Annotated in this window: 38 protein-coding genes; 34 read left to right on the top strand and 4 right to left on the bottom strand. The window is 58.3% G+C overall.

The features are described 5' to 3' along the window. Positions 1 to 291 precede the first annotated feature (291 nt). The 9 genes from nrdH to HMPREF2682_RS02245 all read left to right on the top strand — a co-directional run bounded on the left by nrdH (position 292) and on the right by HMPREF2682_RS02245 (position 14,026). Positions 292 to 516, top strand: a complete 225-nt coding sequence (gene nrdH / locus HMPREF2682_RS02285) for a glutaredoxin-like protein NrdH (RefSeq protein WP_005505794.1) — start codon at positions 292 to 294, stop codon at positions 514 to 516. A 74-nt stretch (positions 517 to 590) separates the two neighbouring features. Continuing rightward, entirely contained in the window at positions 591 to 1,121 is a 531-nt protein-coding gene (gene nrdI / locus HMPREF2682_RS02280) for a class Ib ribonucleoside-diphosphate reductase assembly flavoprotein NrdI (protein WP_049342045.1), read from the top strand. Continuing rightward, positions 1,094 to 3,274 carry a class 1b ribonucleoside-diphosphate reductase subunit alpha gene (gene nrdE, locus HMPREF2682_RS02275; protein WP_070831005.1) on the top strand — a complete coding sequence of 727 codons (2,181 nt, stop codon included), beginning with the start codon at positions 1,094 to 1,096 and terminating at the stop codon, positions 3,272 to 3,274. The genes nrdI and nrdE overlap by 28 nt, the downstream gene beginning before the upstream one ends. Before the next feature lie 147 nt (positions 3,275 to 3,421). Beyond that, on the top strand, positions 3,422 to 4,399 hold the full coding sequence (nrdF, locus tag HMPREF2682_RS02270; RefSeq protein WP_005508801.1) for a class 1b ribonucleoside-diphosphate reductase subunit beta: 978 nt from the start codon (positions 3,422 to 3,424) through the stop codon (positions 4,397 to 4,399). A 341-nt stretch (positions 4,400 to 4,740) separates the two neighbouring features. After that, positions 4,741 to 5,784, top strand: a complete 1,044-nt coding sequence (locus HMPREF2682_RS02265; protein WP_070831002.1) for a zinc-binding dehydrogenase — start codon at positions 4,741 to 4,743, stop codon at positions 5,782 to 5,784. Positions 5,785 to 6,017: 233 nt separating this feature from the next. Then, positions 6,018 to 7,730: a formate--tetrahydrofolate ligase gene (locus HMPREF2682_RS02260; protein WP_005508799.1), complete on the top strand. Its 1,713-nt coding sequence runs from the start codon at positions 6,018 to 6,020 to the stop codon at positions 7,728 to 7,730. Positions 7,731 to 9,034: 1,304 nt separating this feature from the next. Then, a complete protein-coding gene (locus tag HMPREF2682_RS02255) occupies positions 9,035 to 9,808 on the top strand; it encodes an MBL fold metallo-hydrolase (protein ID WP_070830998.1) in 774 nt (257 codons plus the stop codon). A gap of 141 nt (positions 9,809 to 9,949) precedes the next feature. Further along, positions 9,950 to 12,838 carry an excinuclease ABC subunit UvrA gene (uvrA, locus tag HMPREF2682_RS02250; protein WP_070830995.1) on the top strand — a complete coding sequence of 963 codons (2,889 nt, stop codon included), beginning with the start codon at positions 9,950 to 9,952 and terminating at the stop codon, positions 12,836 to 12,838. Positions 12,839 to 12,883: 45 nt separating this feature from the next. Next, positions 12,884 to 14,026 (top strand): GNAT family N-acetyltransferase, encoded by a 1,143-nt coding sequence (locus tag HMPREF2682_RS02245; protein WP_005508796.1) that lies wholly within the window; start codon positions 12,884 to 12,886, stop codon positions 14,024 to 14,026. Between the two features lie 200 nt (positions 14,027 to 14,226). Here the strand turns inward: HMPREF2682_RS02245 and HMPREF2682_RS02240 are convergent, their stop codons facing one another. Further along, complete coding sequence (locus HMPREF2682_RS02240) at positions 14,227 to 15,708, bottom strand: glycoside hydrolase family 1 protein (protein WP_070832579.1); 1,482 nt, start codon at positions 15,706 to 15,708, stop codon at positions 14,227 to 14,229. Between the two features lie 142 nt (positions 15,709 to 15,850). Here HMPREF2682_RS02240 and HMPREF2682_RS02235 point away from each other — a divergent pair, with 142 nt between their 5' ends. From HMPREF2682_RS02235 to HMPREF2682_RS02210, 6 genes are all read left to right on the top strand, one after another. After that, positions 15,851 to 16,549 carry a lipoate--protein ligase family protein gene (locus HMPREF2682_RS02235; RefSeq protein WP_070830992.1) on the top strand — a complete coding sequence of 233 codons (699 nt, stop codon included), beginning with the start codon at positions 15,851 to 15,853 and terminating at the stop codon, positions 16,547 to 16,549. A 108-nt stretch (positions 16,550 to 16,657) separates the two neighbouring features. After that, a complete protein-coding gene (locus tag HMPREF2682_RS02230; protein WP_070830989.1) occupies positions 16,658 to 17,548 on the top strand; it encodes a fumarylacetoacetate hydrolase family protein in 891 nt (296 codons plus the stop codon). 870 nt (positions 17,549 to 18,418) lie between these two features. Next, positions 18,419 to 20,983, top strand: a complete 2,565-nt coding sequence (locus HMPREF2682_RS02225) for a Rib/alpha-like domain-containing protein (protein WP_070830986.1) — start codon at positions 18,419 to 18,421, stop codon at positions 20,981 to 20,983. 129 nt (positions 20,984 to 21,112) lie between these two features. After that, positions 21,113 to 21,538 carry an ArsR/SmtB family transcription factor gene (locus HMPREF2682_RS02220; RefSeq protein ID WP_070830983.1) on the top strand — a complete coding sequence of 142 codons (426 nt, stop codon included), beginning with the start codon at positions 21,113 to 21,115 and terminating at the stop codon, positions 21,536 to 21,538. A 132-nt stretch (positions 21,539 to 21,670) separates the two neighbouring features. Beyond that, positions 21,671 to 23,704, top strand: coding sequence for a threonine--tRNA ligase (gene thrS / locus HMPREF2682_RS02215; RefSeq protein WP_070830980.1), 2,034 nt, complete (start codon positions 21,671 to 21,673; stop codon positions 23,702 to 23,704). 549 nt (positions 23,705 to 24,253) lie between these two features. Then, positions 24,254 to 24,520, top strand: coding sequence for an aminotransferase (locus tag HMPREF2682_RS02210; RefSeq protein WP_070830977.1), 267 nt, complete (start codon positions 24,254 to 24,256; stop codon positions 24,518 to 24,520). A 74-nt stretch (positions 24,521 to 24,594) separates the two neighbouring features. On the opposite strand, the gene HMPREF2682_RS02205 is transcribed toward HMPREF2682_RS02210, so the two are convergent. The 3 genes from HMPREF2682_RS02205 to HMPREF2682_RS02195 all read right to left on the bottom strand — a co-directional run bounded on the left by HMPREF2682_RS02205 (position 24,595) and on the right by HMPREF2682_RS02195 (position 30,466). Next, complete coding sequence (locus tag HMPREF2682_RS02205; protein ID WP_070830974.1) at positions 24,595 to 26,148, bottom strand: hypothetical protein; 1,554 nt, start codon at positions 26,146 to 26,148, stop codon at positions 24,595 to 24,597. A 263-nt stretch (positions 26,149 to 26,411) separates the two neighbouring features. Then, a complete protein-coding gene (locus tag HMPREF2682_RS02200) occupies positions 26,412 to 29,318 on the bottom strand; it encodes an FAD-binding and (Fe-S)-binding domain-containing protein (protein WP_070830971.1) in 2,907 nt (968 codons plus the stop codon). A 239-nt stretch (positions 29,319 to 29,557) separates the two neighbouring features. After that, the gene (locus HMPREF2682_RS02195) at positions 29,558 to 30,466 is read right to left on the bottom strand and encodes a hypothetical protein (protein WP_070830968.1); all 909 of its coding nucleotides are present in this window, start codon (positions 30,464 to 30,466) and stop codon (positions 29,558 to 29,560) included. Between the two features lie 280 nt (positions 30,467 to 30,746). Between HMPREF2682_RS02195 and HMPREF2682_RS02190 the strand changes: the two genes are divergently transcribed. From HMPREF2682_RS02190 to HMPREF2682_RS02100, 19 genes are all read left to right on the top strand, one after another. After that, positions 30,747 to 32,231, top strand: a complete 1,485-nt coding sequence (locus HMPREF2682_RS02190; protein WP_246827238.1) for a potassium channel family protein — start codon at positions 30,747 to 30,749, stop codon at positions 32,229 to 32,231. A gap of 476 nt (positions 32,232 to 32,707) precedes the next feature. Beyond that, positions 32,708 to 33,355 carry a hypothetical protein gene (locus HMPREF2682_RS02185; protein ID WP_070830962.1) on the top strand — a complete coding sequence of 216 codons (648 nt, stop codon included), beginning with the start codon at positions 32,708 to 32,710 and terminating at the stop codon, positions 33,353 to 33,355. A gap of 76 nt (positions 33,356 to 33,431) precedes the next feature. Next, complete coding sequence (locus HMPREF2682_RS02180; RefSeq protein WP_070830959.1) at positions 33,432 to 34,007, top strand: HIT family protein; 576 nt, start codon at positions 33,432 to 33,434, stop codon at positions 34,005 to 34,007. Positions 34,008 to 34,052: 45 nt separating this feature from the next. After that, positions 34,053 to 35,261, top strand: a complete 1,209-nt coding sequence (locus tag HMPREF2682_RS02175) for a hypothetical protein (RefSeq protein ID WP_070830956.1) — start codon at positions 34,053 to 34,055, stop codon at positions 35,259 to 35,261. A gap of 157 nt (positions 35,262 to 35,418) precedes the next feature. Next, positions 35,419 to 36,702, top strand: a complete 1,284-nt coding sequence (locus HMPREF2682_RS02170; protein ID WP_070830953.1) for a Mur ligase family protein — start codon at positions 35,419 to 35,421, stop codon at positions 36,700 to 36,702. Continuing rightward, positions 36,702 to 37,469, top strand: a complete 768-nt coding sequence (locus tag HMPREF2682_RS02165; RefSeq protein ID WP_070830950.1) for a type 1 glutamine amidotransferase — start codon at positions 36,702 to 36,704, stop codon at positions 37,467 to 37,469. The genes HMPREF2682_RS02170 and HMPREF2682_RS02165 overlap by 1 nt, the downstream gene beginning before the upstream one ends. 135 nt (positions 37,470 to 37,604) lie before the next feature. Further along, on the top strand, positions 37,605 to 38,363 hold the full coding sequence (locus HMPREF2682_RS02160; RefSeq protein ID WP_005505854.1) for a YebC/PmpR family DNA-binding transcriptional regulator: 759 nt from the start codon (positions 37,605 to 37,607) through the stop codon (positions 38,361 to 38,363). A 312-nt stretch (positions 38,364 to 38,675) separates the two neighbouring features. Beyond that, positions 38,676 to 39,332 carry a crossover junction endodeoxyribonuclease RuvC gene (ruvC, locus tag HMPREF2682_RS02155; protein WP_049362705.1) on the top strand — a complete coding sequence of 219 codons (657 nt, stop codon included), beginning with the start codon at positions 38,676 to 38,678 and terminating at the stop codon, positions 39,330 to 39,332. Between the two features lie 242 nt (positions 39,333 to 39,574). Then, on the top strand, positions 39,575 to 40,195 hold the full coding sequence (gene ruvA / locus HMPREF2682_RS02150) for a Holliday junction branch migration protein RuvA (RefSeq protein ID WP_005505871.1): 621 nt from the start codon (positions 39,575 to 39,577) through the stop codon (positions 40,193 to 40,195). 171 nt (positions 40,196 to 40,366) lie between these two features. Beyond that, complete coding sequence (ruvB, locus tag HMPREF2682_RS02145) at positions 40,367 to 41,353, top strand: Holliday junction branch migration DNA helicase RuvB (RefSeq protein ID WP_172855776.1); 987 nt, start codon at positions 40,367 to 40,369, stop codon at positions 41,351 to 41,353. 337 nt (positions 41,354 to 41,690) lie between these two features. Then, a complete protein-coding gene (gene yajC, locus HMPREF2682_RS02140) occupies positions 41,691 to 42,062 on the top strand; it encodes a preprotein translocase subunit YajC (protein ID WP_070830946.1) in 372 nt (123 codons plus the stop codon). A 99-nt stretch (positions 42,063 to 42,161) separates the two neighbouring features. Further along, positions 42,162 to 43,853: a protein translocase subunit SecD gene (gene secD, locus HMPREF2682_RS02135; protein ID WP_070830944.1), complete on the top strand. Its 1,692-nt coding sequence runs from the start codon at positions 42,162 to 42,164 to the stop codon at positions 43,851 to 43,853. 2 nt (positions 43,854 to 43,855) lie between these two features. After that, the gene (secF, locus tag HMPREF2682_RS02130; protein ID WP_070830941.1) at positions 43,856 to 45,013 is read left to right on the top strand and encodes a protein translocase subunit SecF; all 1,158 of its coding nucleotides are present in this window, start codon (positions 43,856 to 43,858) and stop codon (positions 45,011 to 45,013) included. Between the two features lie 294 nt (positions 45,014 to 45,307). Then, the gene (locus tag HMPREF2682_RS02125) at positions 45,308 to 47,785 is read left to right on the top strand and encodes a RelA/SpoT family protein (protein ID WP_070830938.1); all 2,478 of its coding nucleotides are present in this window, start codon (positions 45,308 to 45,310) and stop codon (positions 47,783 to 47,785) included. A 548-nt stretch (positions 47,786 to 48,333) separates the two neighbouring features. Next, positions 48,334 to 48,582 carry a hypothetical protein gene (locus HMPREF2682_RS02120; RefSeq protein ID WP_049361959.1) on the top strand — a complete coding sequence of 83 codons (249 nt, stop codon included), beginning with the start codon at positions 48,334 to 48,336 and terminating at the stop codon, positions 48,580 to 48,582. A 132-nt stretch (positions 48,583 to 48,714) separates the two neighbouring features. Further along, positions 48,715 to 51,750, top strand: coding sequence for an SNF2-related protein (locus HMPREF2682_RS02115; protein ID WP_053091081.1), 3,036 nt, complete (start codon positions 48,715 to 48,717; stop codon positions 51,748 to 51,750). Between the two features lie 310 nt (positions 51,751 to 52,060). Further along, positions 52,061 to 52,246, top strand: a complete 186-nt coding sequence (locus tag HMPREF2682_RS02110) for a hypothetical protein (protein WP_070830935.1) — start codon at positions 52,061 to 52,063, stop codon at positions 52,244 to 52,246. After that, positions 52,243 to 54,102, top strand: coding sequence for a site-specific DNA-methyltransferase (locus tag HMPREF2682_RS02105; protein ID WP_049361958.1), 1,860 nt, complete (start codon positions 52,243 to 52,245; stop codon positions 54,100 to 54,102). The genes HMPREF2682_RS02110 and HMPREF2682_RS02105 overlap by 4 nt, the downstream gene beginning before the upstream one ends. 186 nt (positions 54,103 to 54,288) lie before the next feature. After that, positions 54,289 to 57,609 (top strand): restriction endonuclease, encoded by a 3,321-nt coding sequence (locus HMPREF2682_RS02100; RefSeq protein WP_049361957.1) that lies wholly within the window; start codon positions 54,289 to 54,291, stop codon positions 57,607 to 57,609. Positions 57,610 to 57,671 lie beyond the last annotated feature (62 nt).

Genomic DNA, 57,671 nt, shown 5'->3' with positions numbered 1-57,671 from the left:
TCTTAAGTGGGTTCAACTGTGGGTTTATCGAACGAAACACGACCCTCGCACCACATCATCTTGTGGTGCAGAAAAATCTCGACACTAGATGTAGTATTAATACTCGGTTCCACCACTACGGCACTTTTAGGCGCCCTGCCCCAGAGCAGGAAACCGCCACGCCCCACTAGGAGGGGGCAGTGGACGGCACAGCGCCCGCCGTAAATAACACGTGGTGAACCACCGACGAAACACGCCAGATTCATTCACGAGATAAGCCCGCCCGAGCGGGAGAAAGTAAGAGGCACTCCCATGGTAGTGACCGTGTACACCAAGCCCCAGTGCGTCCAGTGCAACATGACCTACCGCGCCCTCGACGCGAAGGGTATCAGCTACACCAAGGTTGATATCACCGAAGACGCTCAGGCCCTCGAAATGGTCAAGTCCCTCGGCTACATGCAGGCACCCGTCGTCATCGCAGGCGACGAGCACTGGTCCGGCTTCCAGCCCGACAAGATCAACGCTCTGGCAGCGTAACAACCCTGCCGAAACCCGTACAAACGGAAAATCGGCACGGAACCACACCGGCCCACGAGAATAAGGAGTACAGATTGAGTACCGCCCTCACGCCCAACCCCGTCGACGAGCACGCAGAAATCCGCAAGATTCTTATGGATGCACGCAATGCTTCCGAGGGTCGAGCGACCGAGGACGAACTGGACGATACAGCGCCACTCATCGTGTACTTCTCCTCCATCTCCGGTAACACCCACAAGTTCGTGGAGAAGATCCGTGCCCGCCGCCTTCGCCTGCCGCTGCGCACCGGCGAAGACACCCTCATTCTTGATGAGCCGTTCGTGCTCATCGTCCCCACCTACGGCAAGCCCGAAGGCGCCGGTAACGTTCCCCCGCAGGTGGTTAAATTCCTGAACGTGGAGCAGAATCGCCACCACATACTCGGTGTGATTGGCTCCGGCAACACCAACTTTGGTCCGCTCTTCGGTATCGCGGCAGACATTGTCGCCAAGAAGTGCGATGTGCCCGTGCTCTTCAAATTTGAGCTCATGGGCACCGATTCAGATGTAGAAAAAGTCAACGAAGGATTGGAAGCATTTTGGACGCAAAACTGCCCTCAGCACTAGAAACTCTCGGTGCGAGCCACAACGGCAAGAGCGTGCCCGAGAAGTTCAAGGGTATGAGCTACCACGAGCTGAACGCACTGCTGAACCTCTACGATGAGAACGGCCAGATTCAGTTCGATGCAGACCGTCAGGCGGCACGTCAGTACTTCCTGCAGCACGTCAACAACAACACCGTCTTCTTCCACGACCTGGAAGAGAAGATCGAGTACCTGATCGAGAACCAGTACTACGAGCCGGAACTCTTCGACAAGTACAACTTCCAGTTCATTAAGAACCTGTTCAAGCGCGCCTACGCCGTGAAGTTCCGCTTCCCGACCTTCCTGGGTGCCTTCAAGTTCTACACCTCCTACGCGCTCAAGACCTTCGACGGTCAGCGCTACCTGGAGCGTTTTGAAGACCGCGTCTGCATGGTCGCACTGCTGCTGGCAGAAGGCAACGAGAAGCTCGCCGAAGACATCGTCGACGAGATCATCTCCGGCCGTTTCCAGCCGGCAACCCCGACCTTCCTCAACGCAGGTAAGAAGCAGCGCGGCGAGCTCGTCTCCTGCTTCCTGCTGCGCATGGAAGACAACATGGAGTCCATCGGTCGCTCCATCAACTCTGCACTGCAGCTCTCTAAGCGCGGCGGCGGCGTGGCATTCGCCCTGACCAACCTGCGCGAGTCCGGTGCGCCCATTAAGAAGATTGAGAACCAGTCCTCGGGCGTTATCCCCGTCATGAAGCTGCTGGAAGACGCCTTCTCCTACGCAAACCAGCTCGGCGCACGTCAGGGTGCCGGTGCCGTGTACCTGCACGCACACCACCCCGACATCTACGCCTTCCTGGACACCAAGCGTGAGAACGCTGACGAGAAGATCCGCATCAAGACCCTCTCCCTGGGCGTTGTCATCCCCGACATCACCTTCGAGCTGGCGAAGAAGAACGAGGACATGTACCTCTTCTCCCCGTACGATGTGGAACGCATCTACGGCGTGCCCTTCTCCGACATCAACGTCTCCGAGAAGTACTACGAGATGGTCGACGATGCACGCATCACCAAGAGCAAGATCAACGCGCGTGAGTTCTTCCAGACCATCGCAGAGATCCAGTTCGAGTCCGGCTACCCGTACGTGATGTTCGAAGACACCGTCAACCGCGCGAACCCCATCGCCGGTAAGATCATCATGTCCAACCTGTGCTCCGAGATCCTGCAGGTTTCTGAGCCGTCCACCTACCACGCTGACCTCGGCTACGAGACCGTCGGTAAGGACATCTCCTGCAACCTCGGTTCGCTGAACATTGCACTGACCATGGACGGCGACGACTTCGGCAAGACCGTGGAAACCGCGATTCGTTCGCTGACCTCCGTCTCCGACCAGTCTGACATCCGCTCCGTACCCTCCATCGAGCGCGGCAACGGCATGAGCCACGCCGTGGGTCTGGGCCAGATGAACCTGCACGGCTACCTGGCACGCGAGCACGTCTACTACGGTTCTGAAGAAGCACTGGACTTCACCAACATGTACTTCTACACCGTTGCCTACCACGCAATCCGCGCCTCCATGCAGATTGCTAAGGAACGCGGCCAGCGTTTCGAGGGCTTCGAGAACTCGAAGTACGCATCCGGTGAGTTCTTCGCAAAGTACATTGAGAAGGAATGGGCACCGCAGACCGAGCGTACCCGCGAACTGTTCGCTAAGCACCACATCCCCACCCGTGAAGAGTGGATTCAGCTGGCTGCTGACGTGGCACAGTACGGCATGTACAACCAGAACCTGCAGGCTGTTCCGCCGACCGGCTCCATCTCCTACATCAACGGCTCGACCTCTTCGATTCACCCGATCGCTTCGAAGATTGAGATTCGCAAGGAAGGCAAGCTCGGCCGCGTCTACTACCCGGCACCGTACATGACCAACGAGAACCTGGAGTACTACCAGGACTCCTACGAAATTGGTTACGAGAAGATCATCGACACCTACGCCGTGGCAACCCAGCACGTGGACCAGGGCCTGTCGCTGACCCTCTTCTTCCGCGATACCGCAACCACCCGCGATATCAACCGCGCCCAGATTTACGCATGGCGTAAGGGCATCAAGACCATCTACTACATCCGTCTGCGTCAGATGGCTCTTGAGGGTACCGAGGTTGAAGGCTGCGTATCCTGCATGCTCTAGCCCGAATGCTGTGACGCATTCAGCCTGAGCTGGCACACTATAACTAAAGACTGGAAGGGGCGGTTACGGTAAACACGCAAACCGCCTGCGCGACTGGCTGGCCGCGCGTGGCACCGTAACCGCCCCTTAAGAATCGGAGAATTACTAATGAGCGAAAAGGTGAAGCTCGTCGACCACGTGGTCGAGGCTATCAACTGGAACCGTATTGAGGACGAGAAGGACCTTGAGGTTTGGGATCGTCTGACCGGTAACTTCTGGCTGCCGGAGAAGGTGCCGCTGAGCAACGACGTGCCCTCCTGGAAGACCCTGACCGAGGAAGAGAAGCAGCTGACCATGCGCGTCTTCACCGGTCTGACCCTGCTGGACACCATCCAGGGTACTGTCGGTGCTGTGTCCCTGTTGCCGGACGCTGTGACCGCGCACGAAGAGGCCGTGTACACCAACATTGCGTTCATGGAATCCGTGCACGCAAAGTCGTACTCCTCGATCTTCTCGACCCTCGCCTCCACCAAGGAGATTGACGAGGCGTTCCGCTGGGCTGCTGAGAATGAGCACCTGCAGAAGAAGGCGAAGATTGTTCTGTCCTACTACACCGGTGACGACCCGCTGAAGAAGAAGGTTGCCTCCACTCTGCTGGAGTCCTTCCTGTTCTACTCGGGCTTCTACCTGCCCATGTACTGGTCTTCGCACGCGAAGCTGACTAACACCGCTGACCTGATTCGTCTGATTATTCGTGACGAGGCAGTGCACGGCTACTACATTGGCTACAAGTTCCAGCGTGGCCTGGCGAAGGAGTCCGCGGAGCGTCAGGCAGAGCTGAAGGAGTACACCTTCAACCTGCTGTACGAACTGTACGAGAACGAGGTGGCGTACACCCACTCCCTGTATGACGGTGTGGGTTGGAGTGAGGACGTTAAGAAGTTCCTGCACTACAACGCTAACAAGGCTCTGATGAACCTGGGCTACGAGCCGATGTTCCCGGCGACCGTGACTAACGTGTCCCCGGCGATCCTGTCGGCGCTGTCCCCGAACGCTGATGAGAACCACGACTTCTTCTCCGGTTCCGGCTCCTCCTACGTCATTGGTAAGGCCGTGAACACCGAGGACGAGGACTGGGACTTCTAAGGCTGAAAGCTCTAAGACTGGGACTTCTAAGCACCCTTTCTTGCCTTTAGTTATGAGGCTGAGATAAACCGAGCGGAACCCCCGCGTGTCCACTGTGGATGCGCGGGGGGTTCCGCCGTTTAACCGGGCTGTTTAATGAGGCTATTTACCCTGCCGGGATGCCCGGGATCTCCCGGTTTAACCTGGGGCGGAAGCAGGAGAGTGGGAGCGGTTTTGGTGGTTCCTTTCTGGTTCCGATTGTCGGAATTTCTACCTTCACCCCGTAGCATAAAAAATTATTGATATATCGGGGTGCGGGGCGTACTGTTGGACTACTATCCCTCAATCCCGGAAGGAACATCATGCGTTCAGTTGTCATGGAAGAACCCGGCAAGGTCGTCGTCAACGAAGTCGACAAGCCGACCCTGCTCGAACCCACCGACGCCATCATCAAGCTCGCAGCATCCTGCATCTGCGGCTCCGACCTGTGGCCCTACCGCGGCGCACAGCCCGTCGACCACCAGGCAATGGGCCACGAGTACATCGGTGAGGTCGTTGAGGTTGGCTCCGAGGTCACCACCGTAGCCCCCGGTGACTTCGTCGTTGGCTCCTTCTGCATCTCCTGCGGCGAATGCGAAACCTGCACTGCGGGCTACCCCTCCCGCTGTCTGAAGGCAATCGCCGCCGGTGACGCGTTCATCGGCATGCGCTCCAACGGCACCCAGGCAGAGTACGCCCGCGTGCCCTTCGCAGACGGCACCCTCGTCAAGACCCCCGCAACCCCCACCGAAGAGCAGATCCCGCACCTGATGGCGGCATCCGACGTGCTCGGCACCGGCTGGTACGCAGCGGACGCAGCTGGCGCAGCCCCCGGCAAGACCATCGTCGTTGTTGGCGACGGCGCCGTCGGCCTGAGCGCAGTTATCGGCGCCAAGCAGCTCGGCGCGGAGAAGATCATCATCATGTCCCGCAACCCCGAACGTCAGGCGCTCGCTAAGGCATTCGGCGCAACCCACATCGTGGAAGAGCGCGGCGAAGAGGGTATCGCCAAGGTTCTGGAGCTCACCGACGGCGTGGGCGCACACGGCGTCGCGGAGGCTGTTGGCACCCAGCAGTCCTTCGACCAGGCTCTCGGCTGCGTACGCCACGGCGGCTACATCGGCTTCGTGGGCGTTCCGCACGACAGCTCCATCGGCACCGATAAGCTCTTCGGCAAGCAGGTTCACCTGGAAGGTGGCCCCGCCCCCGTACGCAAGTACCTGCCGACCCTCATCGACCTGATTTACAAGGGCGAAATTGAGCCCGGCCGCGTCTTCGACATGGTTCTGCCCATTGACGAGGCGGCTAAGGGTTACGAGGCAATGGACCAGCGTACCGCTACCAAGGTTCTGCTGACTATGCCGTAATAGCCGCTCGTATCGCCGGTTCCTATACCGGCTGCTGTACCCGCAACCCGGCGTATATGCGCTACTAATCCCCGCACCGATCCTGCCGCTCCACGTGAGCGCAGGGTGCCGGTCGCGGGGATTAGTGCATTAAAAATTGGGTTTATTTGCCACCTTCCGGCGAGGTGAGGGACAAATGAGTGAGCCAAGGCATAGAATAAAAGAGCATGATTCGTACAACTCGAAGGATGACAATGACGAAGAAGCCTTTCCCTTCCGACCTCGAAATCGCACTTGCCGCCGATCTTTGGCCTATTAACAAGATCGCAGCAGACAACGGCATCAGCGAAGATCGCCTTGAACCCTACGGCAAGTATGTCGCTAAGGTCCTCCTCGACGAAACCACCAACGCAGAGACTGCCCGCAAGCGCGGCTCCAAGTACATCGTGGTTACCGCAGTCACCCCCACCCCGCTCGGTGAAGGTAAGACCGCAACCTCTGTCTCCCTCGCACAGGGCTTCGCCCAGACCGGCCGCAAGGCAATCCTGGCTCTGCGTCAGCCCGCAATGGGCCCGACCTTCGGCATCAAGGGCGGCGCAGCAGGCGGCGGCTACTCCCAGATCGTTCCCATGGAGAAGCTGAACCTGCACCTGACCGGCGACTTCCACGCCGTCACCGCAGCACACAACCTGCTTGCCGCCATGATTGACAACCACCTGCACCACGGCAACGAGCTGCGCATCGACCCGCGTGCAATCGAGTGGCGCCGCGTTATCGACATGAACGACCGCTCCCTGCGCAACATCGTCGTGGGCCTGGGCGAACGCATGGACGGCGTGGTCCGCGAGACCGGTTTCGACATCACCAGCGCCTCCGAAATCATGGTGATTCTCTCGCTGGCAACCTCCTTCAAGGACCTGCGCGAGCGCCTGGCAAAGATCGTGATCGGCCTGAACTACGACGGCGAGCCCGTCACCGCAGCCGACCTGAAGGCTGACGGCGCAATGTCCGTCATCCTGGCAGACGCAATCAACCCGAACCTGCTGCAGACCCTGGAGCACACCCCCGCACTGATTCACGCGGGCCCCTTCGGCAACATCGCAACCGGTAACTCCTCCGTGGTCGCCGACTACGTTGGTCTGGAGTACTCCGACTACGTGATTACCGAGGCTGGCTTCGGTGCCGATATGGGTGCGGAGCGTTTCTTCAACGTCAAGTGCCGCGTCTCCGGCCTGAAGCCGGACGCAGCAGTGCTCGTCGTAACCGTGCGCTCCCTGAAGTCCCACTCCGGCCTGTACAAGATCGTTCCGGGCAAGCCCCTGCCCGAAGGCATGCTGCAGGAAAGCCCCTCCGACGTGGAGAAGGGCGCAGAGAACCTGAAGAAGCACATCGAGATTGTGCGCAACTTCGGTGTTCAGCCGGTCGTGGCAATCAACGCCTTCCCGACCGACTTCGAGTCCGAGCACGAGACCATCCGCCGTATCGCTGAGGAAGCTGGCGCTCGCGTCGCTATCCACCGCGGTGTGGCTGAGGGTGGTAAGGGCACCACCGACCTGGCAGACGTGGTTGCTGAGGCATGTGACGACGTTTCGGATCTGAAGTACACCTACGATCTTGAGGACTCCATCGAGACCAAGATTGAGAAGGTTGCGACCAAGGTCTACGGCGCGGACGGCATTTCGATTGCTCCCGCTGCCGCTAAGCAGCTGAAGCGTTTCGCTGAGCTGGGCTACTCGCACCTGCCCGTGGTTATCGCGAAGACCCATCTGTCCATCTCTTCGGATGCAACTCTGAAGGGCGCACCGACCGGCTGGACCCTGCCCGTGCGCGAGGTTCGCCTGGCTGCAGGTGCCGGTTACGTCTACGCTATCTGCGGCACCATGCGCACCATGCCGGGCCTGAGCAAGAGCCCCGCAGCTGAGCGCATCGGCTTCGACGAGAACGGCGTGATGGTCGGCCTGTCCTAAGGCTTGTCCTAAAGCGGCTGTTCCAGCTGATTTATAGCTAGTGGAGGCGGCGCTCCTTCCCCACAGCGGGGGAGAGGCGCCGCCTTTGCTGTGCCCTATGGTGCTTTTGTAGAGTGCTCTGCCCCAGATACATGGAAGCATGAGGGGCGAATACGAGGTGCGCAACGCTTGAGGGCGGGGGAGCGGAGCTCTTGAAAACAGAATGAAACTAGGCTGCAACCCGGCTGCAACCAGGCAGCAACCAGGGGGAGTGAAGGATCCTGAAACCCCTGGTGGAGGGGTCTTTCAACCTTTTATTGAGGCTTCTAGGGCGCCTGTTTTGAGGGTGAAATTGGTACGTGCTGGTTAATAATTGGGCTCTATTTGTGCTTGAAGGTCAGGTTTTATTAAACAATCTATAGAGGTTGATTTTTTAGTGACACACTGTCTTGCATTTTGTGAAAATACGGCATTGACTAGGTATTTTGCTTTTTGAAAGGGGTTTTAATGGGTGCACTCAGTGAACCTGAAAGTGGGGCTGATGTTATTGTTTTGTAATAAAACCTCTACTTTAGGGGGTGCCTACAGGGGTAAAACAGACCAATTGATTTTGCCCTCGCGCGAATAATTGTGCAGATTTTGAACGGTGAGCAGTACATTTTTTCCTGCTCATGAAGTTGCAAGTACTTGAAGATACTTTCACCTTAACCCTCTACTTCCGCAGAATACCGGGCTAAAACTGTGTATTGAACCTTTGGGATTGCCGAGTGTGGAGCTTAAGTTAAAGGTGCACCGAAGTGCCAAAAGAGGGAAATTCTAAAATTATTTTGGGTGAAATAAGTCACGCTAAAACTCGAAAAAAATGAAATTGGTACGTATGGATACCCTAAAAAACACCTGTTTTTATTACAGAATGATTACAATGAGGCGCGGGTCACTAAATCCGGCTCTCCGTACCAAATTGGGTGGTAAAACAGCCCCCAAAAAGTTCGCTACTATTGAGTCATCAAGTAATCGTGAGATTTCCAAAGTCCTCGGGTTGCTTGTGTTTGAGTGAGTGATAGATACCCCTGGGTGTCATGAGAAGCGACTGTGTATCGATGCGCAGTCGCTTCTCTGTTTAACTTTTGAATTTCAGTGGAACCTCAGCCGGGCGGAATCCAGCCGGAACCTAATCCGTACCGAGCATGCTCCAGAATCTGTTCCCTGTGCATCCCGCACAAGCAACCCGTACATGTATCCCGCGCGTTCAACGCCGAATGCGCTGATAGGGGAGCGAACCGCATAGGCGCATGCTGTGCGGTCACAACCCCTACACTGGAACTATGACTACTTACCCCGAACCCACCCTCATCTTTGAGAACCCCGAACTGACCGTCCGTGCGTTCAGTGTCTCCGAGATGGACAATAGCGTCTACCTCATCACCATGCGCGCCACTGGCGAGCAGGTGCTTATCGACCCCGCAACCGAGGCAGAAGAGCTCTACGCTTTCACCCTCGACGCGCTCCTGAAGGACTGCCCGCAGCTCGAACTGACCGACTCTGAGGACCGCCGCGTGCGCGTCATGGAGAAGGAAGAGGACTTCAACTCCCTCAAGCCTCGCGCTATCGGCCTGACCGGCATCCTGGTTACTCACGGCCACTGGGACCACATTCGCGCTATTAAGGAGCTCGACCACCTCACCGGTGCCGTCACCTCCGCGGGTGCAGCTGACGTTGCCGAGATCAAGGAACTGGAAGACTACACCATCGAAGAGGAGCTGACCGGCGGCGAAAGCTTCGACTTCTACCGCTCCGACACCGTCATTCGTGCCCTGCACGTGCCCGGCCACACCCCCGGATCCATCGTCTACACCCTCGAAACCACCTGGGAAGACGGCACTCCCGCAACCCTGCTGTTCACCGGCGACACCCTGTTCCCCGGCGGCGTGGGAAAGACCGACTCCCCGCAGCAGTTCGGTGAGCTCTTCTCCAACGTGCTCGAAAAGCTCTTTGGCGGCTTCGAAGATGACGCTATCGTGCTGCCCGGCCACGGCCGCTCCACCACCCTCGGCGACGAGCGCCCCCACCTGGAAGATTGGGGTACCCGCGGCTGGTAAACCGCACTTGACGAATTGCGCCTCCTAGTCTGCCTCATATAAGTACTGCACCCTCACGCCTTCACCGCCCGCATAATCGCGCCGGTGAAAGGCGTGAGGGTGTAGAATTTAAGTTCGAAGATTAAGACGAAAGGATTTTCGATGACACCCCGCCCGGCACACGGAAGCACCGCACTCAAAGCGAACGATCTGACCAGCATCCGGGTTCAGGGTGCCCGCGAAAACAACCTCAAGAACGTAGACCTGACCATTCCGCGTGATGCGATGGTCGTCTTCACCGGTCTCTCCGGCTCCGGTAAGTCCTCCCTCGCCTTCGACACCATCTTTGCGGAGGGGCAGCGCCGCTACGTCGAGTCGCTCTCCTCCTACGCCCGCATGTTCCTGGGCCAGGTCGATAAGCCTGACGTCGACTTCATCGAGGGTCTCTCCCCGGCGGTGTCCATCGACCAGAAGTCCACCTCCAAGAACCCGCGCTCAACCGTCGGTACCATCACCGAAATCTACGACTACATGCGTCTGCTCTGGGCGCGAATCGGCCACCCGCACTGCCCCGAATGTGGCGAGGAAATCACCCAGCAGACCCCGCAGCAGATCGTGGACATCCTGCAGGAGTACCCCGAACGCACCCGCCTGCAGATCCTCGCGCCTGTTGTCAGCGCACGCAAGGGCGAGTTCGTGGACCTCTTCAAGGACCTGCTCACCCAGGGCTACTCGCGCGCCCGCGTGGACGGCGAAACCGTGCAGCTCTCCGACCCGCCCAAGCTCGCCAAGCAGTACAAGCACACCATCGAGGTGGTCGTCGACCGCATCGTCATTAAGGACGGTATTCACCAGCGCCTGACCGACTCCATCGAAACCGCGCTCAAGCTCGCCGACGGCCGCGTACTCATCGACTTCGTGGACCGCGAGCAGGACGACCCCGAACGCACCCGCTCCTTCAGCGAAAACCTCGCCTGCCCCAATAACCACCCGCTGCAGATCGACACGATCGAGCCGCGTGCCTTCTCCTTCAACTCGCCGTTCGGTGCGTGCAGCGCCTGTGACGGCATCGGCTCGCGCCTGGAAGTAGACACCGAACTGCTCGTACCCAACCCCGACCTGACCCTCGGCGAGGGCGCCATCGCCCCTTGGTCGCAGGGCAAGGCAACCACCGAATACTGGCTGCGCCTGCTCGCCGGTCTGGGGGAGGAGCTCGGCTTCGACCTGAACACCCCCTTCAAGGACCTGCCCGCCAAGACCCGCGCCGCCATCCTGGACGGCAAGGACTGCAAGGTTGAGGTCTCCTACCGCAACCGCTTCGGCCGCGAACGCCGCTACACCTCCGGATTCGAGGGCGTGAAGGCGTACATCAAGCGCAAGCACGAAGAAACCGAATCGGACTTCGCCCGCGACCGCTACGAACAGTACATGCGCCAGGTCGCCTGCCCCAGCTGTGGTGGCGCGCGCCTGAACCCGACCATCCTCGGCGTGAAGGTCGGCGGCAAGTCCATCGCAGACATTACCGACCTGTCCCTCGCCAACGCGCTCGCTTTCGTGCGTGGGCTGCAGCTCAGCGCCCGCGAAGCCAAGATTGGCGAGCAGGTCCTCAAGGAAATTGACGCGCGCCTGCAGTTCCTGCTGGACGTGGGCCTGGACTACCTGACCCTCTCGCGCTCCGCCGGTACGCTCTCCGGCGGTGAGGCGCAGCGCATCCGCCTGGCCACCCAGATTGGTTCGGGCCTGGTTGGTGTGCTCTACGTGCTCGACGAGCCCTCCATCGGCCTGCACCAGCGCGATAACCGCCGCCTCATCGAGACCCTGACCAAGCTGCGCGACATGGGCAACACGCTTATTGTGGTTGAGCACGACGAAGACACCATGCGCGAAGCCGACTGGATCGTGGACGTAGGACCCGGCGCCGGCGAGCACGGTGGCGAAATCGTGCACTCCGGCAGCTTCGAGGAGCTGCTGAAGAACACCAAGTCCATCACCGGCGACTACATGGCTGGTCGCCGCAGCATTGAGGTGCCCGCCTCCCGCCGCCCCGTGGACAAGAAGCGACAGCTGACCGTGCGCGGCGCCCGCGAAAACAACCTCAAGAACGTGACCGTGTCCTTCCCCCTGGGCGTGTTCACCGCGGTGACCGGCGTGTCCGGCTCGGGTAAATCCACCCTCGTCAACGACATTCTGTACACCTCCCTGGCGAACAAGCTCAACGGCGCCAAGCAGGTGCCCGGCCGCCACAAGAGCATCGACGGCCTGGAGCACCTGGATAAGGTCATTCACGTGGACCAGTCGCCCATCGGCCGCACCCCGCGTTCGAACCCCGCCACCTACACCGGCGTGTTCGACCACATCCGCAAGCTGTTCGCAGAGACCAGCGAAGCGAAAATGCGCGGCTACACCCCCGGCCGATTCTCGTTCAACGTCAAGGGCGGTCGCTGCGAGGACTGCTCCGGCGACGGCACCCTGAAGATTGAAATGAACTTCCTGCCGGACGTGTACGTGCCCTGCGAAACCTGCCACGGCAAGCGCTACAACCGCGAAACCCTCGAGGTGCACTACAAGGGCAAGACCATTGCCGACGTGCTCGAAATGCCCGTGGAGGAGGCCGCAGAGTTCTTCGCCGCGTTCACTCCGATTGCGCGCCACCTGAACACCCTCGTGGACGTGGGCCTGGGCTACATTCGCCTGGGCCAGCCCGCAACCACCCTCTCCGGCGGTGAAGCGCAGCGCGTGAAGCTCGCAACCGAACTGCAGAAGCGCTCCAACGGCCGCTCCATCTACGTGCTGGACGAGCCGACCACCGGCCTGCACTTTGAAGACATCCGCAAGCTGCTCGCCGTGCTGCAATCGCTGGTGGACAAGGGCAATAGCGTCATCACCATCGAGCACAACCTGGACGTGGTCAAGTGCGCCGACTGGATTATCGACATGGGCCCCGAAGGCGGTAGCGGCGGCGGCACCGTCATCGCCGAAGGAACCCCGGAACAGGTGGCTCAGGTGAAGGGCTCGCACACCGGCGCGTTCCTTGCTGAAATCCTGAGCTAGCCGAGATTCTGAACTAGTCAAAAATTTGCCCTAGAGGAAACCTACGTGACTGATACTCAAGGAACCGAACCCACGCGGGGAGCTCAGGCAACCCGTGGCGCTGCGAACCGTGGTGCTGCGAACCGCGGCGCTGTGACCACCGCGGACCGTGCGCGGCACATCCTGCACACCCAGCTGGAGGCGGACTTCTGCCAGGCGCCTGGCTCGATTAGCCGCGCCCTCGAAGAGCTACGCGACTACCCGGACGCCGAGAGCCTGCCGCTGCTCGCCACTGTGCAGCCTCCCTCCGAGAAGATGGGCGCCGCACGCCGCCGCAACGACGACATCTGGGAGTTGCGCGTCGCCAACTACGCGAGCGTCGGCATTCTCTGCGCCAAACATCCGCGCGTGCTGGACAAGGCCATCGACTACATGCTCGGCGACCAGTCGAACTGGCTCGGCGACTACGCGCAACTGCGCCAGCTCAACGAACTGCTCACCCCCTACACCCAGCAGGTCAGCGGCACTAGCATCTACTACACGCCCGGCCGCGCCCTGCTGAACTCGGTCGTACCCGAGGGCGTGCAGGCGCAGGAGGTCAAGTGCGCCGTGCCCGGTGTGGGCATGATGCGTCGCGTTGACCCCGCCGAGCTGAAGGCTGCGTTGCTTGCCGAAATCACGGGCGAGCGCACCATCCGCAGGGAGGCAAACGCTTCCGCGGGTGCGCTTGAGGTTGACCCGCAGGACACGCAGGCGCGCGTAACCCGCCTGCGCGTGGAGCTGCTGGACGCTGAAAAGTTTGAGCGTTTCCGCGGGGATAAGCGCTACTCGAACGCGCTGGGCTTTAGCGTGACCCGCCCGGATGTGCTGGTGCTTGCCGCATACCCGGTGGATGGGGATACACCTGATGCACCCGCGGCGGGGGAGAGCCCCGCGCTCGCAGACCCTATCGCTATGGTTGGCCTGAGTGACGATTCGCCGATTATGCGCCAGATTGGCATTGACGTGCTGCCCGCCTTCCGCGGCGCGGGTATTGCGAGCGCCCTGGTGCGAGATGCCGCACGCCTGACCCTGGCGGAAGGGTACCTACCGTTCTACGGTACGAGCCCGTCGCACATGCTGTCGCAGAGGGTTGCGATGAATGCCGGGTTGGTGCCGACCTGGTGGGAGTACGTGTCCACCAGCCTGAATGACCTACCTATGGACTAGATTTGCCTACAGACTAGAGCCGCCCGCGCTAGGCATAACGACATGTAGAAAGCCCCCGAGATTCGGAGTCTCGGGGGCTTTTGCTGTACTAATTTCGCGGGCTGAGAGTTTCACGCGCTGCGGATTTCGTGTGCAGGGATTTTCGCGGGGTTCAGCGTCTAGGGTTGCCGCATAAGGAACAGCCTCTAGAGCCTTACCAGTTAAAGCTCCGCGCCGTTGCTGGCAATCACCTCGCGGTACCAGTGGAAGGACTTCTTACGGTAGCGCGCCAGGGTGCCGGTGCCGTCGTCGTTGCGGTCTACGTAGATGAACCCGTAGCGCTTGGACATCTGCGCGGTGGAGGCGCTAATCATGTCGATGCAGCCCCAGGTGGTGTAGCCGAGCACGTTCACGCCGTCCTCAATCGCCTCGCGTACCGCGTGCAGGTGCTGGCGCAGGTAGTCGATGCGGTAGTCATCCTCCACGGTGAGCTCACCGTTCACCTCGACCAGTTCGTCGCGTGCGCCCAGGCCGTTCTCCACAATGAACAGCGGCTTCTGCCAGCGGTCCCAATACTGGTTGAGGACCACGCGCAGGCCGGTCGGGTCAATCTGCCAGCCCCATTCGCTGGCGGGCAGGGTCGGGTTCGCCACGCCGCCGAGGATATTGCCTTCGCCGCGCTCGCCGCGTGCCGGGTCGCCGGTTGCGCAGGTGGACATGTAGTAGCTGAACGACACGAAGTCCACGGTGTTCTTCAGGTCTTCGTGGTCCTGCTCGGTGATGTTCAGTTCCACGCCCTTCTCACGCAGGGCACGCAGGAAGTAGCCGGGGTAGGCGCCGCGCACGTGCACGTCACCGAACGCGAAGTTCGCCTGCTCCGCCTGCATGGCGGCGAGTACGTCGGCGGGGTCGGGGGTGAGCGGGTAGGTGGGCATGGCAAGAATCATGCAGCCGACCTGGGCGCCCGGTGCCAGTTCGCGTGCCGCAGTGGTGGCGCGGGCGGAGGCGACCAGCTCGTGGTGCATCGCCTGGTAGAGGTCGGCGTCGCTGAGCTGATCCGCCGGGGTGTTGATGCCGCCGGACATGAACGGCAGGTGCAGCATCGAGTTGATTTCGTTGAACGTCAGCCAGTACTTCACGCGCTTGCCGTAGCGGGCGAACACGGTGCGGGCGTAGCGTTCGTAGAAGCCGATGAGCTCGCGGCTGGTCCAGCCGTTGTACTGCTCGACCAGGTGCAGCGGGGTTTCGTAGTGGCTGAGGGTGATGAGCGGCTCCATGCCGTGCTTTTCGAGCTCGTCGAGCACGCGGTCGTAGAAGGCGAGGCCCGCCTCGTTGGGCTCGGATTCGTCGCCGCGGGGGAAGATACGAGACCAGGCGATAGAGAAGCGGAAGACCTTGAAACCCATCTCCGCGAGCAGGGCGATGTCTTCGCGGTAGCGGTGGTAGAAGTCGATGCCCTCCAGCTTGAGGTTGTCCTCGGTGGGCTCCGCGGTGCGCGGGTACAGGCCGCCGGCGGGCAGCACATCCTGCAGGCTGGGGCCCTTGCCGTCTTCGTTCCAGGCGCCTTCGAACTGGTTGGCGGCGGTGGCGCCTCCGAAGAGGAAGCCGGCGGGGAATGCGCCGAGCGGCTGCGGCTCGGTCAGCGCCGGGTTGGAGTTGGGCAGGGTGGCGGTTTGGGCGGTGATGTGCTGGTCCTGATGCACGGCATCCTCCAAGGTGCTTTAGGTCTTTCTTCTACCCTAGCGGAGGGGGAGGGGGATTACTAGGTTTTAGCTACCCGGGTGGGCGTTTTCGCATTGTGGGGAGACGTAGGAGCTGTGGCGGGCGTAACCGTAAAATAGGAACGTGCAGATTATTCGAGAGACCGGCCCCGAATCCGGCGATATCCTCATTCACCACGACCAGACGGTGCAGATGCTCCGCGAGGTGGCAACCGGCAAGCGTGAAGCCACCCTACGCATGTATCAGCCGAATCCGACGGTCGCGTTCGGCCGCCGTGACGAGCTGAACCCCGGCTTCGCGGAAGCCGCCGCCGCGTGCGCTGAGCACGGCTTCGAGGTGCTGGTGCGCAAGGTCGGTGGGCATGCCGCCGCCTACCATCAGGGGTGCCTGGTCGTGGACCATTTTCAGCCCGCCTCCGACGCCCGTAGCGGCAACACCCTGCGCTACGAGCTGTTCGGTTCCATGTACGCGCAGGCGCTACGCGAGGTCGGCGTGGATGCACGCATGGGCGAAATCCCGGGGGAGTACTGCCCCGGCGAGTATTCGGTGCACGCGCAGCTTCCCGCCTCCGCAGGTGGTGGCCGCATCAAGCTGGTCGGCACCGCCCAGCGCGTGGTGACCGGCGGCTGGTGGTTCAGCACCGGCATCGTGGTCTCTGATTCTGCGCCCCTGCGGGCGGTCACCGCGGATGTGTACCGCGCCCTCGGTATGGAGCTCGACCCCGCCACGGTGGGCGCCGCACAGGACGCGAACCCGAGCCTTCTCATGGAAGACCTGGAAGACGCCATCGTTGAGGTGTACGCCCAAAATGGCTTTCACTGAGTGACTCGCCGGGCTCGTTTTCACCAGCCCGTTTTATCTCTGAGTTTTACCCCTAATCCCACCCCGACTAACCCACTGATTTATCCCACCTGAAGCGAAGGAGCATCCATGCGTTGGGCACAGATTAAAGACTCGAAGGGCAGCCGCGCGGTCTGCTTCTTCGAGGAGACCGTGTACGAGCTTCCGGCGAAGCTCAGCCCGCTACTGAATTTCTACAGCCGATTCCGCCTGAACTTTGGCGACCCGAAGAACGCCGTGGCGATTCTCAAAGAGAACGGCGCGACCGTCATGGGTCACGGCGAGGAACTCTGGAACTCCCTGCCGTTTATTCGCCCGCTGGATAAGCCCGGCAAGATTGTGTGCGCCGGCTTGAACTACCGCGATCACGCCGCAGAAATGAACCTTGAGGTGCCCGAGTATCCGGCGTTGTTCGCGAAGTTCCCGAACGCGCTGATTGGCCCCGGCGAGCAGATTCGCATGCCCGCCGATGACGGCACCGGCAGCACGAAGGTCGACTGGGAGGTTGAGCTCTGCCTGGTCGTGGGCGCTCGTCTGCGTAACGCCACGGAAGATCAGGCGCTAGATGCTCTGATGGGTTACACGGTCCTGAATGATGTGTCGGTGCGTGACTGGCAGGGCCGCTCCTCGGAGTGGTTCCAGGGCAAGAACTGGGACGCGATGACTCCGTTCGGTCCGGTGATTGTGAGCCCCGATGAGGTTGACCCGGTTGCCGGTCTGGAGCTGGTCTGTGAGGTGGACGGCGTGGTGCGTCAGCGCGGTACGACGGCGGATATGGTGTTTACCCCGGCGCAGCTGCTGTCCTATATTTCGCGGTTTATGACCCTGGAGCCGGGTGACCTGGTGGCGACGGGTACCCCGGCGGGGGTTGGTTTGTCGCTGCATCCGCGTCAGTGGTTGAAGCCGGGTCAGACGGTGCGCACCCACATTGAGGGCATTGGTGAGCTGGTGAATGTCTGCTCGGAGGCGGGCGCGCTGTAGTTATCCGGTAGCTCTGTACGCAACCGCGAATGAACCCACGTGAACCCACGGAGGCGGGTGCGGCACCTGCTATTGGGTGCACCGCAAGGCACCCATATATGAATATTTATGCACCCCGCATGTGTTTTTGAGGCGCATGCGGGGTGTTTCTATGCTTTCTAAAGCTCCCGGTGGGCGGCTTGGAATTCTTGGAATGTACAGTGAAGGGCGTCCTGCGCGGGGGAGTGTGGTGCATGCATGGTTACACACTGTTAAACACACGCAAACTTTAAACTTTGACCTAAATTTTAGGGTTTTGGGTGGGTTTTGTGGGTCTATAGGGGTGAAACAAGGGGGTGCTCCCCGGTGGTGATTGTGACTTGAAAGTGGTCGATTGGGCTGATGGAAACCCCTGTTTCAGTGACTGAGACCATATCTACCCCCGGTACAGAATCCCAAATTATGGGCATGTGTGAGAAATTCAACAGAAGGTTTTGGTGCGTCATTCTGGAAACTTTGTGGTTGAGGGTTTAGTTTCCCGTGCTCAATTTTCGTTTCTTTAAAGTTGCCCTCGCTTGACTAGGAGTAAAGCCTGGACACTGCGGTGCAAATTCTGAAAGCCTGAACATCTATCAATGCACACAGGTGTAAAGAAATATGAGTCTAAGCTTGAACCTTTAGCAAAAAATCGGTGCCCAAAATCACAAACTCGTTTTGCGTTCACCCAAAAGACTATGTAGGGTATGGGGATTATCTGAGAGTTTCCTGAGAATTCCTGCCAGAAGATCAGGACCCACCCGGGCACACCCTCAGATGCATATTTCACTCACGTCCGTGTTTGTTCATACAAACGCACTCACTCAAACAAGCCGACACGAACGGAAGAAAAACATGACCACAACTGCATCCAAAAACCCGGCACAGCGCCCGGCAAACCGCCGCCGTGCCACCATCGCTGCCTCCGCAGCACTGGCAACCGTCATCACCGGCGCGAACCTCCCCGCGACCTTCGGTGCAACCGCCCCCACCCGCAACGTAGCCGGTACCACCTGCGTCGACGCAGGCTACCGCACCGTGCCGACCCTGGCGAACCTCACCAACGTGACGCCCGGTCCGACCTGCTACTGGAACCCCGACCAGAAGGCACAGAGCATCGCGACCCTCGCACCGGTTAACTCCTCCCTCACCAAGGCGCAGCTGACCACCACCGAGAACACCTCGCCCCTGAGCGGCAAGCTCGCCCGCGATTCATTCGCCGCCAAGAAGCTCACCGGTACCGAAGCCGTCGCAGCCAACAGTAGCGAAATCAGCCGCACCTTCCTCGAATACACCGGCGATGCGGGTAACCACCCCGTCACCACCGCCATCAACGCCGGCACTGTGAAGAAGGACCGCGCCCAGACCGTTGGCGGCCACGAGAATATCCCGACCCTCGCCGTGAACTCCGCGAATCCGCACCAGGAGTACGTCGAGGTCGTCTCCCGCGACAACCGTGTCAACGCCAACGCGGAGAACAAGCGCATCCTCACCGGCGGCATCCCGATTCCGAAGTGGCTTGCCGAGGACCACGGCCTCTCCGGCGACCAGTCCGTCGCCCTCTATGACGAGGCGACCGGCATCTGGCGCTCCTACTTCAAGTTCGTCAAGGATGCAGACGCACAGACCTACACCAGCACCGCCCGTGTGCAGGTTGGCGGTGGCAACGTATCCACCCCCAAGAGCGCAAAGATTCAGTACGACAACGTCGGCCGCGGCAACGCAGGTCAGACCGTCACCATCAACGCACCCGTGAGCATCGACGCGAAGTCCGGCAATGCCCGCACCTCCTACCCGATTGCTCGCGGCGCGAAGTTCCGCCTGGCAAAGAACGTACCCGGCGCGTCCATCGACGCGAACACCGGCGTTATCACCTACAAGATTCCCGCAGGCACCCGCGGTACCGTGGACATCCCCGTTGCGGTTGACTACCCGGCAACCTACCACGTGTCCTCTGGCGGCTACATGCTCGCTAAGCCGAACTTCGGCGGCGTGGGCGAAGACAACTACTGGCTGACCCTCAAGAACGGCACCTCCTCCGTGGTGGGCCTGGCAAATGAGCTCACCCAGATTGGCGTGGATGAGCTCAAGGCAGGCAAGATCAACCACATGGTGTCCATCACCGCGGCTGACTACGCGGCGCTGACTTCCTCCTTCCCCGCGAAGGGCACCGACGGCAAGCTGGACATGAGCAAGTACCCGAACGCGCCCCGCGCCGGCCAGCGTGGCTTCCTGCCCGCGAACTTTGACGTGGAAGAGCACCTGCGTAACACCGGCCACGCCGACGACCAGCTCACCCGCATGATTCTGACCGCGATGAAGGAGTACGGCTTCATCATCGCGGACCGTAACCTCTTCACCAACGCATTCAACCTGGAGGCGGCAAGCTCCTACGCGCCCTACGCCCGCCAGGGTAAGAACGTGTACAAGGAAGACCCGAAGCTCGCGGCAATGTTCGCGAACTTTGTGCCCAGTGGCTTCACCGGCAACCAGTTCCCCTGGCAGCAGGTGCAGTGGATGCCCGTGAACTACACCGAGTCCGCTGAAAACAGTGCAGGCCGCAACACCGCCAGCGCAGATACCAGCGTGAAGTTCAAGTACCCCTCGGACTCCTACGGTAAGACCGGCACCGGCTCCGGCGTGATCTACCAGCCCACCGAGCACCACGCCACCGTCTACTCCGGCGAGACCGCGGTTGCGCAGAGCGTTCACCAGTCGCACAAGGTTTCCCCGAACTACCGTTACGCCCGCGACTACAACTTCCAGGAAATCGAGCAGACTCCGAACTTCCGCCCCAGCCGCTGGGTCAACAAGGAGAAGGTCAACACTGCTGGCGGCCAGTTCTCCAGCGCGGAGACCGGCATCCGTTTTGCCTCCAACGGCAAGACCGGCACCTACTCGATTGATCTGAACACCCACGAGGTTACCGGCACCACCTGGGACCTGCGCCGCGATAACGGTACGAACATCACCGTGAACCGCACCGGCAAGGCGCCCGCACGCATGTCCGATGTGAAGGCGAAGAAGGGCTCCGCCGCGCAGCTGTACTCGATCCCGCTGAAGGTGCACGTGGTCGACAAGAACAGCCCCATCGCACGTGAGGACTCCGTCTCCCTGTACTCGGGCACCACCCAGAACGTGGCAGTCCTGAACAATGACGAGGCGTCCTTCGGCGCGTACAGCCGCGGTGAGACCGTGAAGAAGCTGGAGCTGCTCAACGAGCGCGGCCAGGTCGTCAGCTCCTACAGCGACGAATACGGTACCTACCGCGTGGTGACCCTGCCGAATGGCACCCAGGGTATTGCGGTTTCTGCTAAGAATAAGCAGGGCTTCGCACCGCTGGTCCGCTACCGCGCAGTGACCGACAAGGGCGTAAAGTCCGCTGAAGGTTACCTGCAGGTGGCAGTCGCCAACCGCTAAAGGCCTGCTAAGGTTGCATACCAGCGAGCATCAGCGCACATAGGGGAGAGGGGCACGCTCAAGAAAGCACGCCGCACAGGCGTAACTTCCTTGACGTGCCCCCTTTCCTGTACATAAGGTGAAAATACTATGACTCAGAGCCAGCACACAGACCAGACCGAAACTAACACCACCCACACTGACCATGCCCACGAGCATGCATCGGATCATACCCACGAGGTGCCCACCAACGCGCCCCTCCTCGAAGGCAGCGGCCCCGAAGACTGGGAGGAACAGTTTGGCCCGTCCGTGGCGATTTTCTCTGCGCTCGCGAACCCGCTACGCCTGGCGATTGCGCACCATCTGATGCACCGCCCGCATAGCGTGAGCGAACTGCACACCTGCCTGGGCATTTCGCAGCCGCTCGCCTCGCACCACCTGCGCATCCTGCGTGAGGCGCACGTGATTGACCGTGAACAGCAGGGCCGCACCACCATTTACCGTCTGAAGGACGACCATATTAGCCACATTGTGGTTGACGTGTATGAGCATACGCGTGAGCATCATGCGGACTAGTTTGCCCTCAAGCTGAGTGTTGGCTGGGAGCCGTTGTAAGATGGTGTGTGTCCGTGCACCAGTACAGTGCGGAATAGTATGCGCACCGGCGGCGCCCCGAGTGGCACGCTTGCGCCTGAGTTAAGGAGACTTATGTCTGCCGCTGATTCTTCAGCAATTGTTATTAGCGTTTCTGGTGAGGAGCGCGAGGTCACCGCGAAGACTGCCGCTGAGCTGTTCGCTGACGACCCGAAGATCGTTGTGGCACGCGTGAACGGCGTGCTTGTTGATCTCTCCCACGAGCTGTCTGCTGGCGACTCCGTTGAGCCGGTTTTCATTCACGAACCGGACGGCCTGAACGTTCTGCGCCACTCCGCTGCGCACGTGATGGCGCAGGCGGTGCAGGAGTACCGCAAGGATGCCAAGCTGGGCATTGGCCCGTACATTACTGACGGCTTCTACTTTGACTTTGATGTGGCTGAGCCCTTCACTCCGGAAGATCTGAAGAAGATCGAGAAGTCGATGATTAAGATCATCAAGTCCGGTCAGCTGTTCCGCCGCCGCGTGGTCACCCATGACGAGGCTGTCGCTGAGATGGCGAACGAGCCGTACAAGCTGGAGTTGCTCTCCCTGACCCAGGGCCCCGGTTCTGGTGCGGATGCTGCCGAGGGCGCATCCGTGGAGGTCGGCGAGGGTGAAATCACCATTTACGACAACGTGCACCCGAAGACCGGCGAGACCGTCTGGAAGGACCTCTGCCGCGGCCCGCACCTGCCGAACACCAAGCTGATCGCTAACGGTTACGCCCTGATGCGTGCCGGTGGTGCGTACTGGCGCGGTTCTGAGAAGAACCCCATGCTGCAGCGTATTTACGGTACCGCTTGGCCGACTAAGGACGAGCTGGTGGCGTACAAGGAGCGCATCGCTGAGGCGGAGCGCCGTGACCACCGCCGCCTGGGCCGTGAGCTGGACCTGTTCTCCTTCCCGAAGAACATTGGCCCCGGCCTGCCGGTGATTCACCCTAAGGGTGGCGTGATTAAGCGCGAGATGGAAGACTACGTGCGTACCCGCCACATTCAGGAGGGTTTCCAGTACGTCAGCACTCCGCACATTTCGAAGGAAGACCTGTTCTACACTTCCGGTCACCTTCCGTACTATGCGGACGGCATGTTCCCGGCTATGGAGCTGGATAACGGTCATTACCGTCTGAAGGCTATGAACTGCCCGATGCACAACGAGATTTACCGTTCTCGTGGCCGTTCGTACCGTGAGCTGCCGCTGCGTTTCTTCGAGTTCGGCACCGTGTACCGTGACGAGAAGTCCGGTGTGTTGCAGGGCCTGACTCGTGTGCGCATGATTACTCAGGATGACTCCCACTCGTATGTGACGAAGGAGCAGGCACCGGACGAGGTGCGTCACCTGCTGAAGTTCATGCTGAGCCTGCTTGAGGACTTCGGCATGACTGACTTCTACCTTGAGCTGTCCACCCGTGACACTGAGGGTGATAAGAAGGATAAGTTCATCGGTACTGATGAGCAGTGGGAGGCGGCTACCGCGGTTCTGGAGCAGGTTGCGAAGGAGACCGGCCTGGAGCTCGTTCCCGATCCCGGTGGTGCTGCGTTCTACGGTCCGAAGATTTCGGTTCAGGCGAAGGACGCTATCGGCCGTACCTGGCAGATGTCGACCGTTCAGTACGACTTCAACCAGCCGAGCCGTTTCGGTCTGGAGTACCAGGCTGCGGACGGTACCGTGCAGGAGCCGGTCATGATTCACTCGGCGAAGTTCGGCTCGATTGAGCGCTTCCTGGGTGTGCTGACTGAGCACTATGCGGGTGCGTTCCCGGCATGGCTCTCGCCGGTCCAGGTCATTGGTGTGCCGGTGGCTGAGGCGTTCAACGACTACATGACCGAGATCGCGGATAAGCTGCGTGCGCACGGCGTGCGTGTTGAGGTGGACTACGGTTCGGATCGCTTCACTAAGAAGATTCGTACCGCGTCTACTGAGAAGGTTCCGTTCATTCTGATTGCTGGCGGTGAGGATGCGGAGCACGGCGCTGTTTCGTTCCGTTTCCGCGGCAACAAGCAGGAGAACGGTGTGCCCGTGGATGAGGCTGTGGCACGTATTGTGGAGCATATCCGCAACCGCGTGAACGAAGACCCCAAGCCCAGCACTGAGGCTGCTGAGTAGTACTAGGCTTTCTGGTCTAGCTCGCATATAGAAACCACCCCCTTTGCGGCGACAAGCTGCGGAGGGGGTGGTTTTTTGTGTCTTGAGGAGGCGCGGGTGGGGGAGTGCGGTGGGGTGTAGAAAGTTGTGTTGTGGGGGAGTTTTTTAGCTCCAGAGTGCTAGCGTGGTAGTAGGGCGAACGTCCATGGTCATTCAGAAAATGGGTAGCTGGATGGCTTTGAAAATGATGTATCGCTGTTGATTGTTGAGGGAGCACGAGCGTATGAAGTCGAATAAGTATGTTCCTGTTGGGATGATGTTCTTGATCCTGGCAATTATCTTGAACGTAGTGTCAAGTGTCAGCGACCTAGTGCTTGGAATTCTCTACGGCATCTCGATAGCAGTATTGATTATTGGACTATCTAATAGTCGAAAATAAGTGCTATAGCAGATAAAAATGGACCCGGCAGGCTATCCATCAGATAGCCCGCCGGGTTTTTCGGGGAGCAAAGTTCGTTCACGAAGAAGTAGCAGGCTTTGCTGTTGAAGCGCATTTGAAAGGGTTGAGGTATGGCAAGCGTTGAGGTGATGAAGGAGCGGGCTCGTATTGCGGGGCGTTTCAACCTGTCTGCCCGCCGCAATCCAGAACATAGGGCACTTGTTGCGCTCGCCGCGCAGAAGGCGGGAGGGGAGTGCCACGTCATCCCTGCGGCTCCCGGCGAAGAAGAGGCTGAAGTGCTCCGCCGCGCGCGCAAGGTTGCGGGCGGTAAACCGGTCATTATCGTGACGGAGACTGACGGGGAGCTTCACGCCCGCCTTTTCAACGTAGATATATAAATACCCTAGGGGCTTGATAAAAACAAAATGTATTTTATCAAGCCCCTAGGGCGTAAATATATTTCTATTTCTTATTAGGAATCTAATTTATATGCACCTTGGTGACCACCCACACTAACAGCATGATTGGTTGTGGTATTACTATTGAATGTAATGCGGAAACAAGATAGGCAATGTTCCTCGCTATGGGTACTCCATACAACATGAGGCTTAATTACGTAGAAATTTGTTGTAGTTAGGTGAAACTTATCTATTTGAATCGCGTCAATACTAACTGGAGCGTAGAAGTTAACTTGATGCAGGTGTAGTGTTTCAATTTTTCCAATATTATAGAATTTGATTTTTGTAGAATTGACAAAATCGACACTTTCGGCATCATTGGAGTTATGTAGAGCTTTTCCTTCAATGAGGAAGTCGACATGCTCAAAACATATGCTGCTGATCTCTTCTGCGGTAATGTAGAGCCCGTTATGGATGGTTGCCCCGACAATTTTAATGTTTTTAATTTTTTCATATCTAGCATTTTTATAAGATGTTCCAAGCGTAACGAATCCCTTTATTTCGCAAGATTCCAAGTGTATGCTTTCTGCGGTGTCCGTTCTGTATGTACTAACTTTATCCTCCGGAATAAATTGTAAGCTCCCATTAACGGTGTGATTGTATATCTTGAAATCTGCATTTTCGCAATTTTTAATAACAATTCCGCCAGGTATTTCTGTTTTCTTGAGATTATCTTTATTGTTACTACCAATTTGTATAGTGGGTGATATAACGGAAGTGAAAAGTATGTCGTGAGGCATGGAGTCACCTTCAATTGTAATAGGTAGGCGCCCATTTTCGACTGCGCTTAGTCCGCCAACATCCAGTTTTCCTCCATTTGTAAATGTATTATCTTTAAGATTTATTTCTTCTACTATAGAGTACGATCCTCCGTGAATATTTAAATCTCCACCGAAGGTGCAATTGGACAGAGATATGGGATCATGCGTCAAATAATCATTTTCACCAATCTTTGAATGAGCTAATTTGAGATTAAGGCCTTTTTGGAACGTGCATCCATTCAGGTTTATATTGCCTGCAGATTTAATTTTTTCTAGGGAGATATTCTCTGAGAAAAAGGCTCCACGCAGGTCAATATCGAGAGACTCCCAATCGTGATTAGTTTTGTTGGCGTCGATGAGTCGTTTGTTGATTTGTTTTGCAATGGTGTTGCAAGTGTCATTTTCATGCTTTTTAGAATTCTTAGATGCCCCTGCATTTCGAGCATAAAGACAGACTTTATTCAGAAGGTCCTGTGCTTCCGTTTGATTTTTTATGTCTCCAGTATTTTTATATTCTTCTAAGTAGGAATCTATTGTTTTAAATATCTCCTCTACTGCATTCTCTGCTACCGCCGAATTCTTTGAGTACATATTATTAATGTTTGTCCTTAAATTCGACAGGTTATTCTGTTTGTTATAGCTATTATTCCTGTCCTCTTGAGCTTTGACTCCTTCTTTTGCGATATTGTTTCCTTCTTCTCTGATATCATTTTCTTCTTTTTTGAGTTTGTTATGCTTTCTTTTTTCGAACCAGCTTCCGAACTGGGCCAGTGACTTCAGGGGGTCACCAGGGATTGTATTAGGCATTTTGTTACCTTTCCGTGAGTGGATTGGATGAAAATTATTATATTGAAATAATTGTGTATTTTATTTATTGTGACACATGTCTAGTATAGCCGATGTGAGGTGCGCGATGCTTTAAATGAGAACTTTTTCTGCTCTGTATTTTGTATAGCGAGGCATGCATGGGTGAATTAGTGCGGTACATGATATGTAAGAAGGGACCCGGCTGGCTATCACATAAGATAGCCCGCCGGGTCCCTTCTTTATGCCGCTATGTGCTCAGCCCGTTAGCGGGTGGTGCGTTCCAGCAGCTGCAGCACGTTCTGGTAGCTGTGGCCGGTCGCCTCCGTCATACCCTGCTCACAGGTGCGGTTTGCCGAAATGTATGCGGCGAACTGCTTCTGCTCGCTCAGCTCCGCAGCCTCAGCCTCCGTAGCGCTCGCCGTCAGCTCCGGGTGCAGCATACCGCGGTCACCCGCATAACCACAGCAACCCCAGTGCTTCGGCACGTACACGTCGGCACTCATCGCGTTCGCAATCTTCTCAAACGCAGGCTGAGTACCCAGGTGAGTCATGGAGCAGGTCGGGTGCAGAGCAACCGACGGCAGGGGAGCAGACACGCTCAGCTTATCCAGCATGTTGTCGGCGGCAAACTGCACCGCATCGTACATGCGCAGACGCGAGTAGTCCGGCTCGCCCGGCTTCAGGCCGTTCACGATCTTGTGCTCAAGCGCCTTAATAACCTTCTCGCGCATCACCTCAAGGCCCTCAGTACAGGACGAAGCGTCACACACGACCGGCAGGCGGCCACCGTCAGTAGCCTCCCACAGGGACTTCAGCACGCGGTCGCTCATAATCGAGTAGCCGTCGGTGAAGCCCTTCGACTTCCACGGGGTAGCACAGCACATCTCACCAATATTGTCCGGGATGCGGTACTTCACACCCGCACGCTCACACAGGCGGATGAACGCCTGAGTTGCGTTGACCGGGTCGTGCTTGCCGTCGCCGTCCACGCCGCCGAACATGGAGTTCACGCAGGCGGGGAAGAACACAATCTCAGCGGTTGCGTCCTTGTGCGGCTTACGTGCCGGGCCACCAACCGGCAGGTCCTTCTTGTAGGAAGGAACCATATCGTCGCCCATGACCTTGCGGGCAATGTTGGTGGTGCCGTGCACCACGGGGAACGGCAGCTTCTTCGCCACGGTCAGAGCCTTGCCGGCGACCTTATCCATGACGCCCCACTGCTGTGCGGCAACCTTCCAGCCGGCGGCAGCCATCTTGTCCTGGTTCTCAGAACGCAGGCGGCGAATCAGGTCACCGGTGTTTATGTTCACGGGGCAGCGGGTCTGGCACATGCCGTCCACAGCACAGGTCTCAATGCCGTAGTACTCGTACTCCTTGCGCAGGCGCTCAGCGAGCTCGTGGTCGCCGTTCGCCTCAGCGGCAGCAATCTCACGGCGCAGCACAATACGCTTACGCGGGGTGAGGGTCAGGTTGCGGGAGGGGCAGACCGGCTCGCAGTAGCCGCACTCCACGCAGCGGTCGACTTCTTCCTCTACGGTTTCGGCAACCTTCAGGTCGGTCACGTAGTCGGTGTCCGGCTCGGCGAGCAGAACACCGGGGTTCATGAAGCCCTTCGGGTCAATGAGGCGCTTAATCTGGCGCATCACGTCGAAGAGTTCCTCACCGAACTGGCGGCTTACGAACGGAGCCATGATACGGCCGGTACCGTGCTCAGCCTTCAGCGAGCCGTCAGCGGCAAGAATCAGCTGAACCATTTCTTCAGTGAAGTCGCGGTAGCGGTCCAGCTGCTTCGGGTCGCGGAACTGCTCGTTCAGCATGAAGTGGATGTTACCGTCCTTCGCGTGACCGAAAATCACGGAGTCCTGGTAGCCGTGTGCGTCGAACAGCTTGGTCAGGTCGCTACAGGTGTTGCCCAGAACCTCGACAGGAACGACCACGTCTTCCAGCAGTGCGTTAGTGCCGGAGCGGCGGTTACCCGCAACGGTGGTGTACAGGCCGCGGCGTGCCGCCCACAGAGCGTTACGCTCAGACAGCTTGCTGGTCATCGACACCGGCGAAGCCACCGGCAGGCTCTTAAACATGGGTGCCGCAGCGGCAGCCAGGTCGCTCAGCTCCTGCTCGGAGTTGCCCTGGAACTCAACCAGCAGAGCGGCGTGGTCCTTCACGTCGATGGCGGCGAGCGCCTCCGCAGCCTGGCCGGTACGCTGAGCCACACGAATACTGGTGGCGTCCATCAGCTCGACGGTTGCCAGCTTGTTAGCAACCAGTTCGGGCACGGAGCGTGCAGCATCAATCAGGTTGTCGAACACGAGCAGGCCGGTGGAAATGTTCTTCAGAATCGGCAGGGTGCGGTAGGTTGCCGAAGCAACGAAGCCGAGGGTACCCTCCGAACCAATCAGCAGGTGCTGCAGAATGTCGACGGGGGTCTCGAAGTCGACCAGGGAGTTCAGGCCGTAACCCATGGTGTTCTTCATGGAGTACTGCTGGCGAATCTTCGCCATGGACTCGGGGTTCTCGAGCACGCGCTTGCGCAGGCGCAGCAGGCCCTCGTGGATTTCGGGTTCGAGGGAACGCAGCTTCTGGTCAGCGTCAGGCTCAGCGGTGTTGATGATGGTGCCGCTGGGGAGCACGAACACCATGGAGTCGAGGGTGTTGTACGTGTTGTACTTGGTGCCCGAAGACATGCCGGAGGAGTTGTTCGCAACCACACCACCGATGGTGCAGGCGGACCAGGATGCGGGGTCCGGGCCGAGCTTGTAGCCGTAGGGTGCCAGGTAGTTGTTGACCATCATGATGGTCGCGCCGGGCTGCACGCGAACCTTCTTGCCCTCTTCAAGAACTTCAATCTTCTTGAAGTGGCGGCGGGTGTCGACCATGAGGCCGTCACCGCTTGCCTGGCCGGAGAGGGAGGTGCCGCCGGAGCGGAAGGTGAGGGGCAGGCCGAGGTCACCGGCTGCGCGGAAGATGTTTGCGACGTCTTCGGCGGAGTCGGGGCGGATCAGGCCGGCGGGCACGAGCAGGTAGTGGGATGCATCGTGCGAGATTGCCAGGCGTTCGAGTTCGGAGACGCTGGATTCGACTGCCTCGGCGCGCGCGTCAGAGAGTAGGCGCTTGAGGGTGTCTTCGTAGGGGGACTTGAGTGCTTCGGACGTGTTTGACACGACGGTCATGATCTTGCTTCCTTACTGGTGACAGGTGTGTGAATGCTGTCTTTATTCCAGTATCTTCCTTTGAACGCCGTCTTTTCTGGTTAGTTATGGCTAAGCTTGGCGACTACTTGTCACCATATTGGGTGGTCATCATATGCCGGGTATTAATCTGGTTTTCCCTTGTATTTCTTGGTATCCCGTGGGTTTTGCATGAGCCTGAAGGAGGCAACTACCCTGCCCGCAGGCCGATTTGGAAATTTTTAGGCACGCCCGCCGAGCGCCGTAACATTCCAGCTGGCAGTGCTATCCGAAGTCACCACACCGCAAAACAGGGGAGAGCCCACCGAAGCACGCACACCCAAATCCTCCACGAACACGCGACCACCGGCAGGCACACTACGCTCCTTACGGTCCACGCCCGCACAATACACCGTCATCTTCGCATCCGAACGATTCTCCACCGCAACCGAACCGCCGCTCGCACCCGTATCGTGCACAAAACCGCGGCTGCCCTGCATCTGAATCTCGCCAACCTCAGCGCCCTGACTCGTCAACGGAACACCATCAGGCGCAGTGAATTCGCCCGAAGAGTCCACACCCGCCGAACGGACCGACACCATCCACTGAGCATCATCAGTCAGCTGCGACGTCGACGCCGTCACACGCGCCGAACTATACGGCACACTCACCGCACCGGCAGACTTCGCGGAACCAGAAGGGCCGGCACTAGAAGGGCTAGGTGCCGTCGTGCTGACTGTATTGCGAACCCACACGCCCGCGCCCTCACCCGAACCGCCAGCAACCACCTCAACCGCGGTACCCGAACCGTCCGAAACAGAAACCTTCATCGTGCCCTCAGGCTCACCGCGACGCTCAAACTCCACATACGAGTAAGTAGCGGGCGCCGCAGGGCCCTCAAAGACTGCCTCCTCAACAGCGCCGCGACCGGTAAACAGGCGGAAACCCTCAGAATCCTGAATCACCGGCGCCGTCGCGTGGCTCACCGCAGTAGGCTCGCTCGAAGCCTCCGCAGAAGCAGAAGGGGAGGAGTTCAGGGAGGCGCACCCACCCAGAGCGGCGGCGAGCGCACCCGACAGGCAGAGGCTCGCGCCCAGCTGACGGAAGAAGACAGGGCGAGAAGCAGAGGAGGTGGTGTGCTGGTGAGTCATGGGCACTCCGATGTGCGGGGCAGCAGCGCTACATCAGCAGCACGGCCACAGTGGTTGGTACACCACATATTGTGTCAGGTTAAATGCTCGCCGTGCAAAAACTGCGGCACAGTGTAAAGACTTCCGCACAAAGAGCACAGTGCAAAGAAATAACCGGGCGAGGATTGCAAGGCAGAGTATCATTCACACTATGGATAAGGCGGAACAGAACCAAGCAGATAACACGGCAGCGAACAGTACAACGCCCAATAAGTCGAGCAGCCCGACGGATGATACCTCCGTGCACGCTGAAAGTGCTGCATCTGAAACCGCCGCAGAGAATACTGCACAGGCTGGTTACACCCAGGCGGCGCCGGCAGAAACCAGTACTGGAGTAGCTAACCCCTCAGAGGCGAGTCCTGCAGCAGCAAACACTGTCCAGGTAGACGCCATGCGCCTCGACAGCAGCCGTGCCGTCTACTCCACCGACCTGGACCCCGACGACGACTACGAAGAGGTCGTCGAAGAGTACGCCACCACCGATGCGCCGGACGGCACGCACCGCGAGGAACGCCGCATCACCCGCACCACGCATCACCCGCGCGGCAAGCAGGGCGACCAGAAGGGCACCCAGGGTACCCCTGATGGCGCCCCCGAAATCATCGACGCGGGCGAACCTGAAACGCACACCACGACTATCCGCACGGTCACCCGCACCGTCACGGACCCGCCGCGTCGCGCCCCGCGCACCCGCCTCTTCCGCACGCTCAGCAAGTACCGCGGCGAGAAGAACCTGGCGGCGTGGGAGGACCGCACCTCCACGCCCATGTTCGTGGCGTCCGTGCTGTACCTGCTCGCGTTTGCCGCACCCATCATGAGCACGCGCATTCAGGAGCCGTACGACGGGTACCTCAACATCATTCAGATGATCCTGTGGGGCCTATTCGCCGCCGACTACTGTGTGCGCCTGTACCTGGCGCCGCGGCGACTCTACTTCATCACGCACAACCTGATGAACCTGGCGATTGTGCTGCTGCCCGCGTGGCGTATTGTCAGCTTCCTCGCCATGATTCACCTGACCGCCAACCGCCAATACAAGCGGCTCTCCGAGCTGGCGATGAAGCTCTTCGGCTACACCGCAATCTTCATCATCATGTTCGCCCTGGCGATCTATTCGGTGGAGTCTTCCGAGCCGGGGTCGATGATTCGTGACCTGCCCACCGCCTACTGGTGGACGTTCACGACCCTCGCCACGGTCGGTTACGGTGACGTCTACCCGATTACCGGTATCGGCAGGGTTATCGCCGTGGTCGTCATGCTGTACGGCGTGGGTATGGTCGCAGTCGCGACCGGTGCGCTCGCCAGCTGGATTATCGAGAAAATCGGGGGAATGGAGGAGCAGGAGCACCCCGCCACCAAGGCTGATGTGGACGATCTTCGCCAGGAGATTTCTGAGCTGCGTGCCCTGCTGGCTCGTGAGTATGCGCGCCGCGAAGCCCACGACTGCAGGCTGCGTGAGGTCGTGGATGAGGAGGGCGTGCACCCGGTTCCTTCGGAGGCGGAGGCGGCACGTAGCACCGGTTTTGTGGCTGCCGAATCTGGTTCTGCTCCTTCGACCGGCGCCTCACGCGCTGCGCGGGCTGATGATTCCGGCGAGGCTTCTGCTCCTTCGGCTTCGCATGAGGTTGCGGTGCGTGAGCAGGAGCCGGTCGCCCTGTTGGAGGAGACCCGCCAGACCTTCACGATTATTCGTGAGAAGTTCTCGTTGCGTTCCCGCAAGCAGTAGACCGCTCACAAATACCCCGCGAACAGTAACCGGGTGCACTGAAGATATCGGCGCAGGCATCAGCGCAGATATGGCAGTTCGGTTGAGGCTCGGCACTCAAACCCACACCGCCTACACGTTGTGGCGGTGGGTTTGGGTGCCGAGCCCACGTGAAGGTGGAATCAATCCCCGCATATGCCGCCGAGCAGGATATTTTACCTTGTCGAGACAAAAATAGCCCATGCAGAGCGCAAATTGAAGGCTGCACATGCGGAAAACTCCTCAACTAAAGGTTGAATGTGACCAAACTATCTTTTAAAAATGACTGTCACTAGTGAAACTCCTAGCCAGAGCCTATAAACTATCTACCGTGCCGGTTATCGAACGCCCTGTAGCCCAACGCGCTACGGGGTTTCGTTATATCCCCACCTCACTCACGGGGAGGCACCACTCAACTCACAAACTCACTCAAACACATACACTGTTAGGACACGTTCGTGGCACCTAAGTCCACCCTGGGCGCGCTCGTTCTACTCGTCGGCGCGCTCTCCCTCACCGCGTGCGCATCCGCGCCGAATAACGCCTCCGCAAGTGCGGTTGTTGACCCCGCAGCTTTTGAAACGGTTGAGCCCAGCGCTGTTCCCGCCCCCGGCGACGCTAGCACCGGAATCAAGGCGGCGGCTAGCGTCTCGCAGGACCCGTCGATTCACCCGACCGCAACCCAGCCCACCGCGACCCCCGCACCAGACAACACCAGCGACCAGGAGCCCGCCGCATCTGAGGCGACGGCTGTTCCCTCTTCCGTGCTCGCAACCCGCTCGACGGCGAGCGCTGACGGCACCTGGGTTCAGCAGGACTCCACCAACCTCGAGAACTACATGGACGCCGTTATCCACGACGGCGTCATCGAGGTGACCTACCACCTGAACCACGAAGAGCTGGCGACCCCCTTCTGGGTTGGTACTTTCGAGGCAAAAAACGGCAACTTCAGCTACATTTCCCGTGTGGACCGCGCGAAGCTGAGCCACGCGCCGTACGCCTCCGACAAGGAAACCAAGGAATTCACCATGGAGAACGGCGTGCTGAGCTTCCCCATGACCTATGAGGGCGCCACCCGCATCGTTCACCTGGAGAAGCAGGGATAGCCTGGGGGTATCTCGCGTGTAGCCCGCATGTCGGAGGGGCATTCCCGTCAGCGCGTGCGGGCTATAGAATGGGACTATGAGCGAGAACACGACCCCCGAGCACGGCACCGCAGCCTCGGTGCAGGATTCCTTCGAGCTGCCCGGCGCACCGGACCAGTTCCAGCGCCTGTGGACCCCTCACCGCACCGCCTACGTGAGCGGCGGCCAGAAGGATTACACCGAGAAGACCTGCCCCTTCTGCACTGCGCCCAGCCGCAGTGACGAGGAGTCGCTGATTGTGCACCGCGGTGAGCATGCCTTCGTGATTCTCAACCTCTACCCGTACAACCCCGGTCACCTACTGGTCTGCCCGTACCGTCACATCCCGTTCTACGATGATGCGACCGAGGCTGAAACCATTGAGATTGCGCAGCTGACCCAGCTTGCGATGAAGGTTCTGCGCGAGGTGTCGCATAATGACGGCTTCAACATTGGCATTAATCAGGGCAAGGTGGGCGGTGCGGGCATTGCTGATCACCTGCATCAGCACATTCTGCCGCGCTGGAGTGGGGACACGAACTTCCTGCCGATTATCGCTCAGACGAAGACCATGTCCCGCACCCTGGACGACATGCGTGTGGCTATTGCGGAGGGGTTTGCTCGCCTCAGCTAGGGGGACAGCGCCGCTAGAAACTTCGGTCCGCTAGAGTGGAATGCTATGGACTACCCCAACCTGCTTGAGAAGGCTTTCGACGAGGCTGTACCCGGTGCATCTGCTGCGCCTGCCGCTGGTCATGATGCCACTACCGGTAATGAGGCCGCCGCCGGTGATTCTGCAGGTGCGCCGCAGCTGCTCATCTGGAGGCAAATCCGCTGGTCCAACCGCCGCCCGCTCATCGAGGTGGAGCCCGTCGTGTCCGGCGGGGTTGCGGAAGGAGCTCATAACCGGGCATCTCAAGCGGCCGGGGAGAGCGCCCCTATCCAGGAAAGCAGCCCCCCGCAGGTTTACCGCCCGAGCGGGGTTCGCGTGCAGATTCCGTTGACCCCGGGCGCCTACCTGGGGTTGCGCATTCCGCGCGATAGCGAGGGTGAACTCTACCGCTACTGCGCTGGATACACCACCGGCACGAGCAATGATGCCGCCCCCGAGACTGGGGGAGCCTCCGCAGGAATCCGCCGCGTACCTTGCCCCGAGGGCACCCGCATCCACCGCGGCCAGCAGTGCCCGCGTTGCACCGCCCGCGACGAATTTACCGCCCTGCACAGCGCGCACCTGTACCCCGGAACGCTCACCGAATCCATGCGCGCCTACGCCATGCTGGAGCACCGCCTCTACATCGCGACCTTCCCCGACGGCACGCACAAGGTCGGCACCAGCTCCCTGCACTCGACCCCGCGCCGCCTGGATGAGCAGGCGGTCGCCACCGCCACCTACATTGCGCTCGCACCTGACGGCCTTGCCATTCGCCGCGCCGAGGACGCCGTGACCGCCCTCGCGAAGATTCCGCAGGTCAAGCAGGTGGCGAGCAAGTACCGCGCTTGGACGAACCCGCTACCCGGCGCGCAGCTTCGTGTTGCCCATCAGGAGGCGGTCGCCCGCGCCCGCGAAGCGCTCGCTGAGCTGGCGCGCACCGAGCCGGAGGTGCCGCTCACCGCCCTGGATGAGCCGTGGATTCCGTCGCTCGCGATGAACCGCCCCTATGCGGCGTTGCGTGCGCAGTCCCCGGAGCCGCTGGCACCGTGTGAACCTGGTCTGGAGAGCGGTTCGGCTGGTTTCTTCTGCACGGGTGCGGCGGGTCAGTTTTTGAGCGCCCACACCGGCGATGCTGACGCGGCGTTCCTGGTGAATACTGCCGCGTGGCGGAATGTGCTGGTGGAGCCGGCGCAGGTGTTCACGCGGGTGAGGGTGCAGGGCTCGCTCTTCTAAGAGGGCTCACGGCTCCAAGCCCCTGCGCGCCGTTCCAAAGCCCGTAGCTCGAAAACCCCGGCGCCTCATTTCACTACCACGTACCAAATCCCCGCCCCTTCCGGCATGAGCGAACGAGCCCGGCAGACCATTCAGCCGCTGGTGTGCGTGTACTAAAATGGTAAGCATGTCCAAACCCCTCATTCGTCTCCTCGGCCAGGGCGTACGCGCCGCGACTAAGCTTCGCGGCGGCGGCTCCGCTTTCCCCGGCCTTGTCATGGAAAAATTGCACCCCGACTTCGTCGCTGAAGAGCTCGCAAAGCTGCCCTACGGCGTGGTTGTTGTCTCCGGCACGAACGGTAAGACCACCACCACGAAGATGGCTGTGCAGCTGCTTGAAGCTCAGGGTCTGAAGGTTTTCACGAACCGCACCGGCTCGAACTTTGTGCGCGGTGTTGCCGCGGCGCTGCTGGGCGAGATGACTCTCGGCGGCAAGCTTGACGCTGATATTGCTGTGCTTGAGCTGGACGAGGCGCACGCCGTGCACTTCGTCAAGGCTGTCAAGCCTGACTACGCTCTGCTACTGAACGTTCTGCGTGACCAGCTGGACCGTTTCGGTGAGATTGACACGACCCGCCGCATGCTGGCGACCGTGGCCGCCGCAACCACCAACACCGTGGTGCTCAACCGCGAGGACCCGCGCATCCGCTCCCTGGCTGAGAATGTGCAGCCGGGCGTGACCGTTAAGTACTACGGTCTGGATGAGTCCCTGCGCTCGTACTTCCCTTCGGATGATGAGATGCGCGGCGGCACCGTCGCGAAGGCGACCCTGCCCGATGCAGACGTCACCCTGACCGCGTTCTCCGGCACTTCCGCTACGTTCGACCTGGCGGGTGCGGAGCGAGTCGGCGAAATCAACCTGTACGGCATTTACAACATCTTCAACGCGGCTGGCGCTATGGCGCTGACCCGCGCCGTTATGGGCGAGAAGCTCGATGAAGATAAGCTCATTGCGGAGTTGGCGAAGATTACTCCCGCCTTCGGCCGCGGTGAGACCCTGAACGTGAACGGCCGCCCGCTGCAGCTGCTGCTGGTGAAGAACCCGAGCGGTTTCCGCCTGTCCCTGGCGAGCGCGAACGCTGACGACTACGCCACCATGATTACGATTAACGACCAGTACGCTGACGGTCGCGACGTGTCCTGGCTGTGGGATGTTGACTTCGACAGCCTGCGCGGCACCGGCGTGCAGATGGTCTCGGGCGTGCGCGCCTGGGATATGGCGCTGCGTCTGGAGCATGACGGCGTGAAGGTCGGCGAGGTCAACGAGAACCTCGCCGAGGCGCTCAAGCAGTTCATTGCCTCCAGCGGTAACGCGCCCATGCGTATTTTCTGCACCTACACCGCAATGCTGGCTCTGCGTGAAGAGCTCGCGAAGATTACTGACGTTGAGAGGGTCTCCTAATGACGGCAACTCACACTTTTGAGGGCACCCCCGCGGCAGGCCCGAATAACGGTAAGACTCTGCGCATCCTGCAGCTGTACCCGCTCGACATGAACATTTACGGCGACTGGGGCAACACCCTGGCGTTGGCTCGTCGCGCGCAGGCGCACGGTTTTGACGTGCAGATTCTGGACCACAACCCCGGTCATCCCTTCCCGCAGGATGTTGACATTATTCTGGGCGGCGGCGGCCAGGACTCCGGTCAGTCCGTCATTCAGGACGACCTGCACGCGAACGGTGACACCCTGCGCTCGCTGGCTGAGGCTGGCGTGCCGATGCTCGTCATCTGTGGCCTGTACCAGCTGTTCGGCAAGGAATTCCGCACCCGTGAGGGTGAGGTGCTGAAGGGTATCGGCATTTTTGATGCGCACACGGTCGGCGGCGATGACCGCCTGATCGGCAACATTGTTGAGGAGTCTGAGGAGTTCGGCACCGTGATTGGTTTTGAGAACCACTCGGGTCTGACCTACCTGGGCGAGGGCTGCACCCCGCTGGCGACCGTCACCAAGGGCGAGGGCAACAACGTGACCGACGCGTACGAGGGTGCGCGCGTGCACAACGTGATTGGCACCTACCTGCACGGTTCACTGCTGCCGAAGAACCCGAAGATTTCGGACTACCTGATTGAGCAGGCGGCAAAGCGTAAGTTTGGCGAGTTCACGCCGAACACGATTGACGACTCGCTGGTGGAGAAGGCACGCGCTTCGGCTGCGTCTCGCCCCCGCTAGCACCCTATTCCGGGCGGTGGCGTGCACTTTTTGAGGTGGTGTGCGCCTCCGCTACGGTATAGTTATGTGAGTACAGTACGGTGCGTGGGACGTTTCGCCGTGCCCGCACGGAGGTTTTGACTAAGGGAGATACGAATGTCCGGTCACTCTAAATGGGCGACTACTAAGCACAAGAAGGCTGCTATCGACGCTAAGCGCGCGAAGGCTTTCGCGAAGTTCATTAAGGCAATTGAAGTTGCAGCACGCATGGGCGGCGCTGATATTGCTGGTAACCCCGCTCTTGACCTGGCTGTGTCGAAGGCGAAGAAGAACTCCGTTCCTAACGACAACATTGACCGCGCAATCAAGCGTGGCGCTGGCCTAACCGGTGAGACCATTGACTACACCGAAATCATGTACGAAGCACGCGGCCCGCAGGGTACCGCTCTGTACATTGAGTGTCTGACCGATAACCGTAACCGTGCAGCGTCTGAGGTTCGCCTGGCTGTGACCCGTAACGGCGGCACCATGGCTGACCAGGGTTCGGTTGCGTTCCTGTTCGAGCGTAAGGGCGTTGCTGAGGTCACCAAGACTGACGGCCTGACCGAGGACGACGTTCTGATGGCTGTTCTGGATGCAGGTGCTGAAGAGGTTCTGGACGAGGGCGATATCTTCACCGTTGTTTCCGCAGCGACCGACCTGCCCGAGATCCGTAAGGCACTGGACGAGGCTGGCCTGGAGTACAACAACGACGACCCGGTCTTCCGCCCGACCATGCAGGTTGACCTGGACGCTGAGGGTGCTAAGAAGTTCATGAAGCTGGCAGACGCTATTGAAGAGCTCGACGACGTTCAGAACGTCTACTCGAACGCTAACGTTTCTGCTGAGGTCATGGCAGAGCTGGAAGCTGAGTAATCACAGCTGAGTAATCACTCAGGTTCTGATATCTGATGCTTGAAGAAGCCGCTCCTTTAACCGAGCCGCCGTAGGGTGGCTGGTTGGGGGAGTGGCTTCTTAGCGTCTGGGGCTTTTTTGGGGATGTGCTGGGTACTTTTCGCGGGGCGCACGGTGACTGTTCTCGTGGTGATTGTTTACGCGGTGACCGTGTTCGTGGCACGCCCCGGTACCGGGTGCTAGGATTCTGAAGGGCTAGAATCTAGAGATTCTATAGGGAGTTTGTCGAAAGGGGAGATGATGGCTGCCGCTCAACCTGCCGCACGCGATAGCATGCGTGAAAACCGTACTGCCGCTGCCGTGGAGCGTGTGCCGGGTGCAACCCGCATCATGGGTGTTGACCCCGGTCTGACCCGCTGCGGCTTCTCCATGCTCGATATGACCGCCGACCGTAAGGCGCACTTCGTGAACGTGGGTGTTGCCGGCACGATCCCGGCGGAGTCCCTAGACCAGCGTATTCTCTGGATTTTCAACGCCGCCTCCCACTGGCTCGACACCTATAAGCCGGATGCCCTGGCGATTGAGCGTATCTTCGCTCAGGAGCAGGTGAACACGGTGATTGGTACGGCGCATGCTTCGGGCGCGGTGATTTCTGCGGCGGCGATGCGCGGCGTGCCAGTGTTCTTCCATACCCCCTCGGAGGTGAAGGCGGCGGTGACCGGTAGCGGCCGCGCCGATAAGGCGTCCGTGGGTCGTATGGTGACCCGTATTTTGGGTCTGGATTCCATGCCGAAGCCCGCCGATGCTGCCGATGCCCTGGCGATTGCGATCTGTCACGGCTGGCGTGGCGGCGGTATCGGTTCGGGTATCAACATGGCGGCCCAGACGCAGACTCACCAGGGTTCACGCCCGGCGCAGGCGCGCCGTGGCGGGTCGTTGACTCCGGCGCAGCGTGCCTGGATGGAGGCGGAGGCGCGCGCCCGCCGCTAGAGGTGCCGCCGCTAGAGGGGGCCTTCGTGGGCTTGTGTGCCGTCTCCTGTTGGCTCGCATGTATTCGCTAAGAAGTTCGAATATATGCTTGATTTCAGAAGAAATATTCTAATATACTTGTAATGTCTCCCCGTTGAACTGGGGGAGTGCGTTCTGAGTGCGTTCTGTGGGTGTCGGAGTTCCCGGTGCCCTCACACTGCCGCGAGCCTGATTCGGGGCGCGGTGTTGAAAGGTGGAGAGAAATGATTGCATCCCTGACCGGTCGTGTGGCTCAGGTGGGCCTTGATCATGCGGTGATTAACGTGAACGGTTTCGGCATGCTCGTGTACGCTACCGCGCGTACTCTCTCCAAGCTGCGCACCGGTGAGGAAGCTACCGTGCTGACCACCATGATTGTGCGTGAAGAATCGATGACTCTGTACGGTTTTTCGGAGCCTGCCGAGCGTGAAGTGTTCGATATGATGCTTTCGGTTTCCGGTATTGGTCCGCGTATTGCTCTGGCGGTGTTGAGTGTTCACACTGCCGCTGAGGTGGAGCGCGCCGTGGCGACCGGTGACGATAAGGCGTTCACGAAGGTTCCCGGTATTGGCCCGAAGGGTGCCCGCCGTATTGTGCTGGAGCTTGCCGGCAAGCTGATTCTCAGCGATGGCCAGACCGATGAGCTGCCGCTGAGCCAGGGCATTGTCTGGAAGCCGCAGGTGCTTGACGCTCTCACCTCTTTGGGCTGGAGCGAGAAGGACGCTTCCGCCGCTATTGACGCTTACGTGCAGCACAACCCTGCCGCAGAGACTGAGCCGGTGGGTGTGGCTCTGCGCGGTGTGCTCGCATCCTTGGGTACTCAGAACACGGTGGGCCGCCACTAAGCGGCGCGCCCTGTTCGACGTATCCCACTCAAACTTTTGTGAAAGAAGAATTCTATGAGCCAGAATCCCTATGAGCCGCAGCCCGCGGCGTCCCTGGTTTCCGGCGGGTATTTTCCCGGTCAGGTGCCCGGCACTCAGGCGTCTTCAGCTCCCGCCCAGCGCCTGGTGGCGATGGAAGAAGAGCCTGAAGAGAAGATGATTGAGGCGGCACTGCGCCCTAAGTCCCTGGATGACTTTGTGGGTCAGCGCCGTGTGCGTCAGCAGCTGTCCCTGGTGCTGGAGGCTTCGAAGATGCGTGGCCGTAGCGCCGACCATGTGCTGCTGTCGGGCCCTCCCGGTCTGGGTAAGACCACTCTCGCGATGATTATTGCGGCGGAGATGGAGGCGCCGCTGCGCATCACCTCGGGCCCGGCGATTCAGCATTCGGGTGATTTGGCGGCGATTCTGTCCTCGCTGACTCCCGGTGAGGTGCTGTTCCTGGATGAGATTCACCGCATGAGCCGCCCGGCTGAGGAAATGCTCTACATGGCGATGGAAGATTTCCGTGTGGACATTGTGGTCGGTAAGGGTGCGGGTGCGACCTCCATTCCGCTGGAGCTGCCGCAGTTCACTCTGGTGGGCGCGACGACCCGTGCGGGTCTGTTGCCCGGTCCTCTGCGTGACCGTTTTGGTTTTACCGGTCACCTGGAGTTCTACTCGGTGGAGGAACTGGAGCTGGTGCTTCGCCGTAGTGCGGGCCTGATGGATATGCAGATTACCTCCGAGGGTTTCACCGAGATTGCCGGTCGTTCCCGCGGTACGCCGCGTATTGCGAACCGTCTGCTGCGTCGTGTGCGTGACTGGGCGCTGGTGAACGGCGTGGACCGCATTAACGCGACCGATGCCGCAACCGCGCTGGACATGTACGAGGTGGATTCGCGCGGCCTGGACCGTCTGGACCGCGCCGTGTTGGAGGCGCTGATTCACAAGTTCGGCGGCGGCCCTGTGGGTCTGTCCACCCTCGCCATTGCGGTGGGTGAGGAGACTGAGACCGTGGAGACGGTTGCCGAGCCGTATCTGGTGCGTGAGGGCCTGATCGGTCGTACCCCGCGCGGTCGTGTGGCTCTGCCCGCGGCGTGGGAACACCTCGGCTTGGAGGCCCCAGAGATTCAGCTCTAGATCCGCATCAGCTTTAGCCCCGCACCAGCTGATAACACTGTAGTAGCCCGTGGGAGGTAGTAACCTCCCGCGGGCTACTCTGTGCCCCCCGGTAACTCTTCTGCAGACGCTGTCGGGTTCCATTGGGCTCTGCCGGGCTCTGCTGGTCTTTACCAGTGACATAAAATTACGCCGAGAGAGTCCAAAACTCAGGTTAACCTCACAAAAACGCTGGTTCGGGGCGCTAAAGCTCATCCTCTCGCGTAGGATGGATACGTACTGTATCTACGATTCCACACCTTCTGGTACGCTCAACCCTCGCGGTGAGCGGCACGGGTGCGGATGTGAAAGTGAGACCATGGATCTTAACTTCCTCATCAACGTCGTCATGACGATTGTCTTCTTTGGCGCAATTTTTTGGATTTTTACTTCCGCTAAGAAGAACCAGCAGAAGCAGTTGGAGGCGCTGCAGGCAATGCGACGTGCGCTCGTCCCCGGTGATCAGGTGATGACTGCTTCCGGCGTCTACGGCACCGTTGTCAGCACTGACTTTGAGAACAACAAGCTGCAGCTTCAGATTGCTGAGGGCGTTGTGATTACTGCGTCCATGAACGCGATCCTGAACCTTGTTGAGGAGGAAGCCCCCGCAGCGCCCCTGACCGAGGACGCGTACGAGGCTACCGCATCCGAAGCTCCCGCTTCCGATACCTCTTCTGATACTGCTAAGTAATTCAGCGCGTATGAGCCCGGCGCCCAGTGAGCGGCGTCGGGTTTTCGCGTTACGGAATCTGTAGAACACTCAATACTATTCACACGAAGAAGGAACATTATGGCTAAGCGTTCACCGCTTGCAGCCGCGCGAGGGGCGCTCCTCTCGATGGTCCTGCTCATGGTTGTTATGGCTGCCGGTATTTTCGGCACCACCTACGCGGGAGGTTCTTGGGCACCGAAGCTCGCCCTGGACCTTTCGGGTGGTACTCAGATGATTCTTTCTCCGAAGGTCAATGGCTCTTCGGATGAGAACGTCTCCCAGGAGCAGTTGAACCAGGCGGTTGAGATTATTCGTCAGCGCGTTGATGGTGCCGGCGTTTCGGAGGCGGAGGTTACCACCTCCTTCGGCTCGGGTAATAACGTGGTTGTTTCGGTTCCCGGAACGATTAGCGCTGAGACTCGTCAGCTGATTCAGGCGTCTGCAAATATGACGTTCCGCCCGGTGCTGCTTTCTGGTGCCGGTACTGCGGTGGCTGAGGATGCCCGCACTGCGGACGATAAGCTGCCCAAGCCGTCTGCGGAGCCGACTAATGGTTCGGACCGTAACTGGATTACTGCGGATCTGTACAAGCAGTACGAGGCGAAGGACTGCACCGCGGCACGCAATGAGGACGCCGATAGTGCGGACCCGACTAAGCCGATGGTGGCGTGCTCCACTGACGGTCAGGAGAAGTACATTCTGGGTCCTGTGGAGCTGAGCGGTAGCGATATTTCTACCGCAAGCCACTCGCAGGAGACGACCGGTCAGGGCGTGACTACGGGCCGTTGGGCTGTGAACATTCAGTTCAACGATGCTGCTCGTGAGAAGTTCCAGAACATTACTTCTCGCCTGAACGCGATTCGTGCGCAGAACGCAAATGATCCGCGTGCCCGCTTCGCGATTCTGCTGGACGGCAAGGTGCTGTCCTCCCCGGTGTCGCAGGCAGTGATTTCTGACGGTAAGCCGCAGATTACCGGTAACTTCACTGAGCAGGAGGCGAAGGCTCTCGCCGATCAGCTCAAGTACGGTGCCCTGCCGATTAGCTTCACGATCCAGTCGGAGCAGCAGATTTCTGCGACCCTGGGTTCGGAGCAGCTGCGTGTGGGTCTGCTGACTGGCCTGATTGGTCTGCTGCTGGTGTTTGTCTACTCGCTGTTCCAGTACCGTCTGCTGGGCTTTGTCACGATGATGTCGCTGGTTGTGGCTGGCATCATTTCGTATGAGGCGATTGCGCTGCTGGGTTGGGCGTTGAACTACCGCCTGTCCCTGGCTGGTGTGGCGGGTCTGATTGTGGCGATTGGTGCTACGGCTGACTCGTTCATCGTCTACTTCGAGCGTATCCGTGATGAGATCCGTGCGGGCCGCACAATCCCGTCGGCGGTGAACCACGGTTGGCAGCGTGCATCCCGCACTATCCTGGCGTCGAAGGCTGTGAACCTGCTGGCTGCTGTGGTGCTGTACGTGGTGTCGGTTGGTTCGGTGAAGGGCTTCGCGTTCACCCTTGGTTTGACTGCGATTGCTGACCTTGTGGTCGTGTACCTGTTCACCCACCCGATGCTGACTCTGCTGGCGAATACTCGTTACTTCGGTGAGGGTCACCGCCACTCGGGCTTGTCGCCTGAGTCGCTGGGCGCTACGCCGCTGTACCGTGGTGCCGGTCGCCTCCGCAGCCCGGAGGAGAAGCAGCTGAGCATTGCTGAGCGTCGCCGTGCAGAGCGTGCTGCCGCTGAGGCTGACGAGTCTGCTTCTGATGAGAAGAAGGAGAGCTAAGCATGGCTACCGATGTGAAACCTAATGCTTTTGCCCGCTTCGGTAATGACCTGCATTCGGGCGCCCGCTCGTACCCCTTCGTAGGTAAGCGCCGCCTGTGGCTGCTGCTTGCGGCTGTGCTGATGGCGGTTTCGGTTCTGATTCCGGCTGTTGGTGGCGGCTTCAACCTGGGTATTGATTTCCGTGGCGGTTCGGAGTTCGTGGTCTCGAAGACCGCGCACGTTGATACTGCTACGGGTGAGCGCATTATTCACGAGAAGGCGAAGGACGCTTCGGATGTTCGCGTGACCAATATTGCGCCGGGTACGATTCGTGCCCAGATGAGCAAGCTCAGCGATGATGAAACTCTGCAGGTGAAGGCGGCTCTGCAGGAGGGTTACGGCGTCTCTGAGAATGACGTGACCTCTTCGTTTGTGGGCCCGACCTGGGGTGCGGATGTGACCCGTCAGGCGTTCTGGGGTCTGGTCGCGTTTGTGGTGCTTGCGCTGATTGGTATGGCGTTCTATTTCCGCACCTGGAAGATGTCGCTGGCGTCTATTGCGGGCCTGTTTTTCACCGTGGTGGTGACGGTTGGCCTGTACGCCGCGTTCGGCTTCGAGATCACTCCGAGTGCAATTATTGGTTTCTTGACGATTCTGAGCTACTCGCTGTACGACTCGGTGGTGGTGTTCGATAAGATCCGCGAGAACACCGAGGATGTGTTGGAACGCCGCGACACGACCTTTGCCGAGCAGATTAACCTGGCCGTGAACCAGACCCTGGTCCGTTCGATTAACACCGCTATTGTGGGTGTTCTGCCGGTGGGCGCGATCTTGTTCATTGGTGCGTTCATCCTGGGTGCGGGTACTCTGCAGGACCTGTCCCTGTCGCTGTTCGTGGGTATTCTGGTGGGCATGTTCGGTACGCTGTTCGTATCTGCGCCGCTGTATGCTTCGCTGCGTTTGGGTGAGGCTCAGATTCGTGAGCACACCGCGAAGGTGGAGAACGGCAGCTTCAAGGATGCTGACGAGGCTGAGGGTGACTCTTCGGAGGAGCCCGCCGAGGCTGCGAAGTCTGAGGAGTCCGAGGATTCCGCAGAGGACGAGAAGGCAACCGAGAAGCCCGCTAAGAAGCCGGCACGTGCAACCATTGAGATTCACCGCGTGAACCTGAACGGTTAGCCAACGTTCCGCCAGCGCTACTGGCGCTGCTAACGATAGGGGAGTCGATACCGAAAGGTGTCGGCTCCCCTTTAGCGTGCCCGTGCATCCACCCGGATATTCGCTCAGAAAACGCGCTCGGGCGTGTTAAAACGTCGCATAGTTTGGCGCGTTCCAGACCGCTGGGTAGGATAAGAAGTGAAGATACTGTGCGCTCGCGTTTGAGCCTGCTGATGGCTGGTTTGGCCGGTATAGCCCTCAACGATGAGGAACCTGAGTGTGCGGCTGATTATCTTGAGTCCGAAGGAGCCTGGAATGAGTGCAGAACCTGCCGTGAACACCAACGCTGAGAACCCTGCAGGGACCGCCGAGAAGCCCGCGGTTCGGCCCGCTGGCCCGATTCCTCTGCCTGAAACTGATTCGTCTGACGCAAAGAAGAAACGCGGCTCGCACCGCGTCATGGCTGCTGGCGGACGTGTGCCGAACCGCCTGGTCTTCGGTAGCCGCAGCAGCAAGATGGAAGCCTCCGATTCGCACGGCGGTACCATCCGTTTCTCCCCGATGATTGCGCCGGTCGTGCGTGCCGTGCGCCGCTACCACCCGGACGAAGACATCCAGGTGCTGCAGCGCGCCTACGAGGTGGCGAACCGCTGCCACGAGGGTCAGAAGCGTAAGAGCGGTGACCCGTACATCACGCACCCTGTCGCTGTGACCGCGATTCTTGCGGAGATGGGCGCGACCGGCCCCGTGCTCGCCGCAGGCCTGCTGCACGACACCGTGGAAGACACCGACTACACGATGGAGCAGCTCACCGAAGAGTTCGGTGAGGAGGTCGCCTACCTGGTCGACGGCGTGACCAAGCTGGACAAGATGACGTACGGCGAGAACGCCTCCATCGAGACGATTCGTAAGCTCGTGCTGTCCATGAGCAAGGACATCCGCGTGCTGCTCATCAAGCTTGCCGACCGCCTGCACAACGCCCGTACTTGGCGTTTTGTGCCGCAGGCTTCTGCCGCGAAGAAGGCAGAGGAGACCCTGAAAATTTACGCGCCGCTCGCGCACCGCCTGGGCCTGAACACGATCAAGTGGGAGCTGGAGGACCTGTCCTTCGCCGCCATGAGCCCGGAAATTTACGCCGAAATGGTGCGCATGGTCGGCGAACGCACCCCCGCCCTCGAAAAGTTCCTGAACGAGGCGCGCACCAAGATTACGGACCGCCTGAAAGAGGTGGGCATCGACGCGACCGTGACGGGCCGCCCGAAGCACTACTATTCGATTCATCAGAAGATGAAGACGAAGGGCCGCAGCTTCGACGAGATTAACGACATCCTTGCCGTGCGCATCATGGTCGAGGAAGAGGCGGAATGCTACACCGTCCTCGGCCACGTGCTGTCTCTGTGGCCGTCGATGACTGGCCGTTTCAAGGACTACATTAAGAACCCGAAGAACAACAACTACCAGTCGTTGCACCTGACCGTGTACGGTCCGGGCAACCTGCCGCTTGAGATTCAGATCCGCACCTACAAGATGCACGAAGAAGCTGAATACGGTGTGGCGGCGCACTGGCGCTACAAGGCAGCATCGCGCGGCGAGAAGGTCGCGGCTCGTGGCGGCGCGCCCGCGAAGGACCCGAAGGAGCCGGGCACCCAGACCTCGGCGATGATGAACGTCGGCATCCTGCAGTCTATTGCCGAGATTTCGAACTCCAACCCGGAGTCGGAGAAGTTCTACGAGTCGCTCGCTGACACCCTCGACACCGACGAAATCGTCGTACTCACCCCCAACGGTGAGGCAATCGCCCTGCCCAACGGCTCCACCCCCGTGGACTTCGCCTACGCCATCCACAGTGAGGTCGGCGACCGTACCGTCGGCGCGAAGGTCAACGGCCGCCTCGTGCCGCTGCACACGGTCCTGCCCACCGGCGCGACCGTGGAGATTATGACCACGAAGAACGAAGACGCCGGACCCAGCGAGGACTGGCTGAAGTTCGTTCGCTCCTCACGCGCTCGCACGAAGATCCGCCAGTACTTCGCGAAGGAACGCCGCCTGGAGGCGCTACTCGCAGGCCGCGAAATGCTCACCAAGAGCATGCGTAATAGTGAGCTGCCGCTGCAGAAGATGATGAGCCCGGAGATTATGACTCAGGTGGCTCAGCTGCTGCACAAGAACGATGTGGCGTCGCTGTACCGCGCGATTGGTGAGCACGAGATCTCGCCGAAGCTGGTTATTGACACCCTGGTTGAGGTGCACCGCGGTGACGAGCCGGCACCCGAGGTTGAGGTCAGCGACTTTGACGAGACGCTGCTGAAGTCGACCCGCAAGGCGATTGGCGATAACGGCGTGGTCGTGCCGGGTGCTGAGGGTGTGCTGACGAAGATTGCGCGCTGCTGCACCCCGGTCCCGCCGGATGACATTATCGGCATTGTGACCCGTTACAACGGCATTTCGGTGCACCGCCGCGACTGCCCGAACATGCGTAATGCTGACGAGGAGCCGCGCGTGACCACGGTTGAGTGGGCGTCTTCGCCGTCCGCTACGTACCGTGTGCAGATTCAGGTGGAGGCGCTGGACCGTAAGGGTCTGCTGAGCGACCTGATTCGTGCGATTTCTGAGTCGGGCGTGAACATCCTGGATGCGCGCGTGCATACCTCGGAGGATTGTACCGTGGTGGACCGCTTCGCCCTGGAGCTGGGTGACCGCTTCATGCTGGAGCACGTGCTGAACGTGGTTCGTAACGTGACGGGCGTGTACAAGGCGTACCGCCTGACGGGTGCGAAGCCCTCGGAGGCGTAAATACTTTTCTACGCTGACTTACGTTGAGAAGCCACATGTGTTTCGAAAAGCCACTTCTTTGGTGGCTTCTCGAAACACATGTGGCTTTTCGCGGTTTATAGGGGAGGGCGGGGGAACTTTCGATAGGTTAGTGTCTTCAACTACGGGTTAAAGACCCACGGCGAAGACACTAACCTATCGAAACAGCCAGTGGCTCGGCGATGACGAACGGGCACGTGCGTCTTTCTCCTCTTAGGCATAATGGGTGTAGCGGCAAGGGCTGCCGCCACATACACGAAAAGGTTTATGTATGGTCAATTCTTATACTTCCGGTTTCCTGAATTTCTTGAGTTACAGAAGTAGCTATTCAGGGAATTAGTCAGCCTGGTAAGTAACTAGCGTGCAGGGGGTATAGACAGTAACAGGTGTTCCCGTAATAGCTGCAAATTTATCGCAATAGCGGTGTTCTCACGCTTATCTTGTCAGGGGTTCCATATATTTTGAGTGTATGGAGCAAGGGCATAGCTCCATGGGGTCTGTTATCTGAGTGAACCGAAGGAGAGATACTCATGGACCTGAGCGGTTACTACACCGGTGATGATTTTCGCGAGTTCTACGCAGGGCAGGACGCCTCAAATATTGATGATTTCTTCACTGAGAACGGTGAGTTTCTGATGGACCGACTTCCTGAGCTGACGGAGCGTGAGGCTTTGGCTCAGATTCGTTTTTGTGATTCATGTGCGGCGTTGTGCCAGAGTGGCTACGCTTTAGACGAGGCTGAGGATGCCCTCCGAGATATCTACACTCTGGCCGTTTGAACCTGCCTGTTTGAACCTGTTCCTTCTAGATTCAGAGCTGAGTCTAGCGTTTATTTTTCTTTCTTTATGGGGCTGTAGGCTTCGTATATTTTCTGTTTTCTATCCGCTTCTGGCGACCCGAAAGGTACTATTGTGACGACTATTAACGATTATCAGGCTAAGTTTTATGCGCATGAGTTGCGCCGTAGCTATGCCGATAATGAGCTGGGTAAGCTGACGAGCCTGCTGTTTGATGCGCAGGTTGAGCCTAAGCCGCATCAGATTGATGCTGCTCTTTTTGCTTTGCAGTCTCCCCATATGAAGGGCGCTATCCTCGCTGATGAGGTGGGTCTGGGTAAGACCATTGAGGCTGGCATTGTGATTACTCAGTTCTGGTCTGAGCGTCGCCGCAATATTTTGATTGTGGCGCCGGCGTCGTTGCGTCAGCAGTGGAAGCAGGAGTTGTGGGATAAGTTCATGATTCCTGCGACTCTGGTGGATTCTAAGAATGCGAAGACTGTGATTGATGAGGCTCGTCAGGGTGAGCCGTCTGTCTTGGTCTGCTCGTACCAGTTCATGAAGAGTTTTGAGAATCGTCTGGCTTCGTTGCCGTGGAATCTGATGGTGCTGGATGAAGCTCACTACCTGAGGAATTTCTATTTGCCGGGTAAGAAGCAGCCGAAGACTGCTTTGGCGGCTTCGAAGGTTGCTAAGTCAGCGCAGAAGGTTCTTCTGCTGACGGCTACTCCTTTGCACAATAAGCTGGAGGAGCTGTATGGCTTGGTGTCTGTGATTGACCCTGAGTTTTTCGATAGTTTGAAGGCGTTCCGTGCTCGCTACGCTAACGTATCTGATGAGTTGTCTTATGAAGAGGCGATGGAAGATCTGCGTGAGCGTTTGAACATGCTGTTGAAGCGTCATCTGCGTAAGGACGTGAACCTGTATGTTCGCTATACGAACCGTGGTACTGAGACGTTTAAGTTTGAGCCTACGGAGCAGGAGAAGCAGCTGTACGAGATGGTGCAGTCGTTTATTCATAACTCTACGTTTATGCGTATGTCGCCGGCGCGTAGTCTGATGACTATCCAGCTGTTTAAGCGCTTGGGTTCTTCTACGTTTGCGGCAGCGACGACTCTTGATTCTATGGCTAAGCGTTTGCAGAGTATTGCTTCGGCTGATGTTTTGACGGAGAAGGAGATTGCGGCGGCTTCTCGTTCGTTTGCGGCTGTTGGGGCTGATGCTGATGGTGCAGAGGTTCTTGGTACCGACTCTGCTGGCGCCGATTCCACTGCTACCGGTCCTACTAGCACCAGTTTTGTGTGTACTACGCCTGATGTGGATAGGGGCCCTTCGGATGACGAATGGCTGTTGAAGCTGTCGGATGATTCGGATAGCTTCTCGGACCGCGTTCTGACGGAGCATGAGATGGAGGAGCTTCGTAAGGAGTCCGCAGAATTGTCGCGTGTGGCGAAGTTTGCGGCGTCTATTCGGGAGAATGCGAAGGCCTACAAGTTGCTGGAGGCCTTGGAGCGCGGCTTCGAGAGTATGCGTGCTATTGGTGCTCCGGAGAAGGCCATTATTTTTACGGAGTCGACCCGCACTCAGGATTACTTGAAGCAGGTTCTGACTACGGCTGGTTATGGTGATGAGCTGGTGCTGTTCAACGGTTCGAATGCCTCGAAGGAGCAGCGCAAGATTTACCGTGAGTGGCTGAAGGAGCATGAGGGTAGTGACCTTGTCACCGGTGTTCAGGCTGCTGATATGCGTAAGGCTCTGGTTGATAAGTTCCGTAATTCGGCTCGCATTATGATTGCGACGGAGGCTGCGGGCGAGGGTATTAACCTGCAGTTCTGTTCCCTGTTGGTGAATTATGATTTGCCGTGGAACCCGCAGCGTGTGGAGCAGCGTATTGGTCGTGTTCACCGTTATGGTCAGAAGCATGATGTTTTGGTGATTAACTTCTTGAACACTAAGAATGTGGCGGAATCGCGCGTGCTGTCTCTGTTGACTGATAAGTTCCAGATTTTCACGGGTGTCTTTGGCGCAAGTAATGAGATTCTTGGTGCTATCGCTTATGGTGCTGATTTTGATAGGAAGATTGGTGCTATTTTTGCGAACGCTAAGACTGCTGAGGAGATTGAGGAGGCGTTCCGTGAGCTTGAGGAAGAGAATGCCGATCTGATCGCTGAGGGTATGCGTGAGACGAGCTCTAAGGTGTTTGAGAACCTGGACGCGAATGTTCAGGATAAGCTCAAGCATTACGATGAGGGTTCGCGTGAGCTGTTGGGTGTTTTTGAGCGTCTGCTGATGGAGTTGACGAAGCACGAGCTGGCTGACTTGGCTGATTTTGCGGATGATTTACGTCGTTTTGTTTTGCGTGAAGTGCCTGCTCATGATGATGCTGAGAACGGCGATATTGTCCCTGGCACGTATGCGCTCAAGGAAGATTCGGATAATCACACTCGTCAGTACCGTTTTGATTCGCCGCTGGGTCGTTTTGTGGTGGATTCGGCGTTAAACCGTGAGACTCCGCAGCGTGAGCTGGTGTTCTCGGTGTCGGCTTCGGAACGTCCCTCGAAGTACGCGCAGTCGTTGGTGGGTACTTCGGGTGAGTTGAGCCTGCGTGAGGCGACCTATACGGCATCGGTTGAGGGTCAGTTGGTGCAGGAGTCGTATCTGGTTGCTGGTGGTTTCACTGATTCGGGTGAGCCGCTGTCTGCTGATGATGTGAATGACCTGATGTCTTTGCGTTGCGTGAGTGAGAGCCCTGTTGCTGGCATGATGTTTGCGGATCGTATGGAGTCTCAGATTCAGGAGCAGATGGAACGCCTGGCTGCTGAGGTGAATGAGCGTAATGGCCGTTTCTTGGAGGATTTGTGGCAGATTCAGGATGCTCGTGCGCAGGATATTCGTGCGGAGGCTGAAGCGGAGAAGCTGGAGCTGCTGAGGAAGGAACGTCAGCTGGCTGTTGCATCTAGGCGTGAGGCTGACCTGTCGAAGCGTATGCAGATGCGTGTGGAGGCTCGAAAGCTGAATAAGCAGGTGAGTGAGGTGGAGCGTAGGATGCAGCAGAGGCTTGCTGACTTTGATGTGTACATGGAGGACACCCTGGATCGCATGAAGAAGTCTAAGGATGCGACGAGCTCGGTTCAGGACTTGTTCACGATTCGTTGGCGTGTTGAGCAGTAAGTAGGCTCTTTACGGGCTGGAAGGCGGCTCGGTGTGGGTGACCATGCCGGGCCGCTTTTTGACGGTTTCGTTGGACAGCGTGGCGGTTATGTCGGAAACTAGAAGGGTACATTTTAGACGGTATGTCCCAAACCTAAATCTTTGTGTTGGCCTATCTTTGTAGTGTGCTGAATCGAGGAGTTTTAGGGCTCTGGCATGGGGATAGAGTTGTTCCTGTGGTAGTCGGCTAGTCAATGTTGAGACTGGACGGCAGCGAGTAGGTGCCGTGTTTTTATGGTTTGAGGCATATGTGATGGAAGGTTTATCGACGATGAGCGAAGTATCTGAATTCGGCAGTGTGCCGTTGTCTTCTCCGGATATGAGGGCGAATCTGTGGGAGCAGTTGCAGGTTTCGGCTCCGGAAGTTTTTGCCGATGGCAAGCTGAATGTGGAGGCTCTGCAGAACCTTCTGGGTGATGAGAATCTGGCGGGGGGGGTGCTGAGAAGTTTGGTTTGACTTGGCCGGGTAAGCGTGAGGCTCAGCGTGTGGCGCAGTTGCCGACGTCTGCTGCTATTCACCCGCAGATTTCGGATTCTGTGGATTGGGAATCGACCCGCAATGTGTTTATTGAGGGTGAGAACCTGGAGACTCTGAAGGCTTTGCGCACGGCGTACCGTGGCAAGGTGAAGATGGTGTACATTGATCCGCCGTATAACACGGGTAAGGATTTTGTGTATTCTGATCGTTTTGCGCAGACTGTGCGTGAGCACGAGTTTGAAACTGGCGCTCGTGATGCTGAGGGTGCGCTGAAGGCGGGTACGGCTTTTGAAATGAATACCTCAAACTCGGGCGCGTATCACTCGAATTGGTTGAGCATGATGTACCCGCGCCTGGTGTTGGCACGCGAGTTGCTAACTGAAGACGGACTGATTTTCATCTCTATTGATGATTACGAAGTCGATAATCTTCGGGCTATTTGTAATGAGATTTTTGGGCAGCATAATTCTCTGAATGAAAACCCGGTTTCATTTATTTGGCCTCGTTCAGGTGCGACTGCTGGAATGGTACGTACTGGGCATGAATATATTCTTGTTTACGCGAAGAACCGTAGTTCTTTGAACGGATTCAAGCTCTTTGATTACGGCGAAGACGCCTATATCAATCATAGTGCGCTTAAGAAAATCTCAAGGAGCAATCCGGAATCTTCGCTCACGCTAAAAGCGGGCATGAGGTTTGAAGGGGATGACGCGGAGTTCACCGGAACTATTGGCACGAGTGAAACTATGACAATTGATGGTGTCATGCGTTTTGAAAATGGTCGGCTTGTCGAAGACGTAACCGTCTCTGCGGGTTGGGCTATGAAGAGCCAGATTCAACAGTGGATGCGTGGAGATGAAACTTTTGATTCCAAAGGACAGAGAGTAATTGAATTCTATTTCAATAAAAAGGGTCTTCTGCGATATTGTAAGGAACGGTCTGCATTTTCTCCCTCCACTATTCTTGAATCAAAGGTAGTGGGTACGACTAAGAGCGCTTCTAGTGAGATTACTGAAATTCTTGGATACAAGAATCCTTTCAGCTACCCTAAGCCGACTGCTCTTATCCAGTATTTGATGTCTTTCTGCACCTCTGGTGAAGATATTATTCTGGATTTCTTCGCTGGTTCTGGAACTATTGCTCAGGCTGTCGTACAACAGAATATTGTTGATCAGCAGAATCGCCGCTATATCGCGGTGCAGCTCCGAGAAGACCTGGATCAGGCAAGCGAAGCGTTCTCTCAGGGAGACCGAACTATTCCTGATGTCGTACGTCATCGTCTCAGGAATCTTCCTAGCTATGTCCATGAAAAGTACGCCGAACAGATTGCCCAGCGCTCCGCAGACAACCCCCTCGATACCGGTTTCCGTGCCTTCACCCTGGGGGAGAGCTGCTTCAAGAGCTGGAAGATTGACAGTAGCATCGGCGCCGACGACCTGGACAAGCTCTTCGACGAGCTGGGGGAGAGCATCAAACCCGGCACCGACCCCTACGATATTCTCTTTGAGCTCCTGCTCAAGAGCGGCTGCCCCCTGAACGTGGAACTGACCCCCTTCTCCTTCGGCTATACGAAATTCTTTGCCGTTGAATCTGGTGCGCTAGCCTTCACGCACCTGCCCACCGAAGACCCTGCAACCATCCCGAGCCTTGAAGACTGGGAAAAGGCCATCAGCAAGTTCCGTGAAATCTACGGCTACGAACCCGTCCAGTTGCTCATGATTGAAGACGCACTCTCCAACGAGAACAACTACGTCAACGTAGACAGCCTCAAGCTGAACCTGGTGCAGCTCGCCAAGCAGCACGGCATCAACCGCGAAGACGTACTCTTCGCCTAGAAGCACCAGCACACAGCTGAATAGGTTCCTCACGCGGACCCTGCAGAACAACCCGGCGGCGGTGAAAACACACCGCAATTCACCGCCGCCGTGGTTCTTCTAAGAACCCGTAACCCCTGAACCACTTCAGCGACCACACTCATAGCAAACAAACTCCGAAAGACCCCCGTCCGAAAGACCACTGCCATGCCTCACCCCGACCCTCAGGTCCCCACACCTAACCCCTTATACCGCGGCGCAGCAAGCCCTTCCAACCCCAGCCCCGCACCCCAGCGTAAAGGCTTCGTCTTCGACCCCTCACAGAAGCACCAGGTGCGTGCCATTGAATCGACCGTAGCGCTCTTCGAAGGCCAGATGAAGCACACCGGAGCTACCCGTAACATCATCCCCACAGGTGCTGCTACTGAAGAAGATGCCCTCTTCGCAGCACGTGCCGCCGGCGTCGTCTACAACCAGCTCGACCTTGACCGTGAAGCCCTTTTCAACAACCTCATTAAGGTGCAGGAGAGCAACTACCTCGAGCATAGTGTGGAGCTCATAGTAGAAGATGGTGTACCCCACTACGACATCGAAATGGAAACCGGCACCGGTAAAACCTACGTCTACCTGCGCAGCATCCTCGAACTTGCCAAGAACTACGGGTTCACCAAGTTCGTTATTGTCGTACCCTCCGTAGCGATTCGTGAAGGCGTCAAGACCAGCATCAACTCCATGCGCTCGCACTTTGAGAACCTGTACCTGCAGCACGGTGTGTCCCTCCGCGAAACCTTCTACAGGGGCGACACTCCTGAAGAGGTCTACTCCTTCGCAACCGGTATCGGTGTCGAGGTTCTCATCACCACTATCAGCGCACTCAACACCACCAAAAAAGATGACCGTATCATCTATCGGGAACGCGATAGCCTCAACGGTCTGGCGCCCATCGACTACATTCGTGCTACCCGCCCCGTCGTCATCCTCGACGAACCGCAGCGCATGAAAAGCGACAATAGTACCATCGCAATTTCAGAGCTTAACCCCCTTGCTGTCCTGCGCTACAGCGCTACCCACGATAAGGTCCGCAACCTCGTCTACCGCCTCGATCCGGTAGACGCCATGCAACAGAACCTTGTGAAGAAGATTTCCGTCGCTGAGGTCCTCATCGATGGCATGACTACTACCCCTTACATTCGTTTTATTACTGTTGACCCGACAAAGAGGCCCCTCAAAGCCATCCTAGAATTGGCCACAATAACTAAGCAGGGTGGCATCAAACGCGAAAAAAAGACCTTCAAACAGGGTGAATCTTTGAAGAGCAAGACCAACAACGACGCCTACGGCGATATCGCAGTCAACCACATCAGTGTGGAGTACGGGGAAGAAAATGCCTTCGTTGAACTGAGCGCCATCGAAGGTAAAAACCTGCTCCGTCCTTACGAATCCCTCGGCGATGAAAACATGGACCAGGTGCACCGTGCCATGATTCGTGAAACCATTCGTCAGCATCTCAAGAAGGAATACATACTGCAGAAGGAAGGCGTTAAGGTTCTTTCGCTCTTCTTCATCTATAGCGTGCGCAGCTACCTGGGCGACGGAACCAATAACCTTGACGCCAACGGCGACTTCGCCCGCTGGTTCGATGAAATCTACGTTGAAGAAGTCGAACGCCTCGAGCAGATGACCGGAACCAGTAACTTCTGCTCGCACGACCCTCTGAGCGCCCGTAGTGCTTACTTCGCACAGCTCAAAGCCAAGCGCGGCCAGACCCAGGGCGAATACGTGGACTCCACCGACAAGCAGGAAAGGAAGGAAGACGACGACGCCTACGAGCTCATCATGCAGGACAAAGAACGCCTGCTTAGCCATGAAGAACCCGTACGCTTCATCTTCAGTCACTCGGCACTCCGCGAAGGGTGGGACAACCCCAATATTTTCCAGATTTGCGTGCTCCGCACCATGAACACCGCGATGGAACGTCGCCAGACCATCGGCCGCGGCCTGCGCCTGCCCGTCAGCGTCAACAATGGAACCCTCACGCGAATTTCCGACCCGAATCTCGCACGCCTGACCGTCATCGCCAACGAGTCGTACCGTGACTTTGCCGAAAACCTGCAGAAGGAATACCGCGAAGCCGGCGTAAGCATCGGACGTGTGCGCCGCACCGACTTTGCGGGTATTGCCGCGCGTCAGAACGGCGAAGTCTCTCCGACTGACACCCTCGGCGTTGCCCAGTCTGGTGAAATTTTTGATGTCCTCGTTAAGAACGGAATGCTCACGCAGGACGGTGAACCGACCCGCTCGTTCACCCCGAACCAGGTCGACTTCAGCCTCAGATTGCCCGAAGAGTACGCACCTTACGAAGACAAAATCATCCAGATTCTCGTTGACAACCAGAACACCACCAAATTTGTCGAAAATGAGAAGAACAGGAACGGGGAGCCTCGCAAGTTCAACCCGGACTTCCCTCGTCAGCTCTTTAGTGAGCTCTGGGAACGCATCGCCGTGGACACCGGCTACCGCGTCCTGCTTGACTCAAACACTTTATCTAATAAAGCAGTAGAGCTGATTTGTGAGGCAACTGAGCATATTCGACCTGTCCAGATTCGTATTGAAGAGTCTGCTCTTGATGTACATCGTTCCGGTATCAAGACTGGAACGAACCTTGGAGATGCTTCGGCTCGATTGGAAAAGATTGATTATTCATATCCCCTGCCCGATATTGTGGCAGAGCTACAGAAAGCGACCGATCTCTCTCGCAAGACCATCGTTGATATCCTCAAGAACTCCGAAACCCTGGATAAGTTCATTGCGAACCCCGGTGAATACATGGTGACCGTGCGTAGGATCCTGCAGAGCGTTGTCGAAGATGTTGCTGTCTCGAACGCTGTCTTCCGCCCGCGCATCGTTGACGACGAAACCTACATGGAGAAAACCGGGACCGCCCCCCGGTACCGCGCAGAGCTTGAACCGGACGAGGAGCAAGATAATCTCTGGCATGACGTTACCGGTGGTGGCGATTACCTTACTGAGGGTGCCGCTATGCCTCTGATGCTCGCTTCAGAGGCCCTCGCCCAGCTGCAGAATGACCGCAACGACTACCCGCTGGACAAACTCTACAAGGTAGCACAGCCCGAAAAGACGGACTACGACTACCTGGTGCTGGATTCAGACGTGGAACGCCAGTTCGCACAGAAGCTTGAATCAAACTCCGCCGTCAAGTTCTTTATGAAGCTCCCCCCGGACTTCAAGATTGATACGCCCCGCGGCAAGTACAACCCCGACTGGGCGTACGTTTTTGAAGGCGAAGACGGAAAGAAGACCTTCTACGTTGTGGAAACAAAGAGCACCCACAACGAGGCAGAACGTCGTGTCAGTGAGAACCAGAAGATTAAGGCAGGTAAGAAGCACTACGAAGCAGTCAACCGACTGATTCTTAGCGCGAAGTACTCTGACAGTTCTAGCCTGGAAGTCTTGCCGAAGGTTTTCTACGATGTGAAGACTCACGAGGATTCGCCTATTCCCTGGTAGCCGCTGGTAATCCACCCAGAGGTAATCCGCCCAGAAGCCACATGTGTTTCGAAAAGCCACTT

The sequence above is a fragment of the Rothia sp. HMSC061D12 genome (assembly GCF_001836735.1).
In the GTDB taxonomy this organism is placed as follows: Bacteria; Actinomycetota; Actinomycetes; order Actinomycetales; family Micrococcaceae; genus Rothia.
The sequence above is the reverse complement of the archived record's forward strand: the minus strand, read 5'-3'. Positions and strand labels throughout refer to the sequence as shown.

What these genes read in the sequence shown, in the direction of transcription:
- nrdH (WP_005505794.1), top strand. Translation starts at nt 292, where the DNA reads ATGGTAGTGACCGTGTACACCAAGCCCCAGTGCGTCCAGTGCAACATG.
- nrdF (WP_005508801.1), top strand. Translation starts at nt 3,422, where the DNA reads ATGAGCGAAAAGGTGAAGCTCGTCGACCACGTGGTCGAGGCTATCAAC.
- HMPREF2682_RS02265 (WP_070831002.1), top strand. Translation starts at nt 4,741, where the DNA reads ATGCGTTCAGTTGTCATGGAAGAACCCGGCAAGGTCGTCGTCAACGAA.
- HMPREF2682_RS02260 (WP_005508799.1), top strand. Translation starts at nt 6,018, where the DNA reads ATGACGAAGAAGCCTTTCCCTTCCGACCTCGAAATCGCACTTGCCGCC.
- HMPREF2682_RS02255 (WP_070830998.1), top strand. Translation starts at nt 9,035, where the DNA reads ATGACTACTTACCCCGAACCCACCCTCATCTTTGAGAACCCCGAACTG.
- uvrA (WP_070830995.1), top strand. Translation starts at nt 9,950, where the DNA reads ATGACACCCCGCCCGGCACACGGAAGCACCGCACTCAAAGCGAACGAT.
- HMPREF2682_RS02230 (WP_070830989.1), top strand. Translation starts at nt 16,658, where the DNA reads ATGCGTTGGGCACAGATTAAAGACTCGAAGGGCAGCCGCGCGGTCTGC.
- HMPREF2682_RS02225 (WP_070830986.1), top strand. Translation starts at nt 18,419, where the DNA reads ATGACCACAACTGCATCCAAAAACCCGGCACAGCGCCCGGCAAACCGC.
- HMPREF2682_RS02220 (WP_070830983.1), top strand. Translation starts at nt 21,113, where the DNA reads ATGACTCAGAGCCAGCACACAGACCAGACCGAAACTAACACCACCCAC.
- thrS (WP_070830980.1), top strand. Translation starts at nt 21,671, where the DNA reads ATGTCTGCCGCTGATTCTTCAGCAATTGTTATTAGCGTTTCTGGTGAG.
- HMPREF2682_RS02210 (WP_070830977.1), top strand. Translation starts at nt 24,254, where the DNA reads ATGGCAAGCGTTGAGGTGATGAAGGAGCGGGCTCGTATTGCGGGGCGT.
- HMPREF2682_RS02205 (WP_070830974.1), bottom strand. Translation starts at nt 26,148, where the DNA reads ATGCCTAATACAATCCCTGGTGACCCCCTGAAGTCACTGGCCCAGTTC.
- HMPREF2682_RS02200 (WP_070830971.1), bottom strand. Translation starts at nt 29,318, where the DNA reads ATGACCGTCGTGTCAAACACGTCCGAAGCACTCAAGTCCCCCTACGAA.
- HMPREF2682_RS02195 (WP_070830968.1), bottom strand. Translation starts at nt 30,466, where the DNA reads ATGACTCACCAGCACACCACCTCCTCTGCTTCTCGCCCTGTCTTCTTC.
- HMPREF2682_RS02180 (WP_070830959.1), top strand. Translation starts at nt 33,432, where the DNA reads ATGAGCGAGAACACGACCCCCGAGCACGGCACCGCAGCCTCGGTGCAG.
- HMPREF2682_RS02175 (WP_070830956.1), top strand. Translation starts at nt 34,053, where the DNA reads ATGGACTACCCCAACCTGCTTGAGAAGGCTTTCGACGAGGCTGTACCC.
- HMPREF2682_RS02170 (WP_070830953.1), top strand. Translation starts at nt 35,419, where the DNA reads ATGGTAAGCATGTCCAAACCCCTCATTCGTCTCCTCGGCCAGGGCGTA.
- HMPREF2682_RS02165 (WP_070830950.1), top strand. Translation starts at nt 36,702, where the DNA reads ATGACGGCAACTCACACTTTTGAGGGCACCCCCGCGGCAGGCCCGAAT.
- HMPREF2682_RS02160 (WP_005505854.1), top strand. Translation starts at nt 37,605, where the DNA reads ATGTCCGGTCACTCTAAATGGGCGACTACTAAGCACAAGAAGGCTGCT.
- ruvC (WP_049362705.1), top strand. Translation starts at nt 38,676, where the DNA reads ATGCGTGAAAACCGTACTGCCGCTGCCGTGGAGCGTGTGCCGGGTGCA.
- ruvA (WP_005505871.1), top strand. Translation starts at nt 39,575, where the DNA reads ATGATTGCATCCCTGACCGGTCGTGTGGCTCAGGTGGGCCTTGATCAT.
- ruvB (WP_172855776.1), top strand. Translation starts at nt 40,367, where the DNA reads ATGGAAGAAGAGCCTGAAGAGAAGATGATTGAGGCGGCACTGCGCCCT.
- yajC (WP_070830946.1), top strand. Translation starts at nt 41,691, where the DNA reads ATGGATCTTAACTTCCTCATCAACGTCGTCATGACGATTGTCTTCTTT.
- secD (WP_070830944.1), top strand. Translation starts at nt 42,162, where the DNA reads ATGGCTAAGCGTTCACCGCTTGCAGCCGCGCGAGGGGCGCTCCTCTCG.
- secF (WP_070830941.1), top strand. Translation starts at nt 43,856, where the DNA reads ATGGCTACCGATGTGAAACCTAATGCTTTTGCCCGCTTCGGTAATGAC.
- HMPREF2682_RS02125 (WP_070830938.1), top strand. Translation starts at nt 45,308, where the DNA reads ATGAGTGCAGAACCTGCCGTGAACACCAACGCTGAGAACCCTGCAGGG.
- HMPREF2682_RS02120 (WP_049361959.1), top strand. Translation starts at nt 48,334, where the DNA reads ATGGACCTGAGCGGTTACTACACCGGTGATGATTTTCGCGAGTTCTAC.
- HMPREF2682_RS02110 (WP_070830935.1), top strand. Translation starts at nt 52,061, where the DNA reads ATGAGCGAAGTATCTGAATTCGGCAGTGTGCCGTTGTCTTCTCCGGAT.
- HMPREF2682_RS02100 (WP_049361957.1), top strand. Translation starts at nt 54,289, where the DNA reads ATGCCTCACCCCGACCCTCAGGTCCCCACACCTAACCCCTTATACCGC.